The organism is Vibrio phycocola (genome assembly GCF_053850235.1).
The window spans coordinates 1-57,671 of sequence record NZ_JBSQDJ010000004.1; the positions used below are offsets into that span (position 1 = coordinate 1).

Annotated in this window: 52 protein-coding genes and 2 pseudogenes (1 of these 54 running past the window's edge); 45 read left to right on the plus strand and 9 right to left on the minus strand. The window is 41.3% G+C overall.

The window, feature by feature from the left end:
- Positions 1–831: 831 nt before the first annotated feature.
- From ACWU4D_RS06980 to ACWU4D_RS06990, 3 genes and pseudogenes are all read right to left on the minus strand, one after another.
- A pseudogene (locus ACWU4D_RS06980) lies at positions 832–1,383 on the minus strand (peptidylprolyl isomerase); the annotation flags it as partial.
- Position 1,384: 1 nt separating this feature from the next.
- Positions 1,385–1,954 (minus strand): YajG family lipoprotein, encoded by a 570-nt coding sequence (locus tag ACWU4D_RS06985; protein ID WP_456050691.1) that lies wholly within the window; start codon positions 1,952–1,954, stop codon positions 1,385–1,387.
- 89 nt (positions 1,955–2,043) lie between these two features.
- Positions 2,044–3,183 (minus strand): methyltransferase, encoded by a 1,140-nt coding sequence (locus ACWU4D_RS06990; protein ID WP_456050692.1) that lies wholly within the window; start codon positions 3,181–3,183, stop codon positions 2,044–2,046.
- Between the two features lie 180 nt (positions 3,184–3,363).
- Between ACWU4D_RS06990 and ACWU4D_RS06995 the strand changes: the two genes are divergently transcribed.
- The 12 genes from ACWU4D_RS06995 to ACWU4D_RS07050 all read left to right on the plus strand — a co-directional run bounded on the left by ACWU4D_RS06995 (position 3,364) and on the right by ACWU4D_RS07050 (position 15,599).
- Positions 3,364–3,681: a BolA/IbaG family iron-sulfur metabolism protein gene (locus tag ACWU4D_RS06995; protein WP_456050791.1), complete on the plus strand. Its 318-nt coding sequence runs from the start codon at positions 3,364–3,366 to the stop codon at positions 3,679–3,681.
- Between the two features lie 439 nt (positions 3,682–4,120).
- Positions 4,121–5,461 carry a Na(+)-translocating NADH-quinone reductase subunit A gene (locus ACWU4D_RS07000; RefSeq protein ID WP_456050693.1) on the plus strand — a complete coding sequence of 447 codons (1,341 nt, stop codon included), beginning with the start codon at positions 4,121–4,123 and terminating at the stop codon, positions 5,459–5,461.
- Between the two features lie 5 nt (positions 5,462–5,466).
- Positions 5,467–6,711, plus strand: a complete 1,245-nt coding sequence (locus ACWU4D_RS07005) for an NADH:ubiquinone reductase (Na(+)-transporting) subunit B (RefSeq protein ID WP_456050694.1) — start codon at positions 5,467–5,469, stop codon at positions 6,709–6,711.
- Positions 6,701–7,486, plus strand: coding sequence for a Na(+)-translocating NADH-quinone reductase subunit C (locus ACWU4D_RS07010; RefSeq protein WP_456050695.1), 786 nt, complete (start codon positions 6,701–6,703; stop codon positions 7,484–7,486). The genes ACWU4D_RS07005 and ACWU4D_RS07010 overlap by 11 nt, the downstream gene beginning before the upstream one ends.
- Positions 7,486–8,118, plus strand: coding sequence for an NADH:ubiquinone reductase (Na(+)-transporting) subunit D (locus ACWU4D_RS07015; protein ID WP_456050696.1), 633 nt, complete (start codon positions 7,486–7,488; stop codon positions 8,116–8,118). Before ACWU4D_RS07010 ends, ACWU4D_RS07015 begins: the two co-directional genes overlap by 1 nt.
- 7 nt (positions 8,119–8,125) lie before the next feature.
- Positions 8,126–8,722 carry an NADH:ubiquinone reductase (Na(+)-transporting) subunit E gene (nqrE, locus tag ACWU4D_RS07020; RefSeq protein WP_456050697.1) on the plus strand — a complete coding sequence of 199 codons (597 nt, stop codon included), beginning with the start codon at positions 8,126–8,128 and terminating at the stop codon, positions 8,720–8,722.
- A 32-nt stretch (positions 8,723–8,754) separates the two neighbouring features.
- Positions 8,755–9,978: an NADH:ubiquinone reductase (Na(+)-transporting) subunit F gene (gene nqrF / locus ACWU4D_RS07025; RefSeq protein ID WP_456050698.1), complete on the plus strand. Its 1,224-nt coding sequence runs from the start codon at positions 8,755–8,757 to the stop codon at positions 9,976–9,978.
- A 134-nt stretch (positions 9,979–10,112) separates the two neighbouring features.
- Positions 10,113–11,120 carry an FAD:protein FMN transferase gene (locus ACWU4D_RS07030; RefSeq protein ID WP_456050699.1) on the plus strand — a complete coding sequence of 336 codons (1,008 nt, stop codon included), beginning with the start codon at positions 10,113–10,115 and terminating at the stop codon, positions 11,118–11,120.
- Positions 11,121–11,133: 13 nt separating this feature from the next.
- The gene (gene nqrM / locus ACWU4D_RS07035; RefSeq protein WP_456050700.1) at positions 11,134–11,367 is read left to right on the plus strand and encodes a (Na+)-NQR maturation NqrM; all 234 of its coding nucleotides are present in this window, start codon (positions 11,134–11,136) and stop codon (positions 11,365–11,367) included.
- A 264-nt stretch (positions 11,368–11,631) separates the two neighbouring features.
- A complete protein-coding gene (dinB, locus tag ACWU4D_RS07040) occupies positions 11,632–12,690 on the plus strand; it encodes a DNA polymerase IV (protein WP_456050701.1) in 1,059 nt (352 codons plus the stop codon).
- Positions 12,691–12,958: 268 nt separating this feature from the next.
- Positions 12,959–14,656 (plus strand): FAD-dependent oxidoreductase, encoded by a 1,698-nt coding sequence (locus tag ACWU4D_RS07045; RefSeq protein ID WP_456050702.1) that lies wholly within the window; start codon positions 12,959–12,961, stop codon positions 14,654–14,656.
- Between the two features lie 199 nt (positions 14,657–14,855).
- Positions 14,856–15,599: a DUF2884 family protein gene (locus ACWU4D_RS07050; RefSeq protein ID WP_456050703.1), complete on the plus strand. Its 744-nt coding sequence runs from the start codon at positions 14,856–14,858 to the stop codon at positions 15,597–15,599.
- Between the two features lie 71 nt (positions 15,600–15,670).
- Here the strand turns inward: ACWU4D_RS07050 and ACWU4D_RS07055 are convergent, their stop codons facing one another.
- A complete protein-coding gene (locus ACWU4D_RS07055) occupies positions 15,671–17,146 on the minus strand; it encodes an aminoacyl-histidine dipeptidase (protein ID WP_456050704.1) in 1,476 nt (491 codons plus the stop codon).
- Positions 17,147–18,012: 866 nt separating this feature from the next.
- On the opposite strand from ACWU4D_RS07055, the gene gpt reads away from it, so the two are divergent.
- The 12 genes from gpt to pgpA all read left to right on the plus strand — a co-directional run bounded on the left by gpt (position 18,013) and on the right by pgpA (position 27,813).
- Positions 18,013–18,477: a xanthine phosphoribosyltransferase gene (gpt, locus tag ACWU4D_RS07060; protein WP_456050705.1), complete on the plus strand. Its 465-nt coding sequence runs from the start codon at positions 18,013–18,015 to the stop codon at positions 18,475–18,477.
- 101 nt (positions 18,478–18,578) lie between these two features.
- On the plus strand, positions 18,579–19,823 hold the full coding sequence (gene frsA, locus ACWU4D_RS07065; RefSeq protein WP_456050792.1) for an esterase FrsA: 1,245 nt from the start codon (positions 18,579–18,581) through the stop codon (positions 19,821–19,823).
- Positions 19,824–19,930: 107 nt separating this feature from the next.
- Positions 19,931–20,320 carry a sigma factor-binding protein Crl gene (gene crl, locus ACWU4D_RS07070; RefSeq protein WP_456050706.1) on the plus strand — a complete coding sequence of 130 codons (390 nt, stop codon included), beginning with the start codon at positions 19,931–19,933 and terminating at the stop codon, positions 20,318–20,320.
- Between the two features lie 135 nt (positions 20,321–20,455).
- Positions 20,456–21,592, plus strand: coding sequence for a glutamate 5-kinase (proB, locus tag ACWU4D_RS07075; protein ID WP_456050707.1), 1,137 nt, complete (start codon positions 20,456–20,458; stop codon positions 21,590–21,592).
- 13 nt (positions 21,593–21,605) lie between these two features.
- Positions 21,606–22,856 (plus strand): glutamate-5-semialdehyde dehydrogenase, encoded by a 1,251-nt coding sequence (locus ACWU4D_RS07080; RefSeq protein ID WP_456050708.1) that lies wholly within the window; start codon positions 21,606–21,608, stop codon positions 22,854–22,856.
- Positions 22,857–22,958: 102 nt separating this feature from the next.
- Positions 22,959–23,408 (plus strand): transcriptional regulator NrdR, encoded by a 450-nt coding sequence (gene nrdR, locus ACWU4D_RS07085; RefSeq protein WP_456050709.1) that lies wholly within the window; start codon positions 22,959–22,961, stop codon positions 23,406–23,408.
- A 30-nt stretch (positions 23,409–23,438) separates the two neighbouring features.
- Positions 23,439–24,548, plus strand: coding sequence for a bifunctional diaminohydroxyphosphoribosylaminopyrimidine deaminase/5-amino-6-(5-phosphoribosylamino)uracil reductase RibD (gene ribD, locus ACWU4D_RS07090; protein WP_456050710.1), 1,110 nt, complete (start codon positions 23,439–23,441; stop codon positions 24,546–24,548).
- Positions 24,549–24,554: 6 nt separating this feature from the next.
- The gene (locus ACWU4D_RS07095) at positions 24,555–25,208 is read left to right on the plus strand and encodes a riboflavin synthase (protein WP_456050711.1); all 654 of its coding nucleotides are present in this window, start codon (positions 24,555–24,557) and stop codon (positions 25,206–25,208) included.
- Positions 25,209–25,322: 114 nt separating this feature from the next.
- Positions 25,323–25,793 (plus strand): 6,7-dimethyl-8-ribityllumazine synthase, encoded by a 471-nt coding sequence (ribH, locus tag ACWU4D_RS07100; RefSeq protein WP_456050712.1) that lies wholly within the window; start codon positions 25,323–25,325, stop codon positions 25,791–25,793.
- The gene (gene nusB, locus ACWU4D_RS07105; protein WP_456050713.1) at positions 25,793–26,260 is read left to right on the plus strand and encodes a transcription antitermination factor NusB; all 468 of its coding nucleotides are present in this window, start codon (positions 25,793–25,795) and stop codon (positions 26,258–26,260) included. Before ribH ends, nusB begins: the two co-directional genes overlap by 1 nt.
- A 75-nt stretch (positions 26,261–26,335) precedes the next feature.
- The gene (thiL, locus tag ACWU4D_RS07110) at positions 26,336–27,313 is read left to right on the plus strand and encodes a thiamine-phosphate kinase (protein WP_456050793.1); all 978 of its coding nucleotides are present in this window, start codon (positions 26,336–26,338) and stop codon (positions 27,311–27,313) included.
- Positions 27,310–27,813: a phosphatidylglycerophosphatase A gene (pgpA, locus tag ACWU4D_RS07115; protein ID WP_456050714.1), complete on the plus strand. Its 504-nt coding sequence runs from the start codon at positions 27,310–27,312 to the stop codon at positions 27,811–27,813. Before thiL ends, pgpA begins: the two co-directional genes overlap by 4 nt.
- A 50-nt stretch (positions 27,814–27,863) precedes the next feature.
- Here the strand turns inward: pgpA and ACWU4D_RS07120 are convergent, their stop codons facing one another.
- The 3 genes from ACWU4D_RS07120 to map all read right to left on the minus strand — a co-directional run bounded on the left by ACWU4D_RS07120 (position 27,864) and on the right by map (position 32,252).
- Positions 27,864–28,577, minus strand: a complete 714-nt coding sequence (locus ACWU4D_RS07120; RefSeq protein ID WP_456050715.1) for a hypothetical protein — start codon at positions 28,575–28,577, stop codon at positions 27,864–27,866.
- A 104-nt stretch (positions 28,578–28,681) separates the two neighbouring features.
- The gene (gene glnD, locus ACWU4D_RS07125; protein ID WP_456050716.1) at positions 28,682–31,306 is read right to left on the minus strand and encodes a bifunctional uridylyltransferase/uridylyl-removing protein GlnD; all 2,625 of its coding nucleotides are present in this window, start codon (positions 31,304–31,306) and stop codon (positions 28,682–28,684) included.
- A 103-nt stretch (positions 31,307–31,409) separates the two neighbouring features.
- Positions 31,410–32,252 carry a type I methionyl aminopeptidase gene (gene map, locus ACWU4D_RS07130; protein WP_456050717.1) on the minus strand — a complete coding sequence of 281 codons (843 nt, stop codon included), beginning with the start codon at positions 32,250–32,252 and terminating at the stop codon, positions 31,410–31,412.
- A gap of 330 nt (positions 32,253–32,582) precedes the next feature.
- On the opposite strand from map, the gene rpsB reads away from it, so the two are divergent.
- From rpsB to ACWU4D_RS07235, 21 genes are all read left to right on the plus strand, one after another.
- Positions 32,583–33,311: a 30S ribosomal protein S2 gene (gene rpsB, locus ACWU4D_RS07135; protein WP_456050718.1), complete on the plus strand. Its 729-nt coding sequence runs from the start codon at positions 32,583–32,585 to the stop codon at positions 33,309–33,311.
- A 127-nt stretch (positions 33,312–33,438) separates the two neighbouring features.
- Positions 33,439–34,284: a translation elongation factor Ts gene (gene tsf / locus ACWU4D_RS07140; RefSeq protein WP_456050719.1), complete on the plus strand. Its 846-nt coding sequence runs from the start codon at positions 33,439–33,441 to the stop codon at positions 34,282–34,284.
- A gap of 192 nt (positions 34,285–34,476) precedes the next feature.
- Positions 34,477–35,202 (plus strand): UMP kinase, encoded by a 726-nt coding sequence (pyrH, locus tag ACWU4D_RS07145; protein ID WP_456050720.1) that lies wholly within the window; start codon positions 34,477–34,479, stop codon positions 35,200–35,202.
- Positions 35,203–35,271: 69 nt separating this feature from the next.
- Positions 35,272–35,829 (plus strand): ribosome recycling factor, encoded by a 558-nt coding sequence (frr, locus tag ACWU4D_RS07150; RefSeq protein WP_456050721.1) that lies wholly within the window; start codon positions 35,272–35,274, stop codon positions 35,827–35,829.
- 82 nt (positions 35,830–35,911) lie between these two features.
- The gene (locus ACWU4D_RS07155) at positions 35,912–36,670 is read left to right on the plus strand and encodes an isoprenyl transferase (RefSeq protein WP_456050722.1); all 759 of its coding nucleotides are present in this window, start codon (positions 35,912–35,914) and stop codon (positions 36,668–36,670) included.
- An 11-nt stretch (positions 36,671–36,681) separates the two neighbouring features.
- Positions 36,682–37,527 (plus strand): phosphatidate cytidylyltransferase, encoded by an 846-nt coding sequence (locus ACWU4D_RS07160; RefSeq protein WP_456050723.1) that lies wholly within the window; start codon positions 36,682–36,684, stop codon positions 37,525–37,527.
- Between the two features lie 16 nt (positions 37,528–37,543).
- Positions 37,544–38,749, plus strand: coding sequence for a 1-deoxy-D-xylulose-5-phosphate reductoisomerase (ispC, locus tag ACWU4D_RS07165; protein ID WP_456050724.1), 1,206 nt, complete (start codon positions 37,544–37,546; stop codon positions 38,747–38,749).
- Positions 38,746–40,104 carry a sigma E protease regulator RseP gene (rseP, locus tag ACWU4D_RS07170; protein WP_456050725.1) on the plus strand — a complete coding sequence of 453 codons (1,359 nt, stop codon included), beginning with the start codon at positions 38,746–38,748 and terminating at the stop codon, positions 40,102–40,104. Before ispC ends, rseP begins: the two co-directional genes overlap by 4 nt.
- A 46-nt stretch (positions 40,105–40,150) precedes the next feature.
- Positions 40,151–42,577 carry an outer membrane protein assembly factor BamA gene (bamA, locus tag ACWU4D_RS07175; RefSeq protein WP_456050726.1) on the plus strand — a complete coding sequence of 809 codons (2,427 nt, stop codon included), beginning with the start codon at positions 40,151–40,153 and terminating at the stop codon, positions 42,575–42,577.
- A 19-nt stretch (positions 42,578–42,596) separates the two neighbouring features.
- A complete protein-coding gene (locus ACWU4D_RS07180) occupies positions 42,597–43,106 on the plus strand; it encodes an OmpH family outer membrane protein (protein WP_456050727.1) in 510 nt (169 codons plus the stop codon).
- A 16-nt stretch (positions 43,107–43,122) separates the two neighbouring features.
- Positions 43,123–44,151, plus strand: a complete 1,029-nt coding sequence (lpxD, locus tag ACWU4D_RS07185) for a UDP-3-O-(3-hydroxymyristoyl)glucosamine N-acyltransferase (RefSeq protein WP_456050728.1) — start codon at positions 43,123–43,125, stop codon at positions 44,149–44,151.
- Positions 44,152–44,270: 119 nt separating this feature from the next.
- Positions 44,271–44,702, plus strand: a complete 432-nt coding sequence (fabZ, locus tag ACWU4D_RS07190; RefSeq protein WP_456050794.1) for a 3-hydroxyacyl-ACP dehydratase FabZ — start codon at positions 44,271–44,273, stop codon at positions 44,700–44,702.
- Positions 44,703–44,704: 2 nt separating this feature from the next.
- Entirely contained in the window at positions 44,705–45,493 is a 789-nt protein-coding gene (lpxA, locus tag ACWU4D_RS07195; protein WP_456050729.1) for an acyl-ACP--UDP-N-acetylglucosamine O-acyltransferase, read from the plus strand.
- A gap of 153 nt (positions 45,494–45,646) precedes the next feature.
- The gene (lpxB, locus tag ACWU4D_RS07200; protein WP_456050730.1) at positions 45,647–46,792 is read left to right on the plus strand and encodes a lipid-A-disaccharide synthase; all 1,146 of its coding nucleotides are present in this window, start codon (positions 45,647–45,649) and stop codon (positions 46,790–46,792) included.
- 2 nt (positions 46,793–46,794) lie between these two features.
- Complete coding sequence (gene rnhB, locus ACWU4D_RS07205) at positions 46,795–47,415, plus strand: ribonuclease HII (RefSeq protein WP_456050731.1); 621 nt, start codon at positions 46,795–46,797, stop codon at positions 47,413–47,415.
- Positions 47,416–47,526: 111 nt separating this feature from the next.
- Complete coding sequence (gene dnaE, locus ACWU4D_RS07210; RefSeq protein ID WP_456050732.1) at positions 47,527–51,003, plus strand: DNA polymerase III subunit alpha; 3,477 nt, start codon at positions 47,527–47,529, stop codon at positions 51,001–51,003.
- A 40-nt stretch (positions 51,004–51,043) separates the two neighbouring features.
- Entirely contained in the window at positions 51,044–52,003 is a 960-nt protein-coding gene (gene accA, locus ACWU4D_RS07215) for an acetyl-CoA carboxylase carboxyl transferase subunit alpha (RefSeq protein WP_456050733.1), read from the plus strand.
- 111 nt (positions 52,004–52,114) lie between these two features.
- On the plus strand, positions 52,115–53,431 hold the full coding sequence (gene tilS, locus ACWU4D_RS07220) for a tRNA lysidine(34) synthetase TilS (RefSeq protein ID WP_456050795.1): 1,317 nt from the start codon (positions 52,115–52,117) through the stop codon (positions 53,429–53,431).
- Positions 53,432–53,491: 60 nt separating this feature from the next.
- Complete coding sequence (locus tag ACWU4D_RS07225; RefSeq protein ID WP_456050734.1) at positions 53,492–53,797, plus strand: c-type cytochrome; 306 nt, start codon at positions 53,492–53,494, stop codon at positions 53,795–53,797.
- Positions 53,798–53,916: 119 nt separating this feature from the next.
- Entirely contained in the window at positions 53,917–54,255 is a 339-nt protein-coding gene (gene glnB, locus ACWU4D_RS07230; RefSeq protein ID WP_456050735.1) for a nitrogen regulatory protein P-II, read from the plus strand.
- Positions 54,256–54,295: 40 nt separating this feature from the next.
- On the plus strand, positions 54,296–55,171 hold the full coding sequence (locus tag ACWU4D_RS07235) for an endonuclease/exonuclease/phosphatase family protein (RefSeq protein ID WP_456050736.1): 876 nt from the start codon (positions 54,296–54,298) through the stop codon (positions 55,169–55,171).
- Positions 55,172–55,605: 434 nt separating this feature from the next.
- On the opposite strand, the pseudogene ACWU4D_RS07240 reads toward ACWU4D_RS07235, so the two are convergent.
- Together ACWU4D_RS07240 and gloB are read right to left on the minus strand one after the other, a co-directional pair.
- A pseudogene (locus tag ACWU4D_RS07240) lies at positions 55,606–57,180 on the minus strand (LysM peptidoglycan-binding domain-containing protein); the annotation flags it as partial.
- A gap of 71 nt (positions 57,181–57,251) precedes the next feature.
- Positions 57,252–57,671, minus strand: the 3' portion of a protein-coding gene (gene gloB / locus ACWU4D_RS07245) for a hydroxyacylglutathione hydrolase (RefSeq protein ID WP_456050737.1). 336 nt of this gene lie beyond the right edge of the window; only the last 420 of its 756 coding nucleotides appear in the window; the start codon falls outside the window, past its right edge; it ends in the stop codon at positions 57,252–57,254.

The window sequence follows — 57,671 nt, forward strand, 5'->3', positions numbered from 1 at the left end:
GGCTTGTGCTTCGGCAGCGGCTTGTGCTTCGGCAGCGGCTTGTGCTTCGGCAGCGGCTTGTGCTTCGGCAGCGGCTTTTGCTTCAGCAGCGGCTTGTGCTTCGGCGGCGGCTTTTGCTTCAGCAGCGGCTTTTGCTTCGGCAGCGGCTTTTGCTTCGGCAGCGGCTTTTGCTTCGGCAGCGGCTTGTGCTTCAGCGGCGGCTTTTGCTTCGGCAGCAGCTTTTGCTTCGGCAGCCATTATTGCTTCTTCGGCGGCCTTTGCTTCGGCGGCCTTTGCTTCGGCGGCGGCTTGTGCTTCAGCGGCGGCTTGTGCTTCGGCGGCGGCTTTTGCTTCAGCGGCAGCTTGTGCTTCGGCAGCGGCTTTTGCTTCGGTAGCGGCTTTTGCTTCGGCAGCGGCTTTTGCTTCGGCAGCGGCTTGTGCTTCGGCAGCAGCTTGTGCTTCGGCAGCGGCTTTTGCTTCAGCAGCGGCTTGTGCTTCGGCAGCGGCTTTTGCTTCAGCAGCAGCTTTTGCTTCAGCAGCAGCTTGTGCTTCAGCAGCGGCTTTTGCTTCAGCAGCGGCTTTTGCTTCGGCGGCGGCTTTTGCTTCGGCGGCGGCTTTTGCTTCGGCGGCGGCTTTTGCTTCGGCAGCAGCTTGTGCTTCAGCATCACTGCTATTTAAAGCGCTACTTACGATATCGCTTGCAACAGACGCAGCTCCAGCACTGGTAGTTGCTATAATTGCTGCGCTGTCTTTTGATCCTTCTGACGCTGCGATAGATGCGACATCACCAAGAGTTTCACTGAGTATGCCTTGACCATCTGTATCTTCTTCAATTGCTGCGACATCCTGAGCTGGAATATACGTAACATTAGTAATTAGAATTGGCTCTACGGGTACATTTTTCATAAACCCAACTTTCTCAGTTGGTTGTTCAGCCATTTGTTGGATAACTTCAAAACCTTCATTAACTTTACCGAAAACAGCGTACCCCGGTGGTCTTTCACCATAGTCGAGAAAATTGTTGTCGACTAAGTTAATGAAAAACTGACGAGTAGCCGAATCTGGTGCTTGAGTTCGAGCCATTGAAACAGTGGCAGTCAAATTCGCTAGACCATTGTTGGATTCGTTTTTGATGGGTGAATACGTGTCTAACTTGGTTAACCCTTCGTTGAAACCCCCACCTTGAACCATAAAGTCTGGGATAATCCGATGGAATATCGTTCCAACATAACTACCATCTTCAACGTAACGAATAAAGTTTTCGACACTGACTGGTGCTTTCTCTTCATTCAGTTCAATCGTAAAGTTGCCTAATGAGGTTTCAAATTCAACACTAGGCCCAGTCGATGCCCAAGAGCCGAAGCTAACTAATGCAACTAAAGATGCAGTCCAACAAGTTTTCATCTTAAAAACGCTCCGCCATATAGGTTTGAAGTTCTTGATCATTTGCTATTTTTTCTAATACGAGGTTTAAAACATCATTCAACACGAGTTGAATATCATCATTGGATGCGCTTAATGCACCAGTTTTCTTTGCGGTGCCAGTATACGTGCGAACCAATTTACTAATTGGTGTTTCAGCAATAACATTTAAGACGACAGAGGCATTGATCTCATTCTTCATCACCGAATGATTCACTGTAACCAAGGTTTCATCAATTGATAAAGTGACTGCATTATTATTACTGGTAACAATCGAAAAACCTTGAGATTCAAACTGCTGAGCTAAAATGTTTTCTAGGGTTAATCGTAAATTTTGTTTTGCGTGTATCGGTTCTACTCGCGAGTGTCCACTATCAACGATGGCCACATATTGTGCGAGTCGAACATCTTTGCTGGTTAATATGAATGATTTATTTCTAACAATATCGCTATTGCTTAACGTTGCTTGTGGCATCAGGTCGATTTGTGCTTGTTCAGTTGAAGCACAAGCAGTCAATAGAAATATTGACATAATAACGAGCAATTTCTTCATATTAGATTCCTTTTCGTATCAAGGTATAAACAGCAATGTACGACAAAGTCGACGCTAGTCCTCTAAGCTAAGTTAATCGAGAACCAGACTTAACTTTTTATGGCTTGTAAGATAGCAAATTTATGATTCTTAGTGATAGTTTTTACTTGCGCTTTACCAAACAATTTGATGAGTTTTGTCTCATAACCGAGATGGCGGTTGCCTATCATCAATAAACGCCCACCGACTTGTAGAACATATTTGGCATCATTAAACATTTGCCAAGCAATATGATCAGTAATGGCATTTTGTTGATGAAACGGTGGATTACAGAGAATTAAATCAGCCGATTTTTCTGAGATGTTATCTAAGCAATTGTTTATCATGCAATTAAACCTAGATTCATCGCTTTTAATATTGTTTTTTAGGTTATCCCTAGCAGAAGCAACGGCCATATAGCTCTCGTCTATAGCTGTAATTTTGGCATTTGGGTTCAACTTTGCAGCTTTGACTGATAAAACACCATTGCCGCACCCAAGATCGATGATATGTTTTATTTTTGGATCGGCGGGAATGTTGGGCATAAAAAAGCGGGCTCCAATATCCAAGCTTTCCCCAGAGAACACATTCGCACGATTACTTATTTCAATTTCTTCATCTTCAATGTTCCAGCTTATCTCGTCGGGTACTTGCTCAGTTATATTAATATCAGGGGTGGTGAATACCAGTCGATGCTTCTTCCATGCTAGAGAAGTCGTTGTTGTACCGAGGTAACGTTCAAATAATTTTAATGTCGATGTGTGTATATCTTTGGCCTTATTAACGGCAATTACGGTGCAATGAGATGTTATCTGTTGTCGTAATTGTGTTAGTTGCCAACTTAAATAGCGATTACTTTTCGGAATCTGAATTAAGACCAGATCAATATCTTGAGGAATTGGATCTATACTTGAAAGGAATTCAATCTTTTGGCATTTATTAAGGCTAGCATTTTGCTTCATTCCCATCATAGAAACATAAGAGTCATTCATCGAGATGACTTGATGCTTCTGGCTGAACCAGATTGCCAAAGCTCCGAATTGATCATTTAACACTAAGATTCGCTGATTTGGAGGAAGCTCAAGAGATTCTACGTGTTTAATTATGTATTCGTCCCCAGCATCCCATGCCTGAAACGTTTCATTACTGCGTTTAGGGTAGCGGTGAAGGGTTAATTTTTTATCGAAATGTGTCAGTTCTGTGTGTGGCATCAGTTATTGTCTTGACCTATTAATGCATGTAAATTATCACGAATACAACAAAGGAGGGACTATAACCTCCTGCACATCATTCAACAATGATACGGATTTTATATTTTTTTGTAGTCCAATATAAAAGACAACAATCAATGAGTCAGAGTACTTAAAGGAAATTCTATGAAGCCAAGCACTATTGTTCAATCAACAATTACAACAAAGTTAGAAACGGCTTTGAATCTTGAATATTTGCAGGTGCTGAATGAAAGCCATATGCATAATGTTCCCGAAGGCTCTGAAAGTCATTTTAAAGTGATTGTGGTGAGCGATGACTTTGTCGATATGCGATTAATTGGAAGGCATCGCTTAATTAATCAAACTTTAGCCGATGAACTTGAGAATCATATTCATGCATTGGCAATTCATACCTATACTGTTCAAGAATGGTCAGATATTCAAAGTGCGCCAAGTAGTCCTCAATGTATGGGCGGAAGCAAGGGAGAACTTGGTTAGTTAACGTTTTGTGTTAATTGAAACTCTAAAATTATTAACATATTTCAATCTGTTCTTTCGTTGTCTCTGTTGGTAACGGAATATTAATTGTTAAAAATAAAATGTAATGTTGTTAAATGTGCGGTAGTTCAAACTTATGTTTATTAGTTGGGTAAACCTAGACTTTTGTTCATAAATTATGCTGCCCTCGATAGTGATTGGCCATGGCATCATTTTGTCAAACAGGCTACACTATCGACCTTAAAAATCCTCTCATGTAATTATATATAAGAGAATTTAAAATGAATGTTGCGATTTTGTTTAGGACAAAGTCGGGCACCAATGTCGTGTCTAGGACATCTTTCGTATTACATAACTTTTAATCAAGATATGTTGAAAGCTTCCTTACATTTACGCAATTTATAGAATCTTTTTTCCCGATAAAGTAGTGCAAGTGCGTATGATTATAATAAAAAAGGGATTGGACCTACCTATAGCAGGAGCTCCTTCCCAGGTGATAAATGATGGTAACCCCATCACTAAAGTCGCCTTGCTTGGCGAAGAGTATGTTGGCATGCGTCCAACTATGCATATTCGTGTAGGCGATGAAGTAAAGAAAGCCCAGATTCTTTTTGAAGATAAAAAGAACCCAGGTGTGAAATATACTTCTCCGATATGTGGCAAAGTTGTCGAAGTGAATCGTGGTGCAAAACGAGTTCTTCAATCTGTTGTGATTGAAGCTTCTGGTGATGACCAAGTGACTTTTGATAAATTTGAAGCGAGTCAACTGTCCGGTCTTGACCGTGAATCGATTAAAGCTCAATTAATTGATTCCGGTTTGTGGACTGCGTTACGTACTCGTCCATTTAGCAAGGTTCCAGCAATTGATTCAACGACTAAGGCTATCTTCGTTACCGCGATAGATACTAATCCTTTAGCCGCTGATCCTAAAATAGTTATCAATGAACAGGCAGACGCATTCTCCGCAGGCCTCGATATACTTTCGGCTCTTAGTGAAGAGAAAGTATTCGTGTGTAAAACGGAAGAGAGCCTACCTCGTTCTACACAGGATAATATAGAGGAGCATGTATTTGGTGGACCACACCCTGCTGGGTTAGTGGGAACACATATGCATTATCTCTATCCTGTTAATCAAGAGACTGTTGCTTGGTCTATCGATTATCAAGATGTTATCGCATTTGGTAAGTTATTTCTTACTGGTGAGTTGTACAACGAACGAGTAGTAGCGCTAGCTGGGCCTGTTGTGAATAAGCCTCGTTTAGTGCGCACGACACTCGGTGCGAACCTTGATGAACTGGTCGAAAACGAAATTATGCCTGGAGATGTACGTGTTATTTCTGGTTCTGTTTTAACAGGAACACACGCTACTGGTCCTCATGCCTATCTTGGTCGTTATCACAGTCAAGTATCTGCGTTACGTGAAGGTCGTGATAAGGATTTCCTTGGTTGGGCAATGCCAGGTAAGAATAAGTTCTCAATTACTCGTTCTTTCTTAGGTCATTTATTCAAAGGCCAACTGTTTAATATGACTACGTCAACAAATGGTAGTGATCGTTCCATGGTGCCAATCGGTAACTATGAGAAAGTAATGCCATTAGACATGGAACCAACATTACTGCTTCGCGATCTTTGTGCTGGTGATTCAGATAACGCAATCCGCCTCGGTGTACTCGAGTTATCTGAAGACGATCTAGCACTATGTACCTTTGTATGTCCCGGCAAATACGATTATGGGCAACTGCTTCGTGAATGTCTCGACAAGATAGAGAAGGAAGGGTAATTGCCATGAATCTTAAAAAGTTTCTTGAGGACATCGAACCTCATTTTGAGCCTGGTGGTAAGCATGAGAAGTGGTTCGCTTTATATGAAGCCGCTGCAACACTTTTCTATACTCCTGGTTTAGTTACAAAAAAAAGCTCTCACGTCCGTGATAGTGTTGATTTAAAACGTATCATGATTATGGTTTGGCTTGCGGTATTCCCAGCAATGTTTTGGGGTATGTACAACGCAGGTGGCCAAGCTGTGATGGCATTGAACCATTTATATGCTGGCGCTCAACTTGCTGGTGTGATTGATGGTAACTGGCATTATTGGTTAGTCGAAGCCCTTGGGGGAACGCTATCTAGTGATGCAGGGGTTGGCAGCAAAATGTTGCTAGGTGCGACGTATTTCTTACCAATCTATGCAACGGTCTTTATCGTTGGTGGTTTCTGGGAAGTACTGTTTTGTATGGTTCGTAAACACGAAGTTAATGAAGGATTCTTCGTCACTTCAATCTTGTTTGCATTAATCGTACCTCCTACGCTACCTCTTTGGCAGGCGGCTCTAGGCATCACATTTGGTGTTGTTATTGCAAAAGAAGTATTTGGTGGTACTGGGCGTAACTTCCTTAACCCAGCACTTGCTGGCCGTGCTTTCCTTTTCTTTGCTTACCCAGCTCAAATCTCAGGTGATGCGGTATGGACTGCTGCTGATGGCTTCTCTGGAGCAACGGCACTGAGCCAATGGTCTCAAGGTGGAAGTGGTGCATTGATTCATAATGTTACTGGTGAAGCAATTTCTTGGATGGATGCTTTTGTTGGTAATATTCCTGGATCAATGGGTGAAGTTTCTACTTTAGCACTAGCAGTTGGAGCTCTTTTCATTGTTTACATGGGCATCGCTTCATGGCGAATTATTGCTGGTGTCATGATTGGTATGGTTGTGCTGTCGACATTGTTCAACATGATCGGCTCTGACACTAATGCAATGTTTAATATGCCTTGGCATTGGCATCTAGTTTTAGGTGGTTTTGCATTCGGTATGTTCTTTATGGCAACCGATCCGGTATCGGCATCATTTACCAATAATGGTAAGTGGGCATACGGTATTTTGATTGGCGCAATGTGTGTATTAATTCGAGTTGTTAACCCAGCTTACCCAGAAGGGATGATGCTGGCGATTCTATTTGCTAATTTGTTTGCACCATTGTTTGATTACATTGTTGTTGAGAAGAACATCAAACGGAGATTATCACGCTATGGCAAGTAATAACGATAGCATTAAAAAAACGCTGTTTGTTGTTATCGCATTGAGCTTAGTGTGCTCAATCATTGTATCGGCGGCGGCCGTTGGCCTTCGTCCACAACAACAAATTAATGCGGCCTTAGATAAACAGTCGAAAATTTTGGACGTTTCTGGCATTGATATGTCTCAAGGAACGGTACCAGAGCTTTACGAACAGTTCATCGAACCTAAGTTAGTGGATTTCTCCACCGGTGAGTTAGTTGACCAAACTGAAAGTGGCGTATTGGCGCAAGATTATGATCAACGTGCTGCTGCGAAAAATCCAAATAGTTCAATCAAGCTAGACGCTGATGTTGACCCAGGGAAAATTTTCAATCGAGCTAATTACGGCTTAGTTTACCTAGTGAAATCTGGCGATCAATTAGAGCGCATGATTTTACCTATCCATGGTAATGGCCTTTGGTCGATGATGTACGCATTTGTTGCAGTTAAAACCGATGGGAACACCGTAGATGGGATTGTTTACTACGAGCAAGGAGAAACTCCTGGCCTTGGTGGTGAAGTTGAAAACCCAAATTGGCGTGCTCAATTTGTGGGTAAAAAGTTGTTTGATGACAACTTTAAACCGGCAATCGAAATTGTCAAAGGTGGAGCCCCTGCGGGTTCAGAGCACGGTGTTGATGGCCTTTCAGGGGCAACATTAACCGGTGTTGGCGTACAAAACCAATTCAACTTTTGGCTTGGGGATTATGGCTATGGCCCGTTCCTAGCAAAAGTTCGTAATGGAGGCTTGAACTAATGTCTAGCGTAAAAGAACTTAAGAAAAGTCTGGTCGCGCCAGTATTGGATAACAACCCAATTGCACTTCAAGTTCTTGGTGTATGTTCGGCTCTCGCTGTAACAACCAAACTTGAAACGGCCTTTGTTATGACACTTGCAGTAATTTTCGTAACTGCATTGTCTAACTTCTTTGTATCCGTTATTCGTAACCATATTCCTAATAGCGTACGTATCATTGTTCAAATGGCAATTATTGCTTCATTAGTAATTGTTGTTGACCAAATTTTGAAAGCGTACCTATACGAAATCTCTAAGCAACTTTCGGTGTTTGTTGGTCTGATTATTACGAATTGTATCGTAATGGGACGAGCGGAAGCATTTGCAATGAAATCATCACCGCTTCCATCATTTATTGATGGAATAGCAAATGGTCTAGGGTATGGTTTCGTATTGATTTCGGTTGGTTTCTTCCGTGAACTACTTGGTTCCGGTAAGATTTTTGGTTTGGAAGTACTACCTCTTGTTAATAATGGCGGGTGGTATCAGCCTAACGGACTAATGTTATTAGCTCCGTCAGCCTTCTTCCTCATTGGTCTGCTTATTTGGGTTATTCGTACCATCAAGCCTGAACAAGTCGAAGCAAAGGAGTAAGGACGTCATGGAACATTATATTAGCTTATTAGTGAGATCCATTTTCCTAGAAAATATGGCCCTCTCGTTCTTTTTGGGAATGTGTACTTTCCTTGCTGTATCCAAAAAAGTAAAAACGTCTTTTGGTCTGGGCGTAGCGGTTGTCGTTGTTTTAACGATAGCGGTTCCGGTGAACAACCTTGTTTACAACCTGATCTTAAAAGATGGAGCTCTTGTTGGCGGTGTGGACTTAACCTTCCTTAGCTTTATTACCTTTATCGGTGTTATTGCTGCATTGGTTCAGATTCTTGAAATGATTTTGGATCGATTCTTTCCACCTTTGTACAACGCGTTAGGTATCTTTTTACCTTTGATTACCGTGAACTGTGCAATCTTTGGTGGTGTTTCGTTCATGGTGCAACGAGATTACAATTTCGTTGAATCTATTGTCTATGGTTTTGGCTCTGGTGTTGGCTGGCTATTGGCGATTGTTGCACTTGCAGGTATCCGTGAGAAGATGAAGTATTCTGATGTACCTCCAGGTTTGCGTGGTTTAGGTATCACCTTTATCACTACTGGTTTAATGGCGTTAGGCTTTATGTCTTTCTCTGGTGTTCAACTGTAAGTCGGGTAAACCGCAGCAAAAAGGAATAGTCAATGGACATAATTCTTGGTGTAGTGATGTTTACTCTGATTGTACTCGCTCTTGTTTTGGTGATCTTATTCGCTAAATCTAAGTTAGTACCAACAGGTGACATTACAATTTCAGTAAATGGCGATGCTGATAAAGCAATCGTTACTCAGCCAGGCAGTAAGCTACTTAGCGCGCTTTCAGGATCTGGTGTATTTGTATCTTCTGCTTGTGGTGGCGGTGGCTCATGTGGTCAATGTCGCGTTAAAGTAAAATCAGGTGGTGGTGATATCTTACCAACTGAGCTTGATCATATTTCAAAAGGTGAAGCTCGTGAAGGTGAACGTTTAGCCTGCCAAGTGGCGGTCAAAACGGACATGGATATTGAGCTTCCTGAAGAAATCTTTGGTGTTAAAAAATGGGAATGTGAAGTTATCTCTAATGATAATAAAGCGACCTTTATTAAAGAGCTTAAACTTCAAATTCCTGATGGTGAATCTGTTCCATTCCGTGCGGGTGGATATATTCAGATTGAAGCCCCAGCTCACCATATTAAATATTCAGATTTCGACGTACCTGAAGAATATCGTGAAGATTGGGATAAATTTAATTTATTCCGTTACGAGTCTAAAGTAGACGAAGATATCATTCGTGCTTATTCAATGGCTAACTACCCAGAAGAATTCGGTATTATTATGTTGAATGTGCGTATCGCTACGCCGCCACCAAATAATCCAGATGTCGCTCCTGGTCAAATGTCTTCATTTATCTGGTCTCTTAAAGAGGGTGATAAATGTGTGATATCTGGGCCATTTGGTGAGTTCTTTGCAAAAGATACTGATGCAGAAATGGTGTTTGTAGGTGGTGGTGCCGGTATGGCTCCAATGCGCTCGCACATCTTTGATCAGCTCAAACGTCTTAAGTCTAAGCGTAAGATGTCTTTCTGGTACGGTGCTCGTTCTAAACGTGAAATGTTCTACGAAGAAGATTTCGATATGTTGCAAGATCAGAATGATAACTTTAAGTGGCATGTGGCTTTATCTGATCCAATTCCTGAAGATAATTGGGATGGGTATACCGGATTTATTCACAATGTGCTTTATGAAAACTACTTAAAAGATCATGATGCTCCAGAAGATTGTGAGTACTACATGTGTGGTCCACCAATGATGAATGCTGCAGTTATTAACATGCTAAGAGAACTTGGCGTTGAAGAAGAAAACATTCTTCTTGATGACTTTGGCGGTTAAGATTCATTTGTTGAACTAAGATGGCTGGCTTTTATAGCCAGCCATTATTTTTTATTACGATAGTCAATATCAAATGTATTCGTGTGGAACAGGTTTATCAGAACATTTGATATTGATTTTTGGGAGTGGTTTTAATGAAAGTTTTGGTATTGTTGTTTGTTACCATTTTTGGCTTAGTCGGCTGTGAACAGTCGATTGACCAAGTGCACTTAAGTGGGCCGACAATGGGTACGACATACAACGTTAAGTACTTAGATGATACCGAGCAAGCCCTTGAGGCTGGTAAGATACAAACTGAAATTGATCGTCTACTTGAACAAGTAAATGATCAAATGTCGACCTACCGTAAAAGCTCGGAATTAAGTTTATTCAATCAATACAAAGGTAGTGAGCCATACGAAGTATCACCAGAGATGGTTTTGGTGGTTCAGGAGGCTATTCGCCTGAATCACTTAACTCAAGGTGCGCTAGACGTTACCGTTGGCCCTTTAGTTAACTTGTGGGGGTTTGGTCCAGAAGCTAGACCTGATGTTATTCCAACTGACGAAGATTTAACTCAGATACGAAAGAGTGTAGGCATAGAGCACTTGCAAGTGAATAGTACGTCGCTAAGTAAAGATATACCAGATTTGTATGTCGACTTGTCAACGATCGCGAAAGGGTGGGGAGTTGACGTAGTTGCTCAATACCTCCAATCGTTAGGCTTGAAAAATTATATGGTTGAAATTGGCGGAGAAATTCGGTTGAGAGGTAAGAATCAACAAGGTGTTGGTTGGAGAATCGCAATTGAAAAGCCAGTTACGAATGAACGAGCTATTCAAGAAATCATTGAACCCGGTAATATGGGGCTTGCCACGTCGGGTGATTATCGTAATTATTTTGAAGAGAATGGTATTCGATATTCTCATATTATTGACCCTAAAACAGGTCGTCCAATTAGTAACAAAGTAGTCTCAGTCACTGTATTGGATAGTTCAACAATGACAGCAGATGGCCTAGCTACTGGTATCATGGTTATGGGAGAGGTTGATGGTATGGCTTTAGCCGAAGAGAATGATATCCCAGTCTTTATGGTGGTAAAAACTCAAGATGGTTATAAAGAGTTATCTTCAAGCCGTTTTAAACCGTATTTAAATAAATAGAGAAGGAGTAACAATGAATACTTTTTTAATTACTTTCGGCGTATTCCTTTTGGTCATTACTGCAATGGCTGTGGGGTATATCTTTCAACGTAAATTGGTAAAAGGAAGTTGTGGTGGATTGGATGCCGTTGGTATCGACAAAGTCTGCAATTGCCCTGAGCCTTGTGATGCAAGAAAGAAACGTGAAGCTCGTGAAGCTTTACGCGCACAAAAATTAGCCGAATGGAATAAAGATCGAATTGCATAAGTTGTTTTAGTTCGTAGTTCAATCAACCTGCGTACTAGATAAAGATGATCACGATATCGCAAATGCTAAAGTCTATTCGTGGTGTATATTAACTGCTATACTGTGTTTATATACAGTAATGGGGTTTATCTGCGTTGAGAATATTTGATCATATCTAAATCGAGTAAACGAAATTGTGTTTCAGAGGTATTCTATAAACATAATTTTGTATTCACTTTTATGCTTTAGATGAATGATTATTTATTTTGAATTTGATCATTCATTATGAGAAAAATTATCCACATTGATCTCGATTGCTATTACGCTGCGGTTGAATCAAGAGATCATCCAGAATTAAAACACATCCCCTTGGCGATAGGAGGCTCTCAATATCGCCGAGGTGTTATTGCAACGTGTAATTACATCGCTCGTGAATATGGTGTCCGTTCAGCAATGTCCACTGCTCATGCTTTAAAACGGTGTCCAAATTTAACCGTAATTCCGGGTAATATGGAAAAATACAAAGCCGTTTCAAGACAAATCCACTCAATATTTTCTCGCTATACTGATCTCATCGAGCCGCTTTCTCTCGATGAAGCCTATTTAGACGTAACCGACTATCCGAACTTTCATGGTTCAGCAACCTTGATTGCTCAAGATATTTGTCGATCCATAGAGTCAGAACTGCAACTGACGGCGAGTGCCGGTGTTGCCCCTATTAAATTTGTTGCAAAGGTGGCTTCTAACATTAACAAGCCAAATGGAATTTTTGTCGTCGCCCCCAATGATATTCAAGGGTTTATCGATAAGCTCGATCTTAAAGAAATCCCCGGTGTAGGCAAGGTGACTTTAAATAAGCTACACAGGTTAGGATTTTATAAAGGAGCGGACATTAAACACACTGACCAGCATTATTTAATGTCACATTTTGGCAAGTTTGGAGGACTTTTGTGGGAGCGTTGTCATGGCATCGACGAACGAGAGATTACGTCTGATCGAGAGCGAAAATCCGTTGGTGTTGAACGTACTTTTGATCACGATATATATACCGAGGAAGAGTGTTTGTCGGCGATAGCCCCATTATTCGAAGAACTTGCTACCCGGTTTGGTAAGCTGTCTAATGAGAAAAAAATAGTCAGGTTAGGAGTTAAATTAAAGTTTGACGATTTTAAACAAACCTCGGTCGAGCATAAGTACACTGATGCGGAGAAGGAATATTTTGCGCTTTTATTAAAGAAAGGGTTAGAGCGCCAATGCGGAAGAGGTGTTCGTTTAATCGGATTAAACCTTGGTATCGAAGCTAAGAGAGACGACAGCGAGCATCAACTAAGCTTTGAATGGTAACTCCTATTATTATAAACACAATCTACTTCTCAAATAGAGCACTTCTGCCAGTATTTATGTGTCGCACCAACTTATCGAACGGTTTGATCATACGTATTTCTTAATAGCCGATCCCTCCTTATTTCATTTATATATTTCTTTTAATATTATTCTTGCTGGTAAAATTAGCATATGCTAATGTTTTATACTTTGCATATGCTAATTTATCTGAAAGTGTTTAACAAACGCTGATGAGGTAGTGGTTAACTGGTATTTAAGGAAGACTTCAATGAATAAGAAAAAAATTGTTGTTATCGGCGGGTCGGCAGCGGGTCCTAAAACAGCTGCAAAGGCAAGAAGGTTAGATGAACACGCCGAGATTATTTTGTTGCAGAAAGACAAAGATCTCTCAATGGCTTCTTGTGGTTACCCTTATTATGTAGGTGGTGTATTTGATAACCGTAATGCTTTAATTAGTACCCCAACCGGTGTTGTTAGAGACCCTAAGTTTTTTTTAAATGCGAAAGGGATTGATGCTCGTACCGGTACAGAAGTAACTTCTATTGACAAAGAAACGAAGCAGCTGACATGTAAAAATGTTGAGAGTGGGGAAGTTGAATCTATTGATTACGACAAATTGGTGATATGTACGGGGGCACAGCCGATTATACCGCCGATTCCAGGTACTGATTTACAAGGGATCACCACCCTTCAATCAATGAAAGATGCCGATTTCCTTCGTAGCGTTAGAGATGAGAAGAAGATTAAGAAAGCGATTGTTATTGGCGGTGGACTTATTGGTATCGAAACCTGTGAAGCTTTGCAACTTGCTGGTATCGATATTACTGTTGTAGAACTTGCACCACAGTTATTAACTTTCCTCGATTGGGAAATGGCAGAAATTGTAGAAAATCACGTTCGAGCAAAGGGAGCGAATGTTATCACCAATAATGGAGTTGCTTCATTCTTAGGTGAGGATGGTGTATTGACTGGCGTTAAGCTCGCGAATGGTACTGAATTACCGTGTGAACTTGCGGTTGTCGCTATCGGCGTTCGTCCTAATTCAGCTCTTGCTCAGCAAGCTGGTATTAAGGTCGGCAGGACAGGTGGAATTGTTGTCAACGAATATATGCAGACTTCTGATCCATTTATCTATGCAGCAGGAGATTGTGTTGAATCTACCAATTTATTGACCAACCAAAAAGTTCACGCCCCTATGGGAGATTTAGCCAATTTACAAGGGCGAGTTGCAGGTGAAAATGTGATTGAAGGCAATAACGTCACATTCCCGGGAGTACTTCAGACCGGAATTTGTAAGGTCTTCGACTTTTCTGCAGGCTCAACCGGATTATCAGAAGCAACTGCGAAACAACTTGGTTATGACACCTTTGAGACCGTGATCAACACTAGCCCAGACAAACCTGGATTTATGGGTGCTAAGCTGCTGATTAGTAAAATGTTGGCGGATAAAAAAACGGGCAAAGTACTAGGGCTGCAATGTGTTGGTAGTGGAGATGTAAGCAAGCAGATTGCTTCTGCAGCCATGGCACTAAAAGGCGGTTTTACGGTAGAGGATTTGATTAATCTCGATTTGCCTTATGCTCCGCCGTTTTCTTTGGCAATAGATCACTTTGTGGCGACTTCACACCTCATGCAGAATAAACTCAAGAATCGTCTGAAAGGCATTTCTTCCATCGAACTCAAGAAAAAACTCGAGCAACAAGATCCGTTATTTATCATTGATACAAGAGGCCCAGATGAATTTGAAGATATGCGCTTAGGTATTGGTGAAACACTTATCCCTCTTGGAATGGTAAGAAAGCGTTTGGATGAGTTACCAGAAGACAAAAATACCGAAATCATTTGTTTCTGTAAGATTTCCCTTCGAGGTTACGAAGTGGCGTTGATTCTCGAAGCTAATGGGTGGAAGAATGTTAAAGTGTTGGAAGGTGGTGTAATGGCATGGCCATATAAGCGCGAGAAGTAGAGAAGTATTTCTGACCAAGCTCTTTATAAAGCGCTTTAGTTCGACCGGTTGGCGTATGTTTACCGGTTTTGTTTTTCTTACTCTGTTGCCATTTGTGGCTATTTTCTCTTTATATTATGATGTGAAGTAAATGAATAGAAGAGTTCCTAGGCGATTACAGTCTTGAGTAGCAAATCGTTTTGATTAAGGTGTGTTTTTTATGAAAGTAATACTTTCTTTATTGTTAGTGATCGTTTCCTATTCAGTGAGCGCAGAGCAGTGTGATGTTTCGGTAGAGCGTGATATTAAGTCTAATGATGGTTGGTTACTTTTTCACTTAGAAGATGGAACCAACGTTGAAATTAATGATGAGAGCCAAGTATTGATTGGAGGAGACGTTGTCGAGCTCACTCCAGAGCAACTTCAAGCTGTACAACAATATCGTCAATTGGTTACTCATCATATGGAAAGTCTTGCCGATTATGCGACAAGCAATGCACAGTTCCTTGACCATGTTATTGATGATATCGCTGCTTCATTGGGAGCTCCTGGTGCCTTTGATGAGCTAAAAGAAGAGTTAGACCAGTTTTGGGGTGCTGCCTCTGAAGCATACCTTAATACTGATACGGTCATTTTACCAGCAGGGACTTTTGATTCGCTGAGTGAGACGTGGAAATCTCATGCATTGAAAGCTAAGGCTTTGTTTGATGAAGAATTTATTGAGCAAGTGTGGCAAGTGTTATTGAGTAAGATCCAAGAAGAGGGTGGAATTAGTTTATCGGCAATGGGCGGATTGCTTCTTGAGTTGGAGGCGAATATATCTGAACGTTTAGAAACACACAGCAAAGAATTGGATGTACAAGAGAACAAAATGTGTGAATCGTTGCATGAAATTGTCGATCAAGAAGATGATATGCGTAACCAAATCCCAGAGTTACAAGATTATAGAATCTTTACTATTTAGCCAAATGAATGACACATGATCGAACAGTAAAAAAGAGAGCACAGTGCTCTCTTTTTATATTTTTGAACAATTTAATTAATACTTGGAATATTTTTAAGTAACATGACCATTTGTTGCCAAAACTGACCAACTGTATCGATTTTAACTTTTTCGTCAGGAGAGTGGGGGAACTTGATTGTAGGCCCAAATGAAATCATATCCATCTGAGGGTAAGGTTGTTTGAACAATCCACATTCTAACCCAGCGTGAATGACCATAATATTGGGCTTTGCACCATAGACCTCTTGATATTTATCTCGGAATATAGCCATGACTTCGGATTCTGTATCTGGTTTCCACCCAGGGTAAGCATCATAGAAACGAACATCGGCACCCGCTAGTTGGGCAATAGAAGTCACCATACTCTCAGTATATTCTCGACCACTATCGATCAAACTTCGAACTAATATTAAAACAGACAGTTTTTCAAACTCTGTCGATACGATGCCTATATTGAGCGAGGTTTCAACAATACCTGGCACATCATTGCTCATACTTATCACGCCATTAGGCGTTGCATTGAGTGTATTGATGATGGCGTTCGTACTGGTTAGTGTTATTGGATCAAGAGTATGCTCGGTCAACACGTCTGTTTTAGCGACAATATTGGGTTCAACTTGAATTAACTCTTTTTTAATTAAGGTGACGAACTGTTCGTACGCAACGATAATGTCCTGAGTTTGGCTTTTTGGACATTGAATGGTGACAGAGCCTTCTCGAGGAATCGCATTTCTTAACGTTCCTCCGGAAAAATCGATGAGTTGAATTTTATGTTTCTTATCAATTTCCGCTAAGAAACGAGACAGAAGTTTATTGGCATTCCCCCGACCTAGGTGAATATCGACACCAGAGTGTCCCCCTTTCAAACCCTTGAGATCCAATTTTATTATCTGTGAGTCGCCTTTGGCCGGTTCACGAGTAATTGGTAGCTCTAGCAGACCATTGATCCCTCCGGCACAGCCAACATACACTTCGCCTTCTTGTTCTGAGTCGGTATTTAGTAAAATGTCAGCATCGAGCCATCCTGCCTCTAATCCAAATGCGCCTTCCATTCCCGCTTCTTCATTGATGGTGAGAAGAACTTCAAGTGGACCATGCTCAATATTCGTTGATGCTAACACGGCCAAGCACGTAGCCATACCAATCCCATTGTCAGCACCCAATGTTGTGCCATCAGCCGTGACCCACTCGCCATCGATATAGGGACGAATCGGATCGGTCGTAAAGTCGTGTTCTGTGTCTTCATTTTTTTGAGGAACCATATCGAGATGAGCTTGAAGGACAACAGTTTTGCGTTTCTCCATTCCACTCGTTGCGGACTTTTTGATAAATATATTTCCGATTTTATCGCGCTTAACATCGAGCTTGAGCTCTTGGGCCCAATTTACGATGTAGTTTGCTAATGCTTCTTCATGATAAGAAGGGTGAGGAATAGAGCAAATTTTATCGAATATCTCCCATACATTACTTGGAGATAAAAGAGCGATTTCTGAGTGATGTTGTGACATAGATAATTCCTCCCATGTTGAAAATGGGTTGATGATGAATAGACGTAAGCTATGAATACAAATGTAAGCTTTATATACAAAAAGACGCATTAAAGAATATCACTGATTGTGACAGGAGAGTAGTAACAAGGCTAACCTAGCTAACCGATGATATTGGTAAACGTTCATCGCTTACATATTGATGGAGCTTCAGTACGTAAAAAAATATATTTTTGTAATTTAATTACCTAAATGTGTTATTAATTAATCACTTTTAAATGTTTTTTTATATTTAAAGTTGTCATGTTGTAATTTATTTTCTTTATGGTATTCTATTTATCAATCGATGAATGACTGCTTGGTTATTTTGATTGATTTATCATCAAGGCGCAGCTTGAGTTTATCCTGATTTCAATCTGTTCTGTTTTGATAGTCGCAATGATTGGTTGCTCTTTTGCATTGCGACAAATGTAAGACTAGTTTACTGGACTTGCATCTGAACATTTTTGTTCACCCCAAATTATTATTGGACTGTAAAGCCCCAAATGGTTAATAACTATCCATCGCCATCTTATATAATTTAAGATGGCGTTTTTTTGTCTGCAATACGGCTTATAGTGTTTCGTATATTGCTCTTTAGCGCTGATGGAATCTTGATCTAGAGGGGGCTTTTAGCGCCTTTTTACTATCATTTTTAACCCTAAATCTCTATAATCGCCCGGGCTGTGGCGAGTCTTGTTTTACGTATTTTTGTGACGTGAATATCCATAAGTTTGATTTGCTTTTAAGCACACCATTTCATCGTATAATAAGCTACGTTTGTTCTCTTTTACGTAAGATAGACCACCGTTTAGCGAATTTAGTGTCAATAACATTGGGATAGACTAATGAGTAAAAAATTTCTTATCACTTGGGACAATATGCAAATGTATTGTCGTCAACTTGCCGAACTCCAAATGCCAGCTGAACAATGGCGTGGTATCTTAGGGGTTAGTCGTGGTGGTCTCGTTCCTGCAGCAATTTTAGCTCGTGAATTAGGTATTCGTTATGTCGATACGATTTGTATAGCAAGTTACGATCACGACCACCAACGTGATATGAATGTAATAAAAGCACCAGATCATGATGGTGAAGGGTTTTTAATTGTTGATGATCTTGTTGATAGTGGAGACACTGCAAGAAAAATTCGCGAAATGTACCCAAAAGCTAAACTTATCACTGTGTGTGCTAAGCCTTCAGGTAAAGATCTTGTCGATGAATATATTGTCGACATTGCTCAAGATACGTGGATTGAACAGCCGTGGGATACATCGGTCGTTTATATTGAACCGATAAACCGGAAGTTGAAGTAAAGCCGTGTATTGAATTTTGATTAATGGTCCTGTTTAGGGCCTTTTTTCCGTTACCATTTTAAAAACGTCAAACTGCTGGGGATGTTATGTCTGCCAATTCCATTAAATCAAGTGAGAGTGCCAACTTATCTGAGAAGCTATTTGCCAATCACCGCCAGGCAAAAGAGACATCTTCTCTTACTCAATATATGCCCAGTAGTGCTCAGTTTATAGCAGACAAGATAGATGATCCTAATAACTCATGGTATCGAACACTATCTCGTATGCAGTGGATATGGCAAGGCATTGATCCTATTGATCAAGAAGAAGTATTAGCTCGAATCGCCTCTTCAACTCATTCGCGAACTCACGATGCTTGGTTAGATACGGTGATGGGCTATCATAGTGGAAATTGGGCCTATGAGTGGACTAAGCTAGGCAGTCGTTATCAGCAGCAAGCGAAACTACTTGAAGGCGAAAAAGCAGCAAACAAACTATTTTCTGCTTCTTTGTGCTTTAGTATTGCCGGGTACCCTCATCTGAAAAATGATAATTTATCCGTTCAAGCCCAAGCATTAGCCAGCTCGACTTATCATGAGGCGACAGAGAAAACAGCCTATGTGGTAAAACGATTAGAGTTTCCCTATAAAAATAAAAAAATAGTGGCTCATTTACATCTTTCTCACACTGAAAAACCCCAACCCGTAGTTATGATTTCGGCAGGATTAGACAGTCTACAAACTGATATGTGGCGGATTTTTCGGGATTACTTAGCGAAACGAAATATTGCGATGTTAACCATTGATATGCCATCGATTGGGACAAATTCGCATTGGCCTCTGACAGAAGATTGCTCTGTGTTACACCAAGAAGTACTCAACCAATTACCCACATTGCCATGGGTCGACCATCATAGTGTTGGGCTCTTTGGCTTTCGCTTTGGTGGAAACGCAATGATTCGACTTTCATTTCTTGCGCCAGAAAAAATTAAAGCGTGTGTAGCGATTGGTGCGCCACTTCACGATGTATTATCGTCACCACAGAAAGTAAAAAATATGCCAAAAATGTATTTAGATGTATTGGCGTCTCGGCTAGAAAAGGGAATGGTTGATGTGGATAGTTTATCTCGTCAACTTCGAGCTTGGTCACTAAAAGAGCAAGGTTTTCTCGCAGGAAGAAAAACAAAAGTGCCTATCTTAGCGCTGTCTCTTCAAGGGGACCAATTATCTCCTTTGAAGGACAATAAGCTTGTTGAAATATACAGTTCAGGTGGAAAAGCGAAGGAAATTAATTCGAAATCCATCTCTCATGGATATGATCAGTCACTTGATTTAGCAATTAATTGGCTAGAAGATGAACTAATTTAGTGACAAGTGGCTTTGAATTAGTTACAAACATATAATTAATAGACTATTGAAATCAATAATATAGCAAGTACAACTAAACGTTAGTGATTATGACAGGGAGTATAACAATGCCACATGAGGTTAAAATTCCGACGTATCATAGGCTATTGAGTGCATTCAAAGCGGTTGGTCCATATCTACGTCAAGAAAAATGCGAGCCAGAAATTTACTTTTTTGATTGCTTATCAGTATGTGTCGATGATACTCAATCTCCCGAAACACGTGAATTTTGGGGATGGTGGATGTTATTAATTGATACTGACAACGGCTTTCAAGCTAATTACCAATATGGCCGTTTTGATGTTGAAGGAAACTGGGTTAAAGAAGATTTAAAAGAAGCTGATGTTGCAGAAATTGAGCGCACTCGCAGTGTGTTTCATGACAAATTAACAGCAATGCTCGCTAAGGATTTTGAACTTAGTGTTGAATTAGACGAAAGTGAACTTGTGACCGTTTAACTTAAAAAGCGAAATAAAGATTCAATCTCGTTGAAAAGGTGCTTATTAGCGCCTTTTTTACTTGTTAAACTAACGCTAGATTGTTAAAACATCGTCTCAAACATTATTAGCTTAACCATAGATAAAAGATAGCTCATGACTACAAAGAAAAGCGAACAACTGCAGCATCCTCAAACGGTGATTGTAAAGTTAGGAACAAGTGTGCTCACTGGTGGAACACTTGCTTTAGATCGCGCCCATATGGTTGAGTTGGTGCGTCAGTGTGCTGAGTTAAAGAAGCTAGGCCACTCAGTTGTTCTGGTTTCATCTGGAGCCATCGCAGCGGGAAGAGAGCACTTAGACTTTCCTGCATTACCTTCTACAATGGCAAGCAAACAACTCTTAGCTGCTGTTGGGCAGAGTCAGTTGATTCAAGCTTGGGAGTCGTTATTTTCGATCTACGGTATTAAGATTGGTCAAATACTATTAACTCGTGCCGATCTTGAAGATCGTGAACGCTTTTTGAATGCGCGCGATACGATTAATGCGTTGGTTGATGGTGGAATTATTCCTGTTGTGAATGAAAATGATGCGGTAGCGACCACCGAAATTAAAGTCGGTGACAACGATAACCTATCAGCATTGGTTGGTATTTTGTGTGGCGCGGATAAATTACTGCTGCTAACGGATCAAAAAGGGTTATTTACTGCTGACCCTCGTAAAGATCCCAATGCTGAGCTAATCAAAGAAGTCACCCGAATTGATGATACCTTGCGCGAAATTGCCGGTGGAAGTGGCACCACGCTCGGTACTGGTGGTATGGCAACGAAGTTACAAGCCGCGGATATTGCTCGTCGTGCTGGTATTGAAGTCATCATCGCAGCCGGAAGAGCAACTAACGTTATATTCGATTCTTTAGGGGACTCACCTCAAGGAACTCGCTTTTTGCCATTGGAAGAATCGTTAGAAAACCGTAAACGTTGGATATTGGCAGGTCCTACAGCATCGGCCGACATTATGATTGACCAAGGTGCCGTTAACGCGGTGACAACCAATGGAAGCAGCTTGTTAGCTAAAGGGGTTATACGAGTTCGTGGTCGATTAGCACGTGGTGAAGTTGCTCGTGTTATTGATAAATCTGGTAAGATTGTCGCTAAAGGCATTAGCGCTTATTCAAGTCAGGATTTGGAAAAAATTCTCGGTAAGCACAGTAAAGATATTCTGGCCATTCTAGGATATGATTTTGGTGCCGAGGTGATACACCGTGATGACATGGTGGTCATTCAAGAATAGATAGGAGTACATCGTGGATTTAACTCTAATGGGGAAAGCGGGCAAAGAAGCGGCTTTTCAACTTGCAACCGCGTCGACCGCTCAAAAAAATCGAGCGTTATCATTGATTGCTGATGAATTGGAAGCACGTTCAGAAGCGATTCTGGCTGCTAATGCAATCGATATTGAACTGGGTCGAGAGGCTGGTTTAACGGAAGCCTTATTGGACCGTTTATTATTGAACGACTCGCGTCTCAAAGGTATTGCTTCTGATGTTCGTAACGTCATTAACCTCAATGACCCCGTTGGAAGTGAAATCGATAGCCGTGTACTCGAAAATGGTATGAGCCTCGCTAAGCGACGTGTCCCTCTTGGTGTGGTGGGGGTGATCTATGAAGCTCGCCCTAATGTCACGATTGATATTGCTGCATTGTGTTTAAAAACCGGAAACGCGAGTATTCTTCGTGGTGGCAAAGAAACGTTCAACTCTAATATGGAATTGGTTAACGTTATCCAAGCTGCATTAGAAAAGGCCGGTTTGCCAGCCGCTTCTGTTCAGTATATAGAAAAGCCAGATCGTGAGCTTGTTGGGCAATTGCTTAAGCTCGATCAGTTCGTCGATATGATCATTCCTCGTGGTGGTGCTGGACTACATAAAATGTGTCAGGAAAATAGCACAATCCCAGTCATTATAGGTGGTTTTGGTATTAGCCATATTTATGTTGATGCGAATGCGGATCTTGAGCGCTCACTTGATGTGGTTGAAAACTCGAAAGTTCAGCGTCCGTCTGCGTGTAATTCGTTGGATACGTTACTGGTGCATCAGGATATTGCAGAGTCATTTTTGACAAAACTCGCAGTACGACTAAACGATCAAGTCTCATTCGTTGCGACACCAGAAGCAAAAGAGTTAATGCCGATGGCGAAAGAGATCCGAGATGTAAAAGACGGCGATTTCGATACTGAATGGTTAAGTTATACTCTTGGTGTCAAAGTTGTTGCCGATGTGAATGAAGCCATTGATCATATGCGTGAACATAATGCGAGTCACTCTGATGCCATTATGACGAATGACTTAAACAATGCAGAACTGTTTATTAATTCCGCTGGTTCTGCTGCGGTATATGTTAATGCATCTACCCGCTTTACCGATGGCGCGCAATTTGGCCTTGGTGCCGAAGTTGCGGTCTCAACTCAAAAGCTGCATGCTCGTGGTCCTATGGGATTAGAAGAGCTCACCAGCTATAAATGGGTAGGAAAAGCAAACTATCTTGTTCGTCCTTAGTTTTATCTCGTGATCTAACAAGCAAAGGGGCTATTTAGCCCCTTTTTGCATTTCTTCCGTTTTCCATTTCCGCTACACTCGTCTTATTCATGTGGAGGTTATATGCATTGTCCTTTTTGTTCTGAAACTGATACTAAAGTAATCGATTCCCGCTTGGTTGCCGATGGGCATCAGGTACGTCGTCGGCGTGAGTGTGTGGCGTGTCATGAGCGCTTTACCACGTTCGAAACAGCGGAATTAGTGATGCCTCGGATTATTAAATCTAATGGTAACCGAGAACCATTTAATGAAGAAAAAATGATGGGTGGGATTTTACGAGCGCTAGAAAAGCGCCCTGTTAGTGCCGATGCTATCGATATTTCGTTAAGTTTGATTAAGTCGCAACTGCGGGCGACAGGTGAGCGTGAAGTGCCGAGTGATTTAGTTGGAAATCTTGTCATGGAACAATTAAAAGAGTTAGATAAAGTTGCATATATCCGTTTTGCTTCCGTTTATCGTAGTTTTGAAGATGTACGAGAATTTGGTGAAGAGATTGCCAAACTACAAGACTAGAGACGATAACAATAGAAGCGAGTTGGTCTAATGTCAGAGTTTTCGTTGTTCGATTATAAGATGATGAATCGCGCGATTCATCTCGCTAAACAAGGACGCTTTACCACAGCTCCTAATCCTAATGTCGGATGCGTTATCACCAACGATGAACATATTGTTGGTGAAGGTTACCACGCAAAAGCAGGAGAGCCTCATGCTGAAGTTCATGCTCTACGACAGGCTGGGGCAAAAGCCAAGGGCGCGACAGCTTACGTAACATTAGAACCTTGCTCTCACTATGGGCGAACGCCGCCTTGTGCGGAAGGGTTAATTAAAGCTGGAATCGTAAAAGTGGTCTGTGCCATGAGTGATCCCAATCCTTTGGTTGCTGGGAACGGCTTTCAAATGCTTCGAAACGCCGGAATCGATGTGGCTATTGGTTTACTTGAATCCGATGCCGCCGCGTTGAATCCCGGATTTATTAAAAAGATGAGTTCGGGATTGCCTTATGTTCAACTAAAAATGGCAGCAACCTTGGATGGTCAAACCGCTTTAGCCAATGGTAAAAGCCAATGGATCACTTCAGCCGCAGCTCGCCAAGATGTTCAAGCTTATCGAGCGATAGCTGGGGCGATATTGTCGACCAGTCAAACGGTTATTGCAGATAACGCTTCTTTAGCGGTGCGTTGGCATGAATTACCGGATTCAATTCAAGCGAATTACCCTGAATCACAATTACGTCAGCCCCTTCGCGTTATTCTCGACCGCCAACAGAAGCTTACTCCGGATTTACGGATTTTTAATGACGGTAGTCCCCCGATTATGACGGTGGCTGAAAAGTCAGGAGATATCATTGTAGATGTTGATTCTCAAAAACAGTTAAACCTTGAAACGCTATTGAAAACACTCGCGACCGAGCAGCAAGTTAATCATGTTTGGGTAGAGGCTGGTGCGACACTAGCAGGAAGCATGATTCGTCAAAATCTGGTTGATGACATTGTGCTCTATTTAGCGCCTAAATTGATAGGCAGTGATGGGCGAGGGTTGTTTGGAAAGTTAGGATTAACAGAAATGAGCGACGTCATTGATTTAGAGATTCAAGAACTCACTAAAGTCGGGCCTGATATTAGAATCGTTGTCCGACCACAATATAAGAATTAATTAAATATGTTTACAGGTATTGTAGAAGCCGTTGGATCCCTAGCTGCGTTGACAGCAAAAGGTGAAGATATCAGCATTCGAGTGAATGCGGGTGTATTGGATATGAGTGATGTAAAGCTTGGTGATAGCATCGCAACCAATGGGGTGTGTTTGACTGTTGTTGCGATGACATCGACCAGTTATACCGCCGACTTATCCGTTGAAACACTAAATAAAACTGGATTTGCTCACTATAAGGTGGGCGACGATGTGAATTTAGAAAAAGCGATGTTGCCGACAACACGGTTTGGTGGGCATATTGTCTCGGGGCACGTGGATGGTGTTGGAACAATAATTGAGCGAAATAGTGTTGGACGGGCCATTGAGTTTTGGGTTGAAATGCCAAGCTCGCTTAGTAAATATGTTGCTGAAAAAGGGTCCATTACTGTTGATGGAATAAGCTTAACAGTGAATGATTTACGTAAAAACGCCTTCAAATTAACCATTGTGCCACACACATCATCAGAGACTACAATCAATGATTTTCAAGTGGGACGCAAAGTAAATTTGGAAGTCGATGTAATGGCTCGTTATTTAGAGCGATTAATTGGAGCGAAACAAGAAGCAGAGCCTGATTCCGTACTGACGATGGACTTTTTGCAAAAACACGGCTTTGCTTAGGTTCTCGTTGCAATTACTCGCTATAGTAAAGGTTAATTAGCAATAGATATTGCTCGTCGAATTGTGCTAGAATCCGGCGATTCTCATGGGTGAACAGAGTTTGAAGGAAAGTTTATGAAAGTGATCGAGGGTGGTTTTCCAGCACCAAATGCAAAAATAGCTATCGTTATATCTCGTTTTAATAGTTTTATTAACGACAGGCTTCTTGAAGGTGCAATCGATACTTTAAAGCGTCATGGGCAAGTTGCTGATGATAATATTACTATCGTTCGCTGTCCTGGAGCTGTAGAGCTTCCGCTTACGGCCAAAAAAGTGGCTATGACCAATAAATTTGATGCCATTATTTCTCTTGGCTCTGTTATTCGTGGAGGCACGCCACATTTTGACTATGTATGTAGCGAATGCAATAAAGGTTTAGCGCAGGTTTCAATGCAGTATGACCTTCCTGTTGCCTTTGGTGTATTGACGGTTGATACCATCGATCAAGCTATCGAACGAGCAGGTACTAAAGCTGGAAATAAAGGCGAAGAAGCGGCACTTAGCGCGCTAGAAATGATTAACGTTCTTGCAGAGATTGAACTCTAATGGGTGCACGTGTGAAACCACTTTCGCGTCGTAACGCTCGCCAGTTTGCATTACAGGCTATCTATTCATGGCAAATTACCAAGGATGATGTTGCAAATATCGAAGCGCAATTTCTTTCAAATGGTAAATATGACGATGAAGAGCACAGCGCTCAAGAACCTTCGTTGCAGGCACCTGAAACAGATGTTGAATATTTCCGTAATTTGCTTACTGGAGTCGTGCTAAATGTTACTGCTTTGGATGCAAAGATTCGTCCATATACGTCTCGTCCAATGCAAGACCTCGATATGATGGAGCTCGCTTTGTTACGTTTGTCCATGTACGAAATGACACAGCGTGATGATGTGCCGTACAAAGTAGTGATTAACGAAGCAATCGAACTTGCTAAAGTGTTTGCAGCAGAAGATAGTCATAAGTTTGTAAATGGTGTGCTTGATAAAGCGGCACCACATGTACGAAAGAAATAGTCGTAAATTTTAAAGAAAGGCCAGCCAATGCTGGCCTTTTTTCTATGTGTTAAACCTGTTTGGCTAGGAAAAGAGATGTCTGGGGAATTTAGTTTAATTAATCGCTATTTTACAAAGAAGCAGTCCGAGCGCAAAGATGTCCACCTTGATATCGGTGATGATTGTGCCATCGTTAAAGTCCCTGAAAACAGTCGTTTGGCGATTACGACTGATACCATGGTTGCTGGAACTCATTTCTTGCCTGACGCCAACCCTAAATGGATTGCTCATAAAGCATTAGCTTCAAACATTAGTGACTTAGCTGCGATGGGAGCAAGGCCTGCATGGTGCTCGTTAGCGATTTCTCTGCCAGATATAGATGATGCGTGGCTTGAAAGTTTTAGCGCTGCTTTTTTTGAGTTAGCCGATTACTATAATGTAAAACTTATTGGCGGTGATACAACAAAAGGGCCTCTTAGTATTACGTTAACACTTCATGGTTTTTTACCTAATGACTATGCATTGACGCGGCATAATGCAAAAGCTGGAGATTGGATATATGTCACAGGAACACTTGGAGATAGCAAAGCTGGGTTGGATGTTATCCTAGATAACGCTCTCCGCTCTCAACCTTCTTCTGATGTACTTGAACAGAGACATTACCTTTCTACACCAAGGGTATTATTGGGACAAGCTTTGCTCAATGTGGCCAGTTGTGCAATTGATATTTCTGATGGGTTGGTTTCAGATATTCAGCATATCCTGACTAGCTCAAATGTTGGCGCGACACTCAATGTTGAACATTTACCTATTTCTGATGAACTGGTTGGTTTTCTCAATAACGATCGTGACAAAGCACTGCAATATGCATTAACAAGTGGAGAAGAGTATGAACTTTGCTTTATCGTATCTCCATATAATATTGAAGCTCTAGAAAGCCATCTTAGTCATTGCAACACACCTTACCAATGCATTGGCCAAATTCGTGGCAAAGAAGGTCTAGAGTTGCATTCAGATGGGCAAGCTTTAACATGGCAACTATCTGGCTTTGATCACTTTGGAATATCAGTATGAATAATCCTAAACAGCTTCTTCGCTTATCAAATCCATGGCATCTTCTTGCTGTGGGGTTTGGCAGTGGGTTGTCTCCCTGGATCCCAGGAACAATGGGGACACTTGCCGCGATTGTTCCATACCTAGCGCTAGCTCATTTACCTTTCTGGGCTTATATTGTTGTGTGCATTGTGGGCTCATGGGTTGGAATTACAATTTGCCAGAAAACTTCTGATGATATGGGCGTACATGACCATGGCTCTATTGTTTGGGATGAGTTTATTGGGTTGTGGATCACTATGTTAATTGTGCCTATTTATGGGCTTAATCCTTATGAATGGCAGTGGCTTATTGCCGGGTTCATCTTATTTCGCTTTTTCGACATGCTGAAGCCTTGGCCAATTAGTTGGCTTGATAAAAGAGTGCATGGCGGGTTTGGAATTATGATAGATGATATTGTTGCTGGGATTATCTCTGCGATTTGCTTAGCAGGACTAGGGCATTATTTAGCTTGGATTTAAAAGATCTCGTTGAATGAGATCTCTATGTTCTAACTGGCTTTTGATGAAAACTATTGGTATTTTTTCCAATCAAACTCTAGCGAGTTCAGTACTTCCTGTATTTCCTCGGTTTGGAGTGTGTGTTTTTCTCTATTTTTAGGTGAACAGCGTACACTATCTATTTTTCCATTATTTGGAAGTGTTACTTTATCAAAATGGAAATGATCACAAATTTTATCGATTACTCGTTGTGGTTCGAGTTGTAACGATTCATAACAAAGAATGAGTACTAGTTCAGGGTTTTTCTGTTCTAATTCACTCCACTTTTTATAGTATTGATCCCACTCTAATAAATATTTCTCTTTCCAAACTGGATCAGAGAGCGATGACCAGTCTTGCTTTTTTCCCCAAGAGTACACACTTTCAAGCCAACTCTCAGGTGTTTTAAATAACACAATGTGGGGATGGTCATCTGGATATTTACACAAGTAATTTAATTCATGAATGGAGTTCACTTGGTAATAGTTAAGAAAAGATTCTCTATCCATGAAGATAGAGGATTTATCGTCCATTAATCGAAAGTGCTTGTGTGCCGGATGGTTTCTATAAGGGTCATAGGCATTTGAAACGTTGATAGATGTTTGTTTCAGTAATTGACATAAGTAGTTGGTCCCTGAGCGCTGTATGCCACTATGAGACAAGTCTGTACGATTTAAGTTTTTATACTTAAATTTGAGCATAGACAGGTTATCAGCTAACACTCGCCTCATGGACAATCCTTTCATTGAAACCGTTTCCTTTAAAATAGAATACCGTACCTTAAACGTACCACTACATATAAGATAGCTCAGTATATTTAATAATAGAAAAATATTTATGTGGCGAAATGTTAATTGGGTAATATTTCAGATACGTTTTCTATTATCATTTTGCTGAGAGATTGCTCTTGCTCTTCCGTTAGCCTTGTGTAGTCTTTGTTCGTTAAAATAAATAGATCTTCAGCCCTCTCCCCCAACGTTGAAATTTTTGCTCCATGAAGAACGAAATTATTTTCAGCAAACGTTGCCGCGACAGTCGCAAGTAACCCTGGCATATCAAGGGCGACAAGTTCCACCAATGTGTGTTTTTTTGTTTTCGTTGGTAAAAAATCTACTTTGGTTCTTACTTTAAAGTGTTGAAGGTTGCTAGGGGCACGGCGCGTTTTATTCAGAATCGGTTCTCCTTTTAGGATTGCCGATTCAATGTGTTCGATCAGTAAACTATGACGTTCAAGATCGATCGCTTCACCATGTTGGTCGAGGACCATAAAAGTATCGAGAACAAAGCCGTCTTTACTTGTCATAATTTGCGCATCGTGAACGTTAAGACCTCGACGATCTAGTTCAGCCACGATAGCGGCAAATAGTGCTCGTTGATCTTTGGTATAAACGAACACTTCGGTTCCACCACGCGTTGCTCTTTTACTCATTAAAATTAATGGTTTGTTATGGTCATCGTGATTAAGTATATGAATACAATGCCAAGCAATTTGCTGGTGAGTGTGGCGAAGAAAGTAGTCGGCTTTAAATCGTTGCCATAACACTTCGATTTCACGAGCAGTAAACCCTTCTTTTCTTAATAAAGCAGAAGCAAGTTGCTGGTTATGACGAATTCGTTCGCGGACATCAACAGGGTTCTCCAACCCGCGTCGAAGTGCGCGTTTAGTCGAATAGAATAATTCTGCTAGCAGTGTCCGTTTCCAACTGTTCCAAAGCTCAGGATTTGTTGCGCAAATATCAGATACGGTCAAGCAAACAAGACATTCCAAATACTCTTCATCACGAACAGTTTTAGCAAATTCTATGATGACTTCTGGATCGTATATATCGCGCCGTTGTGCTGTTACAGACATGAGAAGGTGATTTTTAACAAGCCATGACACTAGCTTCGCTTCTGGCTTTGATAAACCGTGTTGAATACAGAAGGTGTATGCTTCTAGTGCGCCGATCTCAGAGTGATCACCCCCTCTGCCTTTTCCAATATCATGAAATATTGCGGCTAAAATGAGTAAATCGCGACGTTTTAGCTTTGGAAATAATTCACAACAAATTGGGTGTTTTTCGTTGTTTGCAGGATCTGAGAAAACGTGCAGATTATTAAGTACTCGAATACTGTGTTCATCGACTGTGTAGACATGGAAAAGGTCAAACTGCATTTGACCAACAATATGACTCCATTGAGGTAAATAAGCTGCTAACACGCCATGACGATGCATTAAGTCAAGAGCTTTAGTCAAACAGTTAGGGTGACGAATAAGCTCAATGAATTTGTCTCTTGCTTCAGGAATCGCACAAAGAAACTTAGTTAGGCGACGTCGAGCTGACCTTAGTTCACGCATGGTAGATGGCGTGATGCCCGTAATTGATGAGTCGTCAGCAATATGAATGAACATATCGAGAATTGTTTCTGGGTGGTCATTAAATAAATTATCAATTCGGCAGTCTATCAGCGCGCCACTACGCTGAAATTGGTCATTGATAATTTCAATATCCAAATCGTCTTCATCATGTAAGATCGCAAGGTCAAATAACTTAATGAGCATTTTATTGAGTTCGGCGACGCGACCTAAGGTACGATAGAACTCTTTCATCATTTTTTCGACAGCTTGGTTTCCTTCCCCAATAAACCCTAGGCGTCGAGCGACGGGTTCTTGGTGTAAGAAGGTTAACCGGTTGTCATAGCGTTTTAATTCGAGATGAAGGGCAAAGCGCACTCGCCATAGGAAATCCTGACATTCACTTAATTCGCGGTACTCAGCATCGGTAAGAAAACCATATTTACTCATTTCAATCAGTGACGTGGCACCGAAATGACGACGTGCAATCCAACTTAGAGTGTGTATATCTCGTAAGCCACCGGGTGTTGATTTTATATCTGGTTCTAGGTTGTAAGTTGTATCGTGAAAGCGAGAGTGGCGTAAACGCTGTTCTTCGACTTTAGCCTGAAAAAACGTTTCTGTTGGCCAAAACGATTCAGATAATATCATTAAAGTCATTTTATGAAAGTTGCTTTCACTACCGACAATAAAACGTGCTTCTTGAAGGTTGGTTGCTACCGACAGATCTTCTCTGCCAATTTCAGAGCATTGATTAATCGTGCGGACAGCATGGCCAATTTCAAGTCTCAAATCCCACAAGAAAGTGATAAAATCGCTCACCTTACTTTGTATTTCAGGCGCTATTTCTTCTTTTGATAATATAAGAATGTCAATATCGGAAAGCGGGTGAAGTTCTTTACGTCCATAGCCACCAACGGCTACCAGACTGATATCTTCAACGGTATCGAACCCAAAAAAACGCCATAAACGTATCAATATTTGGTCTACATATTCTGCACGACCATAAACTAAATCAGTAACCGATTGTCGGTTAGAGAACAGGTCCTTCTGATGCTCTCCAAATTTGTCGAGCTCGTCTTTGAGTTTAGAGGTTGTGATGTCAGCATCAGGTATAGTCGACGGCGTTTGATAAAGCATGATTCGAGTCCGTAGATGAGTAAAAAACTAAGTGAGTAACTTATCAAAGATAGCACTAAAAAAAAATCCCTGCTCAATCAGGGATTTTTTATGTCATGGTGAATTAAGAATTTTTCATTATTCGCGGGATAGTTTCGTCTTTTCGTAAAGTGAGTACTTCACACCCTGTCGCAGTGACTAATAACGTATGTTCCCATTGAGCGGAGTTTTTTCCGTCAGCGGTATAGACTGTCCAGTTATCTTCATCATCTAAACGACAACCGAATTTTCCTGCGTTAATCATAGGCTCAATAGTAAATGTCATGCCTTCCCTAAGAACGGTTTTATCTCCGTTACGGTAATGCACAACTTGTGGTTCCTCGTGAAATTTATCTCCGATACCGTGGCCGCAATAATCCTTAACAATAGAAAACTTAGTGCGAGGGTTATTTTTATTGTTAGTTTTTATGTATTTTTCTATTGCAGTACCGATTTCTCCAAGTTTCGCTCCGGGTTTTACTTGTTTCATCCCAATATAAAGAGCTTCTTGTGCAACAATGGAGAGACGTTTATCTTCTGGCGACACTTCGCCAATGAGAAACATGCGAGAAGTATCGCCATGATAACCATCTTTAATCACAGTAATATCAATGTTGAGGATATCACCATCTTTTAATACGGCAGGGCGACTAATTTGACCAAAGGTCGAGTCTTTTGTTGCCGGTATTCCATGACAAATAATGTGATTAATCGAGGTGCAAATCGATTTTGGGAAACCATGATAATCCAAAGGAGCAGGAATTGCGCCTTGAACTTCTGTAATATATTTATGACAGATTTGATCAAGTTCTTCTGTTGTTACGCCAGCTTTAACGTAGGGTTCGATCATTTCTAGTACGTCAGCGGCAAGTTTGCCTGCAACACGCATTTTTTCGATCTCTTGGGCTGTTTTTATTTTAACTGACATAGGTATTCTCTAATTTTTCGGGGACACTTAAAGTGCAAACTGATGTATTGTAGCAATCGACCGAATGATCGCAACAAATCTAATGTGAATATAGCAAATATCAGCAGTTGCTAACCTTATGTTTCGCTATTTTTTACTAGCCAAAATGCTGTGAAATATGATATAAAGCGCGCCGGAATAGATTGCGTATCTCTAATGTGCGTTACGTGATTTTTCCACACACACTAATTGTAAATCACACACATTTCGTCACGTGTTCCGGGGTGCTCTCAATTTAGAGGGTCGGATGCATGGGAAATGTGGAGGCCTAACCCCATAGAGGATTTTAAAATGGCAACTGTATCAATGCGCGATATGCTTAAAGCTGGTGTTCACTTCGGTCACCAAACTCGTTACTGGAACCCAAAAATGAAACCATTCATTTTTGGTGCTCGTAGCAAAGTTCATATCATCAACCTAGAACAAACTGTACCAATGTTTAACGACGCTCTTGCTGAGCTTGCTAAAATCGGCGAGAAAAAAGGTAAAGTTTTATTTGTAGGTACTAAACGCGCAGCATCTGAAGCTGTTAAAGAAGCAGCTATTGCGAGCAACCAATACTACGTTAACAACCGCTGGTTAGGTGGTATGTTGACTAACTGGAAAACTGTTCGTCAGTCAATCAAACGTCTTAAAGAACTAGAAGCTCAGTCTTCTGATGGTACTTTTGATAAGCTAACTAAGAAAGAAGCTCTAATGCGTACTCGCGAAATGGAGAAGCTTGAGAAGTCTCTTGGTGGTATCAAAGATATGGGTGGTCTACCTGACGCTCTATTTATCATCGACGCAGATCACGAGCACATCGCGATTAAAGAAGCGAACAATCTAGGCATTCCAGTAATTTCTGTTGTAGATACCAACTCTAACCCAGATGGTGTTGACTTCATTATTCCTGGTAACGATGATGCTATCCGCGCTGTTCAACTATACTTGAATGCTGCAGCAGCATCTATCAGCGAAGGTCGTAACAAAGACGTCGTAGCAGTAGCTGACAAAGATGGTTTCGTTGAAGCTGAATAATTAGCGGCTCCGAATCATACTTTATTTTTGTTTATTTTTAGCATTAATAAGGTAAAAGTTAGTATTGGGGGCCATAAGATCGGCCCCTGATTTTTATCTCATCCAGAATTTAGTCGAGGAATATAGAATGGCTGTAACTGCTGCTCTAGTTAAAGAACTGCGCGACCGTACCGGCGCGGGCATGATGGAATGTAAGAAAGCGCTTGTTGAAACTGAAGGTAATGTTGAACTAGCGATTGAAAACATGCGTAAAAGTGGTGCTGCAAAAGCTGCTAAAAAAGCAGGTAATACAGCGGCTGAAGGTACTATCATCATCAAACAAGGTGAAGGCGTTGCTGCTCTTGTAGAAGTAAACTGTCAAACAGACTTTGTTGCTAAAGATGGTAGCTTTGTTGCATTCGCAAATGAAGTTGCTGACGCTGCGTTAGCGGGCAAAGCATCAATCGAAGAGCTACAAGCTCAATTCGAAGATGCTCGTATCGCACTTGTTGCGAAAATTGGTGAAAACATCAATGTTCGTCGTGTAGAGTATGTTGAAGGCGAAGCTATCGCAACTTACCGTCACGGTGAGCGTATCGGTGTTGTTGTTGCTGGTACTGCAAGTGACGAAGAAACGCTTAAGCACATTGCTATGCATGTTGCTGCATCACGTCCAGAATATGTTAACCCTTCTGACGTTCCAGCTGAAGTTGTTGCTAAAGAGCGTGCAGTTCAAGTTGATATTGCAATGAACGAAGGTAAGCCACAAGCGATCGCTGAGAAAATGGTTGAAGGCCGTATGAAGAAATTCACTGGTGAAGTTTCTCTGACTGGTCAAGCATTTGTTATGGAACCAAAGAAATCTGTTGGTGATGTTCTGAAAGAGAAAGGTGCAACTGTAAGCACTTTTGTTCGCCTAGAAGTAGGTGAAGGAATTCAGAAAGACGAAGGCATGAGCTTTGCTGAAGAAGTAGCAATGGTAACAAAAGGCTAATTGTAGTCATTGCGTATAAATTAGAGACCGTAGCCTAGAGCTGCGGTCTTTTTACGACTAACGTAGTCAGATGTTAATCGTGATGCATCGAATTTTGTTTAATCGAGCGTTGTCTGTTGGCAATTTGTTCGCAGTACTAAAAATTCAATCCATGACGGTTAATAACAACTCTCTTAATTGAAGGTAAACTCCATGACGACGAATCCTAAACCCACATATCAACGTATTTTATTAAAACTTAGTGGCGAAGCATTACAAGGCGACGAAGGTTTTGGTATTGATCCAACTATATTGGATCGTATGGCACAGGAAGTTAAAGAACTGGTTGAACTTGGTGTTCAAGTCGGTGTGGTGATTGGTGGCGGAAATCTATTCCGTGGTGCCGGCCTAGCACAAGCTGGTATGAACCGTGTTGTTGGCGACCATATGGGTATGCTTGCAACAGTTATGAATGGTCTAGCAATGCGAGATGCGTTACATCGTGCCTATGTGAATGCTCGTGTTATGTCAGCGATTCAACTTAAAGGTGTATGTGATGACTACAACTGGGCAGATGCTATTAGTCAGTTGCGTCAAGGTCGTGTTGTTATTTTCTCTGCCGGGACTGGTAATCCATTTTTCACGACAGACTCAGCGGCTTGTTTACGTGGTATCGAAATAGAAGCGGATATTGTTTTAAAGGCAACTAAAGTTGATGGTGTTTACACCGCAGATCCTGTTGCTAACCCTGATGCCGTTTTGTGTGATAAGCTGAGTTATAATGAAGTTCTTGATAAAGAATTGAAAGTTATGGATTTAGCTGCTTTCACTCTAGCTCGTGACCATAATATGCCGATTCGAGTTTTTAATATGAATAAACCAGGTGCGTTACGTCGAGTCGTTATGGGTGAGGCTGAAGGCACTTTGATTGCTGAGTAATTAACACTCTGTGATCAGTAAGAGCGCGACAGCATAAGCAAGAAATAGATATAAGATAAAGGTGACATAGTGATTAATGAGATAAAAAATGATGCACAAGAACGCATGGATAAAAGCGTCGATGCTCTGAAAAACAGCTTGTCGAAAGTTCGAACTGGCCGTGCGCATCCAAGTCTTCTAGCGGGTATTTCAGTTGAATACTACGGTGCTTCTACTCCTCTAAACCAAGTTGCAAACGTTATGGCAGAAGATGCACGTACATTAACGATTACCGTTTTTGATAGCGAGCTTACGCCAAAAGTAGAAAAAGCGATTATGGCATCAGATTTAGGTTTAAATCCAATGTCGGCCGGTACCGTTATTCGTGTTCCAATTCCTGCGCTAACTGAAGAACGTCGTAAAGACCTTGTTAAAATTGTTCGTGGCGAAGCTGAAAGTGGCCGAGTTGCTGTACGTAACATACGTCGTGATGCGAACGGTGACTTTAAAGCGTTACTTAAAGAAAAAGAAATTTCTGAAGATGAAGATCGCAGAGCGCAAGAGGAAATTCAAAAATTAACCGATATCGCGGTTAAGAAAATCGATGACGTCTTAAGTGCAAAAGAAAAAGAGCTAATGGAAATTTAGTTCATTTTTAATATGAGGCAGCGCTGGTATAAACAACTCAGCGCTGTTTTACTATTCCATTCAATCTATTCAAAAGTCCCTTATGCAAAACGTTCAATCGTTACCTGATGATGCTCTTCCCAAACATATTGCCGTTATTATGGATGGTAATGGGCGTTGGGCGAAAGAAAAAGGTAAACCTCGTGTCTTTGGCCATAAAAATGGTGTTAGAGCGGTTCGTAAAACCATTGCTTCTTCTGCGAGGCTTGGAGTTCAAGCTGTAACTCTATTTGCGTTTAGCAGCGAAAATTGGCGACGACCACAAGATGAAGTGGGCGTATTGATGGAGCTGTTTCTTTCCGTCCTTGCGAGCGAAGTGAAAAAGCTCCATAAAAATAACCTTCGTTTGAGAGTTATAGGTAATACATCTCGGTTTAGTGACAAGCTTCAAGCTAAGATAGCCCAAGCAGAGCAAATGACGAGTGACAATACTGGGATGGTTGTGAATATCGCTGCAAATTACGGTGGTAAGTGGGATATTACCTCGGCCACACAGCAAATTGCCGCTCTTGTCAGTGATGGGAAGATACAGCCATCGGAAATAAGTGAAGAGTTGGTACAACAGTTCTTAACGATGAGCGATCTACCAGAAGTCGATTTACTTATTCGTACTGGTGGAGAGCGTCGGATCAGTAACTTTATGCTTTGGCAAATGGCCTATGCTGAACTCTACTTTACAGATGTTTATTGGCCTGATTTTGATGAAGATAATTTGGTTGAAGCGGTGACTTGGTTTGTCAATCGAGAGAGGCGTTTTGGTTGCACTGGTGACCAAGTAAAAGCATTAATGGATAAAAAATAAAGGTTTAGGATTTGAAACAACGAATAATTACCGCCTTGGTTCTTGCTCCTCTTATAATCTTGGGGATTTTTAAACTGCCTTTTGTCGCTTTTGTCGCCTTTATTGCAGCAATAACTTTGATAGGGTTTTGGGAGTGGTCGCAGTTTGTTGGCGGTTCTTCAAGAAAAGTGGCGATGATTCCTGGTGCTGCCTTGGGATTGATACTTGTTATTTTTGCTTATCCCCAACTCTCTTTTTCTCATTCAATTTCCGCTTTCCATCAAGTACTTCTTACTATTGGTGTTATTTGGTGGATTTGGGCAAGCTATGCAGCATTAAATTTTCCTAGCTCCTCTCTATGTTGGGAGAAGAAAATAACGCTTAAGCATTTATTTGGGCTTCTCACTCTATTGCCCTTTTTCTGGAGTGTTGTTTTGCTACGTTCAGAAGGTTTGGACAATGACCCATCTCATGGTGCCAAACTTGTTTTGTTCGTTTGCTTAGTTGTTTGGACTGCTGATAGCGCTGCTTATTTTACTGGTCGCCGATTTGGTAAACGTAAAATGGCACCGAATGTCAGCCCTAATAAAACTATCGAAGGCCTAATTGGTGGAGTTGTCGCTGCGGTCTTCATTGGCTGGATTGTTGCTCATTGGTTTGATATCCATTTTTCAAATTACCTTGTTATGGTTATAACGATTCTAATGACTGTTGTTTTATCGGTATTAGGTGATTTGGTTGAAAGCATGTTCAAACGAGTTTCTGGAATTAAAGACAGCGGTTCTTTGATTCCTGGCCATGGCGGTATATTGGATAGAATCGATAGCTTAACATCTGCTTTCCCAGTATTTGCTTTCCTTTATTTCCTGCTTAGCTAACCGAACCGAGAGTATTATGCGTCGAATTACAATCCTTGGAGCAACAGGGTCTATTGGTGCTAGCACATTAAGAGTGATAGCAAAAAACCCAGAACAGTACAAAGTTGAAGCACTGGTTGCTGGTAACAATGTTGATAAAATGGTTGAGCTTTGTGCCGCTTGGTCTCCTAAGTACGCGGTAATGTCGAATGAACTGGCCGCAAAACAGCTAACCCATAAACTCGCGCATTTGTCGCTGTCGACTCACGTTCTTTTTGGCTCTCAAGCAATGTGTGATGTAGCGGCGTTAGATAACGTTGATATGGTGATGTCTGCCATTGTAGGTGCGGCGGGCTTATTGCCAACTATGGCCGCGGTAAAAGCAGGAAAACGAGTATTGCTCGCGAATAAAGAAGCATTGGTAATGTCCGGACAACTCTTTATTGATGCTGTTGAAAAATATGACGCGCAACTGCTTCCCGTTGATAGCGAACACAACGCGATATTCCAGTGCTTGCCTTCAGAAATTCAACAAACACTTGGCCGTTGTCAACTCGCTCAGCATGGTGTTTCTAATATATTACTCACAGGCTCTGGTGGCCCATTCCGCTATAGCGATATTGAAGAGTTGACCAGTGTCACTCCGGCTCAAGCAATCGCTCATCCAAACTGGTCTATGGGCCCAAAAATTTCAGTTGATTCGGCAACTATGATGAATAAGGGCCTGGAGTTTATTGAAGCAAAATGGCTTTTCAATACAAGCCAAGAACAGTTGAAAGTATTAATTCATCCTCAATCCGTTATTCACTCTATGGTTCAGTATCGAGATGGTTCTGTGATCGCACAAATGGGGGAGCCAGATATGGCAACTCCGATTGCATTGACTATGTCATATCCAGAAAGAATCGATGCAGGTGTAAAGGCTCTCGATTTCACTCAATTAAGCGAACTGACGTTTATGGATATTGACGACAAACGTTACCCTTGTTTAAAACTCGCTATGGAAGCGTGTTTTGTCGGGCAACATGCTACGACAAGCCTTAATGCCGCGAATGAAGTTGCTGTCGATGCGTTTCTCAAAGGGAAAATTCGTTTTACCGATATTGCAACTATTAGTGAAGTTGTGTTGTCGAAAGTTCACGGACATAAAAATGTTGATGTAACATCATTGGAAAGTTTGATAGCACTGGACAATGAAAGTCGATCATTGGCCCATTTGGTTGTAAAAGAGCGAGCACTATGAGCAGTATAATTTGGAACTTTGCATCGTTTATTGTCGCCCTTGGTATATTAGTTACTGTACATGAGTTCGGACACTATTGGGTTGCCCGTAAATGTGGAGTGAAGGTCGAGCGTTTTTCTATTGGTTTTGGTAAGTCACTTTGGCGTCGAATAGGTAAAGATGGTACTGAGTATACCATCGCTTTAATTCCATTAGGTGGTTACGTCAAGATGCTTGATGGTCGTGTAGATGATGTGCCAGAAGAACTCTCTGACTCAGCTTTTGATCGTAAACCTTTGTGGAAACGAGCTGCTATTGTGGCGGCAGGACCTGCCTTTAATTTCTTGTTTGCTATCTTCGTACTTTGGCTGGTTTATTTGATCGGTATTTCGACGGTGAAACCCGTCATCGGTGAAGTCACACCTCAATCTATTGTTGCTCAAGCTGGTTTAGAGCCAAAGATGGAACTAAAGGCAATTTCAGGCGTCAGAACACCGGACTGGGAATCGGTTAACATGGAAATTATTTCTCACATTGGTGAGAGAGAGCTCAGTTTAACTGTGTCATCAGATGATTTGATAGGAACAGAACAAGAGATAAAAGTAAACTTGTCGGATTGGGAATTCGACCCTGAAACCGAATCTCCAATGACAACCTTAGGTTTTACTCCATTTAGCCCTGAAATATTTACTGAGCTTGGGCTTGTTAGTGATGATGGCGCAGCTCACCTTGCTGGTTTGTTAGAGAACGATATTATTCGCTCTATTGATGGTGTGGAAATTAAGACATGGCAAGAAATTGTCGATATCGTCAGAGGTAGTCCTGAAAAACCATTAAGTTTGATTGTTGAACGAGATGGGCAGAGTAGAACATTACTACTCACTCCAGGAGCCCGAACACTGTCAAATGGTGATGTGATAGGCTTTGCTGGCATTGCACCAAAAATGGCAGAGTGGCCAGAAGAGTACAAAATTGATTTGAAATTTGGACCGCTTGAGTCGATGTATAAAGCTGTTCAAAGAACGGGGCAGCTAATTGATTTGACCGCGACAATGTTGGGTAAGCTAATCTCGGGTGATATTGGGCTAAATAATTTAAGCGGACCTATTTCTATTGCGAAAGGCGCTGGTACAACTGCTGGGTTCGGCGTCGTCTATTTTCTCAGCTTTTTAGCCTTAATTAGTGTTAATTTGGGAATTATTAATTTAGTACCTTTACCTATGCTAGATGGCGGGCATTTAATGTTCTTCGCTATTGAAGCAGTAATAAAGAAACCTGTTTCAGAACGCATTCAGGAAATGGGGTATCGTGTCGGTGGCGCAATTATCTTTTCGATGATGGCGATTGCGATTTTTAACGATTTTGCACGACTTTAATAACATTACAACACCTATGTTGTATAACGGAACAATAAGAATAACGATGACGATAAAGAAGCTACTTTTGGCCACATTGCTTTTTAGCAGCCTCCCAACAAGTCTTTCAGCCTATGGTGCAGAGGCTTTTGTGGTTAAGGATATTCAATTCGATGGTTTACAGCGCGTTACCTTAGGTGCAGCATTATTGAAAATTCCTGTTCGGATTGGCGATACTATGGATTCTCAGGATGTTGCCAATACCATTCGTGCACTTTATGGCTCTGGGAATTTTGAGTCAGTTGATGTTTATCGTGATGAAGGTGTGTTATTGGTTCGAGTACAGGAACGCCCAACAATTTCTGATGTAACCTTTTCTGGGAATAAGGCAATCCAGGATGAGCAATTACAGCAGAACCTAGAAGCTTCTAATGTTAAAGTTGGCGAAGCACTTGATCGCACTGCACTTAGCAATATTGAAAAGGCACTAGAAGATTTTTATTACAGTGTTGGTAAATATAACGCAACAGTTAAGGCCGTTGTGACCCCTCTACCTCGTAATCGTGCTGATTTAAAGTTTGTATTTTCTGAAGGTGTATCAGCAAAAATACAACAAATTAACTTCATTGGTAATCAAGTCTTTAGTGATGATAAGTTGCTAGATTTATTCGATTTGAATTCCGATGTCGCGTGGTGGAATATTTTATCAAATGAAAAGTACCAAAAGCAGGTGCTCGCAGCGGATCTAGAAAAATTAAAGTCTTATTATTTAGACCGCGGGTATCTTAAGTTTAACGTAACCTCAACCCAAGTCTCAGTCTCCCCTGATAAAAAAGGTGTTTACATCACCCTTGCTATTGACGAAGGCAAGCCTTACACGGTGAAAAATGTATCATTCAATGGTGAACTGATAGGTAAACAGCGTGAGCTCTCGGAGTTGGTCCCGTTTGAAAGTAATGATATTTACCAAGGGTACAAGGTTACAGCACTCGAAGAAGATATCAAACGGATGCTCGGAGAGGCAGGGTATGCGTTTCCGAAGGTTCATACTCAACCTGAATTTAATGATGATACACAAGAGGTTTCGTTAGCGGTTAATCTGGATGCAGGTGATCGAATCTATGTACGCGAAATTCGTTTTATGGGTAACACTAACACCAAAGATGAAGTTTTACGTCGTGAAATGCGTCAGATGGAAGGCACGTGGCTAAATGCAAAAGCCATTGAAACAGGTAAAACCAGACTTAACAGACTTGGTTATTTTGAAACTGTGAATGTTCAGACTCAGAGAGTTGCTGGCTCGAGTGACCAAGTTGATATTATTTACAGCGTTAAGGAAACCGAATCAGGAAGTCTTAACTTTGGTATCGGATATGGTACTGAGTCTGGTGTTAGTTTCCAGGTCGGGATTAGCCAAGATAACTATTTAGGATCCGGAAACAGTGTCGGCATTAGTGCGACGACCAATGATTATCAGCAAAACATATCGTTAAATTATACAGATCCATACTGGACTATTGACGGAGTAAGTTTGGGCGGAAAAGTCTTTTTCAATGATTTTGAAGCATCTGAAGCCGGTATCGTGGATTATAATAACCAAAGTTATGGCGTAAGTTTAACGTGGGGTTTTCCATTTGATGAACTTAATCGGTTCTCGTTTGGTTTGGGTTATACACACAATAAAATTGGTAACTTATCGCCTTACGTTCAGGTTGAGAATTTTCTTGTCGCACAAGAAAGTAACATCAATAGTGATGGTGATTTGGTTACCAATGATTTTACAGTCAGTGCCAATTGGACGCGAAATAACCTTAATAGAGGCTACTTTCCTACGGAAGGTAATTACCAAAGAGCCTCTTATAGTATGACCACTCCAGGGTCCGATACTGCATACTTTAAGCTTCAATATGATGTTCGTCAGTACTTCCCGTTGACGGAAGAACACAATTTTGCTTTATTGCTACGCAGTCGATTGGGATATGGCAATGGGTATGGTCAAACGGATGGACAAGATAATTTGCTGCCATTCTATGAGAACTATTATGCTGGAGGTTTTAGCACATTGCGTGGTTTTGGCTCCAATTCTGTGGGCCCTCGAGCGGTATATCAAAGCTATGCGGACAGCAATAATGGAACAATTTATGTAAGTGATGACTCTGTCGGAGGTAATGCCGTTGTCAACGCCAGCATCGAATTGATCGTACCAACACCATTTGCGTCTGAAGAAGCTCAAAGTCAAATTCGTACGAGCGTATTTTTTGATGCGGCAAGCGTGTGGGATACCGAATACGATTACTCATCTATTAGTGCCAATTATGGTGATGAGTATTATTATGACTTTTCTGACCCAACAAATTACCGTTCATCGGTTGGTGTCGCTTTGCAATGGATATCTCCAATGGGACCTTTAGTATTCTCTATAGCTGAGCCTATTAAGAAGTACACTGGTGATGACGAAGAATTCTTCTCATTTACTATTGGTAAAACGTTCTAAAATCAATAAGGGTATTATTTTGAACAAATCAATTAAAGCACTAGTCATCGGGCTATCATTAGCCTCTGCTTCACTTTCATCAATGGCTGTTGAAGCGGCTCAAAAGATTGGCTACGTCAATACAGCTAAAGTATTTCAAGCCCTGCCTCAGCGTGAAATTGCTCTGCAAAAAATTCAAGCAGAATTTAAAGATCGTGCACAAGAGCTAAAAAATATTGAAAATGACATTAAGACAAAGGCTGAAAAGCTAAAGCGTGATAGTTCATTGATGAGCCGTGAAGAAGTGGATCAATTACGCATTGAGCTGGGACAACTTGATAGTAGCTATAAGATTAAAGGTCAGGCTTTTAAACAAGCATCTGCTAAGCGCGAAGCTGAAGAAAATCAGAAGTTAGCGAAGATTATTGGTGAAGCAGTCAATAAAGTCGCTGACAAAGAAAAATTTGACCTAATCATTGATGCTCAAGCCGTTCGTTACGCTAAGTCTGAGTTTGATATCTCAGACAAAGTGATTAAAGCTATAAAATAACGCAAAGTAGACTCCAATGAAGAAAATTACGCTAGCAGAAATTGCCACATTAACCGGTGGTCAGTTATTTGGGGATCATGAATTAGAAGTTCATGCAGTCGCTCCGATGGATAAAGCAGGTGAGGGAGAAGTGACATTTTTGTCTAACCCTCGTTATGCTAAATTTTTGGCGCAGTGTAATGCATCGCTGATTATGGTTAAAGAGCAACAAAAAGATCTCTGCCTCGGCAACACTTTAGTGGTTTCAGATCCTTATGTGGCTTTTGCTAAACTTGCTCAAGCTTTGGATACTACACCTTCAATGGCGAGTGATGGCGTTCATTCGTCGGCGGTAATTGCAGGAGACGTATCTATTGGTGCGAATGTATCTATTGGAGCGAATAGTGTTATTGAGTCTGGTGTTTCACTTGCAGATGATGTTGTCATTGGCGCAGGTTGTGTGATTGGAAAAAATGCAGTGCTTGGCCGTGGAACCCGCTTATGGGCAAATGTAACGGTTTACCATAATGTTGATATTGGACATTCGTGCTTAGTCCAATCAGGTACGGTTATCGGCTCTGATGGCTTTGGCTACGCAAACGAAAAAGGTGAGTGGATAAAAATACCTCAGCTTGGATCCGTTAAAATCGGTAATCGAGTCGAGATCGGTGCAGGGACAACGATTGACCGTGGCGCACTAGAAGATACGATTATTGAAGACAATGTTATTATCGATAATCAAATCCAGATAGCTCACAATGTTCAAATAGGATATGGCTGTGCAATGGCTGGTGGAACCATCGTTGCCGGCAGTACCAAAATTGGTAAATATTGTATTATTGGCGGTGGCGCGGTGATTAATGGCCATATTGATATAGTTGATGGTGTAACTATTACAGGAATGAGTATGGTTATGCGTAGCATAGAGGAAAAGGGCGTATATTCCTCTGGTGTGCCAGTTCAAACTAATAAAGAGTGGCGAAAAATGGCGGCTCGGGTGCATCGAATTGACGAAATGCATAAGCAGTTAAAAGTAATACAAAAAGAGTTCGATAAAGAAGAATAGATAAAAATTTCTTTATCATTAAAAAGGTTCGCGAATTGCGAGCTTTTTTTGTTTATAATGTTAAATAATATTGTATTGAAGTGTATAGGAAAATGACTTTGACTACTGAAAAAAAGACCATGAACGTAACTGAAATTCGTTCTTTATTACCGCACCGTTATCCATTCTTATTGATTGATCGTGTAACTGATTACGAAGAAAGTAAGTATCTAATTGGTTTAAAAAATGTTTCAGTAAATGAACCCCAATTTACAGGTCATTTCCCGCAGCTCCCTATTTTCCCTGGCGTGCTAATTTTAGAAGCGATGGCGCAGGCAACAGGGCTCCTTGCGTTTAAATCTTTTGGAGCTCCATCTGAAAACGAGCTTTATTACTTTGCTAGTATTGATAATGCTAAATTTAGAAAACCAGTGGTACCAGGCGATCAGTTATTTATCAAAGTAGAATTTCTAAAAGAGCGTCGTGGGATCGCTTTATTTAATGGTGTGGCTACGGTCGATGGCGAAGTCGTCTGCTCAGCTGAATTGAAATGTGCCCGTAGAGAATTCTAATTATGATCCATGAAAGTGCGCAAATTCACCCTACCGCAGTTGTCGAAGATGGCGCTGTAATCGGGGCGAATGTTAAGATAGGTCCATTTTGTCTGGTCGATAGTAAAGTTGAAATTGGTGACGGTACTGAGTTACTGTCTCATGTGGTCGTAAAAGGCCCAACAACGATAGGTAAAGACAATCGTATTTTTCAGTTCGCCTCAATTGGTGAGCAGTGCCAAGACCTAAAATACAAAGGTGAAGATACGAAACTTATCATTGGCGATAGAAACACGATTCGCGAAAGTGTCACTATGCACAGAGGCACGATACAAGACTCTGGTGTTACCCAAGTCGGTAATGACAACTTGTTCATGATTAATGTTCATATCGCACACGATTGTATCGTTGGTGACCGCTGTATTTTTGCTAACAATGCTGCGATAGCTGGTCACGTAATAGTCGGTAATCAAGCTATTGTTGGTGGTATGAGTGCAGTGCATCAATTCTGTCAAATAGGCGATCATGCTATGTTAGGTGGTGGTTCTATCGTTGTTCAAGATGTTCCTCCATATGTTATGGCTCAAGGAAATCACTGTGCACCTTTTGGTATCAATATCGAAGGCTTGAAGCGTCGAGGTTTCGAAAAGCCGGAAATTCATGCTATTCGACGAGCTTATAAGTCTCTATATCGAAATGGATTAACCTTTGAAGCGGCAAAAGATGAAATTGCAGTAGAAGCAAAAGTGTATCCATCAGTTCAAATATTTTTAGATTTTCTAGAGCAATCTAAGCGCGGAATTATACGTTAATCGTGCTTGGTACTGTTTTATATAAAGATCGTTATCTTTGATGGCGGTCTTTTGTTATTTTTACGCCTATATAAGCGTGATAAATACGAACCGTTACAGACGATATAGATACTTAGAGTTCTGACTGTCGACGATATATTCCTGGGTATACAGATGAATCAAACAGAAGTAATTAAAATTGGCATCGTCGCTGGAGAGCTCTCTGGTGATGTATTGGGAGAAGGGTTAATTCGTTCGATCAAACAGCGATATCCAAATGCTGAATTCGTTGGTATCGGAGGGCCTAAGATGATGGCTCAAGGATGCAAATCTCTATTCGACATGGAAGAATTGTCGGTCATGGGGTTAGTAGAAGTTCTCGGGCGAATTCGTCGTTTGTTTAAAGTGAAAGCGGACTTAATTGAACATTTTACTCAGAATCCTCCCGATTTATTCATTGGGATTGATGCGCCTGATTTTAATTTGAGATTAGAGCGAGACCTTAAAGATTCAGGTATAAAAACGGTGCATTATGTGAGCCCTTCAGTATGGGCTTGGCGCCAAAAGCGTATTTATAAAATAGCCAAGGCGACAGATTTAGTTCTGGCTTTCCTACCCTTTGAAAAAGCGTTTTATGACCGTTTTCAAGTACCGTGTGAGTTTATCGGTCACACGTTAGCTGATGCCATTCCATTGCATTCAGATCAGAAAGAAGCTCAAGATACACTTAACCTTGATTCTAGTAAGCGCTGGCTTGCTGTCCTCCCGGGAAGCCGTGGCAGCGAGTTGAAAATGCTGAGTGAACCGTTTATTAAAACATGTCAGCAATTACACCAACAGCACCCAGACTTAGGGTTTGTTGTCGCTTTGGTGAATCAAAAACGCCGAGAACAGTTTGAACTTGCATGGAAAACCTTTGCCCCGGAACTTGAATTTACCTTAGTAAATGATACTGCTCGCACGGTAATTACAGCATCTGATGTTGTGTTATTGGCTTCCGGAACCGTCGCGCTTGAATGTATGTTGGTGAATCGTCCGATGGTTGTTGGCTATAAAGTGAACGCGGTTACGGCCTTTCTTGCTAAACGTTTAGTCAAAACTAAGTTTGTGTCATTGCCGAATATTTTAGCCGACGAAGAGTTAGTCAAAGAATACCTTTTGGAAGAGTGCACAGTTGATAATCTCAGTTCTGAGGTGAGTCGTCTATTAACCAACGACAATCAACAGTTGCAGACTAAGTTTACTGAATTGCATCAATTGATTCGTAAAGATGCCGATCAACAAGCCGCACAAGCTGTTCTCAAATTAATAGGGAAATAACCGTGGCGAAAGTAACGATAGACTATCCGCCTTTTGAGTATCCACCAGCCTACCAACAATTTGCAGGTGTCGATGAAGTAGGGCGTGGACCTTTAGTGGGAGACGTGGTCACAGCTGCTGTGATTCTTGATCCGTTGAACCCGATTCTAGGATTAACGGACTCAAAAAAATTGTCTGAGAAGAAACGTTTGGCGTTGTTTCCTGAAATACAAGTAAAAGCGATTGCTTGGGCGATTGGGCGTTGCTCTCCACAAGAAATTGATGAGTTGAATATTCTCCAAGCAACGATGGTGGCAATGGAGCGGGCCGTAGAAGGGTTAAGCGTTCAACCTGATTATGTGTTGGTTGATGGAAATAGAACACCAAAATGGCAATATCGCAGTCAAGCTGTGGTAAAAGGGGACTTACGCGTTGCTGAAATAAGTGCGGCTTCTATTATAGCAAAAGTCGTGCGCGACCAAGAAATGGAAGCGTTAGATAAGTTATATCCGCAATTTGGGTTTGCAGCGCATAAAGGTTACCCAACAAAAGTGCACTTTGCCGCTATAGAACAGTATGGTGTTATCGATCAACATCGTAAAAGTTTTAAGCCAGTGAAAAGAGCGCTTGGTCTTATCGACTAAGCGTTAAGGGTTCGAGAAATAAGGGGAGTCCCTTACTTTTTGACTTAATCGTAATTCGAACCAAAAGTTATTTGATCCGAAAGCAATTTGATCCGAAAGGAAAAGTGTTACATGTCAGAACCAAAATTTGTCCACCTTAGAGTACATAGTGATTACTCCATGGTCGATGGTTTGTCTAAAGTACCGCCGCTGGTAAAGAAAGTTGCTGAGCTCGGTATGCCCGCTATGGCGCTAACGGATTTTACTAATCTTTGTGGGTTGGTGAAATTTTACAGCACCGCTCATGGGTGTGGGGTTAAGCCAATCATTGGTGCTGACTTTTTAATGCAGTCGGAAGAGTTTGGCGATGAATTGACGCGTTTAACCGTGTTGGCTGCCGATAATATTGGGTATAAGAATCTCACACTTCTTATATCTAAAGCCTATTTACGTGGTCATGTTCAGCATCAACCTGTGATTGATAAATCTTGGTTAGGCGAGCTTTCTGAAGGATTGATCTTATTAAGCGGCGGTCGCCAAGGTGACGTTGGCCGAGCATTGTTAAAAGGTAACCATAGCCTAGTCGAGCGCTGTGTTCAGTTTTACCAACAGCACTTTCCAAATCGGTTTTATCTTGAACTGATACGTACGGGGCGACAAGATGAAGAATCGTATCTTCATTTTGCGATCGAGTTAGCAGAGCAGCGAGATCTGCCTGTTGTTGCGACTAATGAAGTCGTTTTTCTTAACGATGAATTTTTTGAGGCTCATGAGATCCGCGTGGCGATTCATGATGGCTTTACGATGGAAGATCCCCGTCGTCCTAAAAATTACAGTTCACAGCAATATCTTCGTACTGAAGAGGAAATGTGTGAATTATTCTCAGACATTCCCGAAGCACTGCAAAACTCAGTTGAAATCGCTAAACGTTGTAATGTTACCGTTCGTTTAGGTGAATACTTCCTCCCCAATTTCCCGACAGAGGGGATGAAGATAGAAGACTTTCTGGTTAAGAAGTCTCAAGAAGGCTTAGAAGATCGCCTAGAATTTCTTTTTCCTGATGCAAAAGTCAGAGAAGAACGTCGTCCTGAATATGATGAACGTTTGGATATCGAGCTTAATGTTATTAACCAAATGGGGTTCCCTGGCTACTTTTTGATTGTTATGGAGTTTATCCAATGGTCAAAAGATAATGATATTCCTGTTGGGCCCGGTCGAGGTTCAGGTGCGGGATCACTCGTGGCCTATGCTTTGAAGATTACTGACCTTGACCCTCTTGAATATGATCTTCTATTTGAACGATTCTTAAACCCAGAGCGGGTATCTATGCCCGATTTCGACGTCGACTTCTGTATGGATAAGCGTGATCAAGTGATTGACCATGTTGCTGAACTCTACGGCCGTGATGCGGTATCTCAGATCATTACTTTCGGAACAATGGCCGCCAAAGCCGTTATTCGAGATGTGGGACGAGTGTTAGGACATCCCTTTGGTTTTGTTGACCGCATCTCCAAAATGATTCCGCCAGATCCCGGTATGACGTTGGAAAAAGCATTCAAAGCTGAACCCGCTTTACCAGAGCTTTATAATAACGACGAAGAAGTAAAAGAGCTCATCGATAAATGTCGTATTTTGGAAGGTTGTACTCGAAATGCCGGTAAACATGCCGGTGGGGTTGTGATTTCTCCAACTACGATTACCGACTTTGCACCGATCTACGCTGATGCTGAGGGTAACTTCCCCGTTACTCAATTTGACAAGAATGACGTTGAATATGCTGGGTTGGTGAAGTTTGATTTCTTAGGTTTAAGAACCCTGACCATTATTGATTGGGCATTAGGGTTAATTAACCCGAGATTGCTTAAAGAAGGTAAAGAGTCGATTCAAATTGAGTCGATTCCTCTTGATTGTGCCCGTTCATTTAGAACATTACAAAACTCAGAAACTACCGCGGTATTTCAGCTTGAATCTCGTGGAATGAAGGACCTGATCAAACGCCTACAACCCGATTGCTTTGAAGATATTATCGCATTGGTGGCACTGTTTAGACCCGGTCCATTGCAATCGGGCATGGTTGACAACTTTATCGACCGTAAGCATGGTCGAGAGCCAATTTCTTACCCTGATGAGACGTGGCAACATGAATCGTTAAAAGAAACGTTGGATCCAACTTACGGTATCATTTTATACCAAGAGCAGGTCATGCAAATTGCACAAATACTATCGGGTTATACCTTAGGTGGTGCCGATATGCTTCGTCGTGCAATGGGTAAGAAGAAACCTGAAGAAATGGCCAAACAGCGAAGTATTTTCGAACAGGGTGCGATCGACAATGGAGTCGATGGCGAGCTATCGATGAAAATTTTCGACTTGGTTGAAAAGTTTGCCGGTTACGGGTTTAACAAATCTCACTCTGCCGCTTATGCTTTGGTATCTTACCAAACACTGTGGCTGAAGACGCATTATCCAGCAGAGTTCATGGCCGCAGTAATGACTGCTGATATGGACAACACAGAAAAAGTGATTGGCTTGGTCGATGAATGCTTGCGCATGAATCTAAAAGTTTTACCACCAGATGTTAACGCCGGCTTATACCGATTTAATGTCGATGAAAGTGGGGCAATTGTTTATGGTATTGGTGCGATAAAAGGGGTTGGCGAAGCACCCATTGATGCCATATTGGAAGCACGAAAAGATGGGCATTTTAAGGATTTGTTTGATTTTTGTGCTCGTGTTGATCTTAAGCGAATAAACAAGCGTGTTATTGAAAAACTGATTTATGCAGGAGCACTAGATAAACTAGGACCTCATCGTGCTGCAATGATGGCTTCATTAAATGATGCGGTAAAAGCAGCGAGTCAATTTCACCAAGCGGAATCGTTTGGTCAATCGGATATGTTTGGGGTATTAACCGAAGCGCCGGAAGCGGTTGAGCAGAAATATACGCAAGTACCTGCATGGCCTGAAAAAGTTTGGCTTGAAGGTGAACGTGATACCTTGGGGCTCTATTTAACCGGTCACCCTATTAGTGCCTATATTAAAGAACTAAATCATTACATTAGTTTCCGACTAAAAGACGCAACTCCAACTCGAAGAGATCAAACAGTAACACTGGCAGGATTGGTAATTTCTGCTAAAGTGATGACCACAAAAAGAGGATCGCGTATTGGAATCATCAGTTTAGATGATCGCTCTGGTCGAATGGAGGCGATGTTGTTTTCTGATGTACTTGAAAAGTACGCCGATATGCTTGAAAAAGATAAAATTCTTATCGTTTCGGGACAGGTCAGCTTTGATGACTTCAATGGCGGACTTAAAATGACCGTTCGTGAGATTATGGCATTAGGGACAGCACGAGAAAAGTACGCCCGTAGCCTATCGGTATCACTGTCAGAAAACCAAGTCAGTGATACATTTTTTGAGCGTTTTAGCCAAATTATGGAACCTCATAAAGCCGGAATTGTTCCGGTCAATATATACTATCAGCGCGAAGATGCTCGTGCACGGTTAACACTAGGAACAGAGTGGAGAGTCACGCCCAGTGATGTTCTGCTCGATGAATTAAAGCAACTGCTTGGCCAAGACCAAGTGGAATTAGAATTTAACTAAAATTCAGCCACATAATAATGACTGAGAAAAGGGATCGATAATGAGCCTCAACTTTTTAGAGTTTGAAAAACCAATTGCAGAACTTGAAGCTAAAATTCAAGCACTTCGTGAAGTTTCAATTCATGGTGGTGATACTTCTGTCGATCTGGCAAAAGAGATAGAACAGTTGGAGAAGAAAAGTATTGAGCTCAAGCATAAAATTTTTAGTAACTTAGGTGCTTGGCAAGTTGCTCAATTGGCGCGACATCCACAGCGTCCGTACACTCTCGATTATATCGAACATATTTTTACTGATTTCGATGAGTTATGTGGTGATCGTGCTTATGCCGATGATAAAGCGATAGTTGGTGGCATTGCGCGTTTAAATGATCGCCCAGTAATGATCATTGGCCATCAGAAAGGACGAGAAACACGTGAGAAAGTGCGTCGTAATTTTGGTATGCCTAAACCAGAAGGTTACCGTAAAGCTCTTCGTTTAATGCGTATGGCAGAACGTTTTAATATGCCGATTATTACATTTATCGATACAGCTGGCGCTTACCCAGGAGTTGGTGCTGAAGAGCGTGGTCAGTCTGAAGCGATTGCTCAGAACTTGAAAGTTATGTCTTCTTTGAAAGTGCCAGTGATCTGTAATGTTGTCGGTGAAGGTGGTTCAGGTGGTGCTCTAGCCATCGGCGTTGGTGACTATGTCAACATGCTACAATATTCAACTTATTCGGTTATTTCACCGGAAGGGTGTGCATCGATTTTATGGCGAGATTCGGATAAAGCATCACAAGCGGCGGAAGCGATGGGATTAACGGCACAACGTTTAAAAGAGCTTGAATTGATTGATTCTATTGTTGAAGAGCCATTAGGTGGTGCTCATAGCGATCATGTTCAAACCGCATACAATATGAAAGAAGCATTGATAAAACAGTTAGACGAAATTAGTGGGCTCGACAGCGAGCAGTTACTTGAGCGTCGTTACGAACGTTTAATGTCATACGGATACTGTTAACTAGCTATTAGTTATAGAAAAATGAAGGGTTGAGCCAATGCTCAACCCTTTTTCTTTGTGTGATATATTTTAAGCTGTAAACTCAAATCAGATGAACTAAGAGAGAATGGGATAACTATGTTACTGGGTGAGGTTGAGTCGATATTACAGCCATATCTAAAGGAACCGAGACAGATAGTCTTAGCACTAAGTGGCGGTATCGATTCTAGGGTATTACTTGATGTACTGATTCAATTACGTCATCAAACCCCGTTTCTATTGAAAGCAGTTCATGTGCATCATGGCTTGAGTCAGAATGCCGACGATTGGGCAGAGCAATGTAAAGGCTGGTGTGAAAAGCATGATGTCGACTTTGCGTTAGAGCGAGTTACGCTCGATTGTGATAGTGGCGACAGTATCGAAAGTATGGCACGTACGGCTAGATATGAAGCGCTCGAAAAACACCTTCAGCCTCAAGGTATTCTCCTTACCGCTCAACATAATGATGATCAGGTAGAAACATTTTTACTCGCATTGAAACGTGGTAGTGGCCCCAAAGGGCTATCGGCTATGGCGTTAGCAAGGCCTTTCCAACAAGGTTTTTTAGTTCGCCCCTTACTCAAAAGCCGTCGTTTTCTGATAGAACAGTACGCAGAGGAACACGGACTGACATGGGTTGAGGATGAAAGTAATCAAGATACTCGGTTTGATCGCAATTTTATTCGCCATCAAGTTGCGCCCGTACTTAGTCAGCGGTGGCCCCATTTCCCTTCGGCTATACAGCGTTCAGCTGAGCTATGTGCACAACAAGAGCGCCTATTAGATGAGCTACTTGAGGAGCGACTTAATACTAGTCTTGCGCCTGATATGAGCTTATCGATCACATCTCTAAATTTTATGAGTGAGGATGTGCGATATAGGGTATTGCGGATGTGGCTATCAAAGTTTGATGTACTCATGCCCAGTCAGGTTCGCCTGAAATTGCTTTGGTCCGATGTTGCAATGGCTAGGATAGATGCAAATCCGAAGTTTCAGTTTAAAGAACACGAAATACGTCGTTATCAACAGCATCTATTTTGCATTCCGAAAATGCAGGATGTTGGACATTGGCACAGATCACTAACCATAAATCAACCATTAGAGCTTCCGAGCTTTTTAGGGAAAGTGACATTATTTGACACAATAAGTACCGGAAAAGGTTTAGCTTTAAGTAGTATGGTTTTAAAAGGAAAACTGGAGATTACATTTCGCTCCGAGGGACTCAGTGCTCACCCTGAAGGGAAAGTAGGTCACAAAACGTTGAAGAAATGGTATCAGGAGTTTGGAGTACCGAGTTGGCAACGTCGAAGAACACCTATTTTGTTGTGTGACGAAAAGGTAGTTGCTGTTGCTGACTTATACGTCGATCGTCAATTTTGTGGCGGAGAATGTGAATTCATCTGGGAATAACCTTATGGGTTGTGCCAGAATTAACAAGAGGATTATTATAAAACTAACTTAGGAGCAATTATGAAAAGAGGAATGCTAGCAATAATGTTATTCGCAGCTTCAGTTTCAGTTCAGGCGGGAGATATAGAAGCTGGGAAGGCAAGATCAATTGTATGTGCTGCCTGTCATGGGCAGGATGGTATTGCAACAATCGACGGCTATCCAAATCTACGCGGACAAAATGAAAAGTACCTAATATCATCATTGAAAGCATACAAAGATAAAAGCCGAAGTAGTGGCAATGCCGCGGTGATGCAACCACAAGCGAGTATATTAAGTGACTCAGATATTGAGAACTTAGCCGCTTACTATGCTAGTTTGAAGTGAGTCAAAGGGTTGTAAATTTTGGCATACTGATTGCTTAGTTAATAGCATCTGTGTGTAAGTGATAGTTTTATGTCGTTGATTTCTATGATCAGTGATTAAGAAATGTTTAAGGGATCTAAATGAAAAAAATAGAAGCAATAATTAAGCCTTTTAAGCTAGATGATGTACGCGAAGCACTTGGTGATGTTGGCGTTACAGGTATGACTGTGTCAGAAGTCAAAGGGTTTGGTCGTCAAAAAGGCCATACGGAACTCTATCGTGGCGCTGAATATATGGTGGATTTTTTGCCTAAAGTGAAACTGGAGATAGTAGTTTCTGGTGATGTGGTTGATAAATGTATCGATGCGATTATTGAAACGGCTCAAACTGGAAAGATTGGTGATGGTAAAATCTTTGTCACAGATGTTGGACGAGTTATCCGAATTCGTACTGGTGAAGAAGACGAAGATGCAATTTAATTCGTTGATTATATTAAATAATTAACGAGCATTTTATTTCATGAAAATAAGAATAGCTCTATTTGCGGTGTTCGGTATTTCGCTAATTATTTTAGCAGGCTTTTTGGTTATGTTTAAAAACACCAATTCAATTGAATTGATGACCATAGCGAAACCGGATACACGCATTAGCAGCCAGCTATCAGTGTCTCTGCCTAGTTCTTGCATTATGCAGCCAGGTAAAAAGGCAATCGATAATAACGGTGAACTAAACTTATTGGTATGGAACATACATAAGCAACAAGATTCTTATTGGATTCGTGATCTTTCTGATTATAGTGAAGGGTTACAGTTGTTGATGATACAAGAAAGTATTTTAACTCCAATGCTGGCAAGTTGGATTAAGCTGAGGCAGTTAACGTCAACTCAAGTAAATGCATTTTTGTTTCGTGGCGAGTCGGTTGGTGTGATGACCATTGCCACAGAAGAGCCATCATCAAGCTGTGGGTATATCGAACTTGAGCCGTTTATTCGGCTCAATAAATCGTCATTAGTGAGTTATTACCCGCTGAGTAATGGAAAAACACTCGCCATAGCTAATCTACATAGCATTAATTTTACGCTGACAGTATATGAATATAAGCGTCAGATTAAGAGTATCATTATGCAACTTCATAATCATAAAGGCCCAGTAATTGTTGCTGGTGATTTTAATGATTGGAGCGCAGAGCGCAAAGCAGTCGTTCGAGATATGGTTGAGTCGTTGGAGTTAGTTGAAGCGGATTATGCTCCTGATAATCGTACTATTTTTGCCTATGGTGATGGTACACCCGTTGATCACTTATTTTACCGTCAATTAGAGTTAGATAGTGCGATAGTATCGTTTTCACGCTCCTCTGATCATAACCCCATAATCGCAAGTTTTAGTATCAACTAATTTATTTCCTCAAGTTCGTTAGCTGACTGGTTTGAAAAAGAAGTTACTCTTTCTAGACAGCACTAGCAGGATCCCCTTTACGTATTTTCTTTCACATAAAGTGTTAGAGTTTGGCCTATTTGTAATACTGCACGTTGAGAAAGTTTATTCCATTTCATGATATCACGGCTTGCTAAGTTAAACCTCATAGCAATAGCACTAAGGGTATCTCCAGATTTTACTTTATAGTTAACCGCTTTTTGAATTGGAGCGCCGCTGTTTTCCTTTAGGATCAGGGTTTGGCCTATTTGCAAAACTGAACGACTAGATAATTTATTCCACTTCATGATATTGCGGCTAGTTGTATTAAACTTCATCGCGATATCACTAAGTGTATCTCCAGACTTTACCTTGTATTTCGTTGTCTTTTGAGTTGGTACGGATTTGACATCTTTAAGGGTTAAGGTCTGGCCGATTTGCAAAACTGAACGACTTGATAACTTATTCCACTTCATAATATCGCGACTTGCCAAATCATATTTCATCGCGATACCACCCAGTGTATCTCCGGACTTAACTGTGTACTTAACGGTACTTTGAGTTGGAGCACTTGTCCCTTGTTTAATTTTTAGGTTTTGTCCAATTTTTAGCGGTGTTGAAGATTTTATATTATTTAACCGAGCAATAGCTTGATGAGAGACATTGTACAGTTTGGCGATATCCCACAAATTGTCACCACTTTTCACCTTGTGGTTAATGGTTTGAGATGAGGGCGAGGTCGAGTTGCTATTGTCTAATTGTGCGACTGTTTGATTGCTAGCTTTCGGTGAGCTAGATCCAGAAGCACTAGGGACCAAGATGGTTTGACCAACGCGAATAAGCGAGCGCTTGAGGTTATTGGTTTCTTTTAAACTGGTCGTTGGAATGTTGTTTCGTGCGGCTATGGTACTGAGTGTATCGCCTCTCTTTACGGTATAACGTGCAAATCGAACACCCTTACCACGGTTTTTTTCCAACATATTATTGAACTGGTCAACGTGGCTTAATGGTATCAATAACTGTTGAACGCCTTTAGGTGACGTTGCCCACTGGTTGTAAGCCGGATTTAGGTTGTTCATGGTATCGAAATCAATACCAGCATAATTCGCTGCAATTCTTAAATCCATCTGTTCTTTAGGATCGACTAATTTCAAATAGGGCTTGTTGGCTATTTGAGGAATTGAGATACCATACTTTTCTTGGTTAGAAAGCACGTCGGCAAGTGCAAGCAGTTTTGGTACGTATTGGCTCGTTTCTTTGGGTAACGATAACGAGAAAAAGTCAGTGGGTTTATTCGCTTTTTTATTTCTTTTAATCGATCGTGCAACACGTCCTTCACCGCTGTTGTATGCGGCGATCGCGTGATACCAGTTACCATCAAAGAATTTATTTAGATACGCTAAATAGTCTAGAGCCGCATCCGTTGCCGCATAAACATCTCTACGGCCATCGTACCAAAAGCTTTGCTCTAAACCATAGATCTTTCCAGTACCAGAAAGAAACTGCCAAAGGCCAGAAGCGTTACCGTGAGAGTAGGCTCGGACATCAAATGAGCTTTCTACAATTGGGAGTAAAGCCAGTTCGAGTGGAAAACCTCGTTCTTCAACCTTTTCTGTAATTAAATACAAAAATGGGGTCGCACGTTTCGCAACCTTTTCGAGGTGTTGTGGATGCTTTATAAACCACTTACGGTGCTGCTCTATCGCTTTATGATCAGGTACCTCAATTGAAAATTGCATACTAATACGTCGCCACAAATCTTCTTGAGACTGTGGTGTACTTTTACTCACCGATAATGTTGCCTTATCGGTGACTTCGCCGTACTCAGATATAATTTGATCGGCACTTCTTAGTGGACCTTCCAACTCAGATGTTGCTGTCTCACTAATAACTTGCGTTGTTTCTTCATTGTTTGGGGTATGAGTTGATGGCGCTTGAATTGATTGACAACCTGTCAATAATAACAGGGACAAACTTAACCTAAACTTCATATCTCATAACCTTTTTCAATGCGAGCGGGTGATAGTATTGTCACCTCAATGAGAAGACAAGAAGGAAATTGTTAAAATTGATTTTTCCAATCTCTTAATGCAGAAAAAATGGCGAGAGGATCACATTGTGATGAGATATTCGCCACCGCTTTTATTACGCTAGCTTCTTGCGTTCTCAAGAAAGGATTGATCTGTTTTTCTTGTCCGATCGTTGTTGGTATGGTTGCTTGATTATTCGCTCGCAAGCGATTGACAGTATCGCGATATTGATGAAGCTCTTTGTTTTCCGGTTCAACAGCCATTGCAAACGCGACATTTGCCGCTGTGTACTCATGCGCACAGTATACCTGAGTCGTATCATCAAGTGCCGCGAGCTTATTCAGCGCACCAAACATTTCTTCGTAACTGCCTTCAAAGACTCGTCCACACCCAGCAGAGAACAGTACATCACCGCAAAAAAGAGCATTTTCGGTTGTGTAGCCTATATGTCC

Bases quoted from the DNA above. Each gene is read 5' to 3' on its own strand.
- crl (WP_456050706.1), top strand. From the start codon at position 19,931: ATGCCACATGAGGTTAAAATTCCGACGTATCATAGGCTATTGAGTGCA.
- ACWU4D_RS07235 (WP_456050736.1), top strand. From the start codon at position 54,296: ATGAAAATAAGAATAGCTCTATTTGCGGTGTTCGGTATTTCGCTAATT.
- thiL (WP_456050793.1), top strand. From the start codon at position 26,336: ATGTCTGGGGAATTTAGTTTAATTAATCGCTATTTTACAAAGAAGCAG.
- pgpA (WP_456050714.1), top strand. From the start codon at position 27,310: ATGAATAATCCTAAACAGCTTCTTCGCTTATCAAATCCATGGCATCTT.
- nqrM (WP_456050700.1), top strand. From the start codon at position 11,134: ATGAATACTTTTTTAATTACTTTCGGCGTATTCCTTTTGGTCATTACT.
- pyrH (WP_456050720.1), top strand. From the start codon at position 34,477: ATGACGACGAATCCTAAACCCACATATCAACGTATTTTATTAAAACTT.
- nrdR (WP_456050709.1), top strand. From the start codon at position 22,959: ATGCATTGTCCTTTTTGTTCTGAAACTGATACTAAAGTAATCGATTCC.
- ispC (WP_456050724.1), top strand. From the start codon at position 37,544: ATGCGTCGAATTACAATCCTTGGAGCAACAGGGTCTATTGGTGCTAGC.
- ACWU4D_RS07005 (WP_456050694.1), top strand. From the start codon at position 5,467: ATGAATCTTAAAAAGTTTCTTGAGGACATCGAACCTCATTTTGAGCCT.
- tsf (WP_456050719.1), top strand. From the start codon at position 33,439: ATGGCTGTAACTGCTGCTCTAGTTAAAGAACTGCGCGACCGTACCGGC.
- ACWU4D_RS07010 (WP_456050695.1), top strand. From the start codon at position 6,701: ATGGCAAGTAATAACGATAGCATTAAAAAAACGCTGTTTGTTGTTATC.
- dnaE (WP_456050732.1), top strand. From the start codon at position 47,527: ATGTCAGAACCAAAATTTGTCCACCTTAGAGTACATAGTGATTACTCC.
- ACWU4D_RS07045 (WP_456050702.1), top strand. From the start codon at position 12,959: ATGAATAAGAAAAAAATTGTTGTTATCGGCGGGTCGGCAGCGGGTCCT.
- ACWU4D_RS07000 (WP_456050693.1), top strand. From the start codon at position 4,121: ATGATTATAATAAAAAAGGGATTGGACCTACCTATAGCAGGAGCTCCT.
- map (WP_456050717.1), bottom strand. From the start codon at position 32,252: ATGTCAGTTAAAATAAAAACAGCCCAAGAGATCGAAAAAATGCGTGTT.
- bamA (WP_456050726.1), top strand. From the start codon at position 40,151: ATGACGATAAAGAAGCTACTTTTGGCCACATTGCTTTTTAGCAGCCTC.
- nqrE (WP_456050697.1), top strand. From the start codon at position 8,126: ATGGAACATTATATTAGCTTATTAGTGAGATCCATTTTCCTAGAAAAT.
- rpsB (WP_456050718.1), top strand. From the start codon at position 32,583: ATGGCAACTGTATCAATGCGCGATATGCTTAAAGCTGGTGTTCACTTC.
- glnD (WP_456050716.1), bottom strand. From the start codon at position 31,306: ATGCTTTATCAAACGCCGTCGACTATACCTGATGCTGACATCACAACC.
- nusB (WP_456050713.1), top strand. From the start codon at position 25,793: ATGGGTGCACGTGTGAAACCACTTTCGCGTCGTAACGCTCGCCAGTTT.
- lpxB (WP_456050730.1), top strand. From the start codon at position 45,647: ATGAATCAAACAGAAGTAATTAAAATTGGCATCGTCGCTGGAGAGCTC.
- ACWU4D_RS07120 (WP_456050715.1), bottom strand. From the start codon at position 28,577: ATGAAAGGATTGTCCATGAGGCGAGTGTTAGCTGATAACCTGTCTATG.
- ACWU4D_RS07155 (WP_456050722.1), top strand. From the start codon at position 35,912: ATGCAAAACGTTCAATCGTTACCTGATGATGCTCTTCCCAAACATATT.
- ACWU4D_RS07095 (WP_456050711.1), top strand. From the start codon at position 24,555: ATGTTTACAGGTATTGTAGAAGCCGTTGGATCCCTAGCTGCGTTGACA.
- lpxA (WP_456050729.1), top strand. From the start codon at position 44,705: ATGATCCATGAAAGTGCGCAAATTCACCCTACCGCAGTTGTCGAAGAT.
- glnB (WP_456050735.1), top strand. From the start codon at position 53,917: ATGAAAAAAATAGAAGCAATAATTAAGCCTTTTAAGCTAGATGATGTA.
- ACWU4D_RS07050 (WP_456050703.1), top strand. From the start codon at position 14,856: ATGAAAGTAATACTTTCTTTATTGTTAGTGATCGTTTCCTATTCAGTG.
- ribH (WP_456050712.1), top strand. From the start codon at position 25,323: ATGAAAGTGATCGAGGGTGGTTTTCCAGCACCAAATGCAAAAATAGCT.
- ACWU4D_RS06990 (WP_456050692.1), bottom strand. From the start codon at position 3,183: ATGCCACACACAGAACTGACACATTTCGATAAAAAATTAACCCTTCAC.
- proB (WP_456050707.1), top strand. From the start codon at position 20,456: ATGACTACAAAGAAAAGCGAACAACTGCAGCATCCTCAAACGGTGATT.
- fabZ (WP_456050794.1), top strand. From the start codon at position 44,271: ATGAACGTAACTGAAATTCGTTCTTTATTACCGCACCGTTATCCATTC.
- lpxD (WP_456050728.1), top strand. From the start codon at position 43,123: ATGAAGAAAATTACGCTAGCAGAAATTGCCACATTAACCGGTGGTCAG.
- ACWU4D_RS07055 (WP_456050704.1), bottom strand. From the start codon at position 17,146: ATGTCACAACATCACTCAGAAATCGCTCTTTTATCTCCAAGTAATGTA.
- ACWU4D_RS06985 (WP_456050691.1), bottom strand. From the start codon at position 1,954: ATGAAGAAATTGCTCGTTATTATGTCAATATTTCTATTGACTGCTTGT.
- ribD (WP_456050710.1), top strand. From the start codon at position 23,439: ATGTCAGAGTTTTCGTTGTTCGATTATAAGATGATGAATCGCGCGATT.
- gpt (WP_456050705.1), top strand. From the start codon at position 18,013: ATGAGTAAAAAATTTCTTATCACTTGGGACAATATGCAAATGTATTGT.
- ACWU4D_RS07225 (WP_456050734.1), top strand. From the start codon at position 53,492: ATGAAAAGAGGAATGCTAGCAATAATGTTATTCGCAGCTTCAGTTTCA.
- dinB (WP_456050701.1), top strand. From the start codon at position 11,632: ATGAGAAAAATTATCCACATTGATCTCGATTGCTATTACGCTGCGGTT.
- nqrF (WP_456050698.1), top strand. From the start codon at position 8,755: ATGGACATAATTCTTGGTGTAGTGATGTTTACTCTGATTGTACTCGCT.
- ACWU4D_RS07030 (WP_456050699.1), top strand. From the start codon at position 10,113: ATGAAAGTTTTGGTATTGTTGTTTGTTACCATTTTTGGCTTAGTCGGC.
- accA (WP_456050733.1), top strand. From the start codon at position 51,044: ATGAGCCTCAACTTTTTAGAGTTTGAAAAACCAATTGCAGAACTTGAA.
- rseP (WP_456050725.1), top strand. From the start codon at position 38,746: ATGAGCAGTATAATTTGGAACTTTGCATCGTTTATTGTCGCCCTTGGT.
- ACWU4D_RS07015 (WP_456050696.1), top strand. From the start codon at position 7,486: ATGTCTAGCGTAAAAGAACTTAAGAAAAGTCTGGTCGCGCCAGTATTG.